The sequence below is a fragment of the Sphingopyxis indica genome, from assembly GCF_900188185.1.
Lineage (GTDB): Bacteria > Pseudomonadota > Alphaproteobacteria > Sphingomonadales > Sphingomonadaceae > Sphingopyxis > Sphingopyxis indica.
In genome coordinates this window covers 1-54950 of the sequence record NZ_FZPA01000018.1, presented here as the reverse complement: position 1 = coordinate 54950, position 54950 = coordinate 1, and the positions used below count along the sequence as shown (strand labels likewise).

General features: G+C 64.8%; 60 protein-coding genes and 1 tRNA gene (1 of these 61 running past the window's edge). 16 read left to right on the top strand and 45 right to left on the bottom strand.

Annotated features, from left to right (window positions below; genetic code table 11):
- From trbL to CHB69_RS17705, 23 genes are all read right to left on the bottom strand, one after another.
- A protein-coding gene (gene trbL / locus CHB69_RS17810; protein WP_089217264.1) for a P-type conjugative transfer protein TrbL crosses the window boundary here: on the bottom strand, positions 1-637 show its beginning. The gene continues 737 nt to the left of window position 1, outside the view; only the first 637 of its 1374 coding nucleotides appear in the window; it begins with the start codon at positions 635-637; the stop codon falls past the left edge of the window.
- Position 638: 1 nt separating this feature from the next.
- Positions 639-1022 carry a putative entry exclusion protein TrbK-alt gene (gene trbK-alt / locus CHB69_RS17805; protein WP_089217263.1) on the bottom strand — a complete coding sequence of 128 codons (384 nt, stop codon included), beginning with the start codon at positions 1020-1022 and terminating at the stop codon, positions 639-641.
- Complete coding sequence (trbJ, locus tag CHB69_RS17800) at positions 958-1680, bottom strand: P-type conjugative transfer protein TrbJ (RefSeq protein ID WP_089217262.1); 723 nt, start codon at positions 1678-1680, stop codon at positions 958-960. The genes trbK-alt and trbJ overlap by 65 nt, the downstream gene beginning before the upstream one ends.
- The gene (gene trbE, locus CHB69_RS17795) at positions 1677-4127 is read right to left on the bottom strand and encodes a conjugal transfer protein TrbE (protein ID WP_089217261.1); all 2451 of its coding nucleotides are present in this window, start codon (positions 4125-4127) and stop codon (positions 1677-1679) included. The genes trbJ and trbE overlap by 4 nt, the downstream gene beginning before the upstream one ends.
- 7 nt (positions 4128-4134) lie before the next feature.
- Positions 4135-4404, bottom strand: coding sequence for a VirB3 family type IV secretion system protein (locus CHB69_RS17790; RefSeq protein WP_089217260.1), 270 nt, complete (start codon positions 4402-4404; stop codon positions 4135-4137).
- A complete protein-coding gene (locus CHB69_RS17785; RefSeq protein ID WP_089217259.1) occupies positions 4404-4754 on the bottom strand; it encodes a TrbC/VirB2 family type IV secretion system protein in 351 nt (116 codons plus the stop codon). The genes CHB69_RS17790 and CHB69_RS17785 overlap by 1 nt, the downstream gene beginning before the upstream one ends.
- Positions 4751-5689 carry a P-type conjugative transfer ATPase TrbB gene (gene trbB, locus CHB69_RS17780; RefSeq protein WP_089217258.1) on the bottom strand — a complete coding sequence of 313 codons (939 nt, stop codon included), beginning with the start codon at positions 5687-5689 and terminating at the stop codon, positions 4751-4753. The genes CHB69_RS17785 and trbB overlap by 4 nt, the downstream gene beginning before the upstream one ends.
- A 204-nt stretch (positions 5690-5893) precedes the next feature.
- A complete protein-coding gene (locus tag CHB69_RS17775) occupies positions 5894-6316 on the bottom strand; it encodes a CopG family transcriptional regulator (protein WP_089217257.1) in 423 nt (140 codons plus the stop codon).
- Positions 6317-6327: 11 nt separating this feature from the next.
- Positions 6328-8304, bottom strand: a complete 1977-nt coding sequence (locus CHB69_RS17770; protein ID WP_089217256.1) for a conjugal transfer protein TraG — start codon at positions 8302-8304, stop codon at positions 6328-6330.
- 148 nt (positions 8305-8452) lie between these two features.
- Positions 8453-8920: a PIN domain-containing protein gene (locus CHB69_RS17765; protein ID WP_089217255.1), complete on the bottom strand. Its 468-nt coding sequence runs from the start codon at positions 8918-8920 to the stop codon at positions 8453-8455.
- The gene (locus tag CHB69_RS17760) at positions 8917-9147 is read right to left on the bottom strand and encodes a type II toxin-antitoxin system Phd/YefM family antitoxin (RefSeq protein WP_089217277.1); all 231 of its coding nucleotides are present in this window, start codon (positions 9145-9147) and stop codon (positions 8917-8919) included. The genes CHB69_RS17765 and CHB69_RS17760 overlap by 4 nt, the downstream gene beginning before the upstream one ends.
- A 44-nt stretch (positions 9148-9191) precedes the next feature.
- Complete coding sequence (locus CHB69_RS17755; protein WP_089217254.1) at positions 9192-10949, bottom strand: relaxase/mobilization nuclease domain-containing protein; 1758 nt, start codon at positions 10947-10949, stop codon at positions 9192-9194.
- A 240-nt stretch (positions 10950-11189) separates the two neighbouring features.
- Complete coding sequence (locus CHB69_RS17750; protein WP_089217253.1) at positions 11190-11867, bottom strand: lytic transglycosylase domain-containing protein; 678 nt, start codon at positions 11865-11867, stop codon at positions 11190-11192.
- A 68-nt stretch (positions 11868-11935) separates the two neighbouring features.
- Positions 11936-12268: a DUF736 domain-containing protein gene (locus CHB69_RS17745; RefSeq protein WP_089217252.1), complete on the bottom strand. Its 333-nt coding sequence runs from the start codon at positions 12266-12268 to the stop codon at positions 11936-11938.
- 1 nt (position 12269) lies between these two features.
- Positions 12270-12815: a S26 family signal peptidase gene (locus tag CHB69_RS17740; RefSeq protein WP_089217251.1), complete on the bottom strand. Its 546-nt coding sequence runs from the start codon at positions 12813-12815 to the stop codon at positions 12270-12272.
- Entirely contained in the window at positions 12812-13291 is a 480-nt protein-coding gene (locus CHB69_RS17735; protein WP_089217250.1) for a DUF2840 domain-containing protein, read from the bottom strand. The genes CHB69_RS17740 and CHB69_RS17735 overlap by 4 nt, the downstream gene beginning before the upstream one ends.
- Positions 13288-13479, bottom strand: coding sequence for a ribbon-helix-helix protein (locus CHB69_RS17730; RefSeq protein ID WP_425442449.1), 192 nt, complete (start codon positions 13477-13479; stop codon positions 13288-13290). The genes CHB69_RS17735 and CHB69_RS17730 overlap by 4 nt, the downstream gene beginning before the upstream one ends.
- Positions 13480-13538: 59 nt before the next feature.
- Positions 13539-14177, bottom strand: coding sequence for a ParA family partition ATPase (gene parA, locus CHB69_RS17725; RefSeq protein WP_089217276.1), 639 nt, complete (start codon positions 14175-14177; stop codon positions 13539-13541).
- Entirely contained in the window at positions 14174-15175 is a 1002-nt protein-coding gene (locus tag CHB69_RS17720; protein WP_089217248.1) for a replication initiator protein A, read from the bottom strand. The genes parA and CHB69_RS17720 overlap by 4 nt, the downstream gene beginning before the upstream one ends.
- A complete protein-coding gene (locus CHB69_RS17715) occupies positions 15165-15467 on the bottom strand; it encodes a helix-turn-helix transcriptional regulator (protein WP_089217247.1) in 303 nt (100 codons plus the stop codon). Before CHB69_RS17715 ends, CHB69_RS17720 begins: the two co-directional genes overlap by 11 nt.
- 104 nt (positions 15468-15571) lie before the next feature.
- Positions 15572-16081: a DUF2285 domain-containing protein gene (locus tag CHB69_RS17710; RefSeq protein WP_089217246.1), complete on the bottom strand. Its 510-nt coding sequence runs from the start codon at positions 16079-16081 to the stop codon at positions 15572-15574.
- A gap of 88 nt (positions 16082-16169) precedes the next feature.
- Complete coding sequence (locus CHB69_RS20830; RefSeq protein ID WP_425442448.1) at positions 16170-16367, bottom strand: transcriptional regulator domain-containing protein; 198 nt, start codon at positions 16365-16367, stop codon at positions 16170-16172.
- A gap of 147 nt (positions 16368-16514) precedes the next feature.
- Positions 16515-16793, bottom strand: coding sequence for a DNA -binding domain-containing protein (locus CHB69_RS17705; protein WP_089217245.1), 279 nt, complete (start codon positions 16791-16793; stop codon positions 16515-16517).
- Between the two features lie 162 nt (positions 16794-16955).
- Here CHB69_RS17705 and CHB69_RS17700 point away from each other — a divergent pair, with 162 nt between their 5' ends.
- Positions 16956-17165 (top strand): helix-turn-helix domain-containing protein, encoded by a 210-nt coding sequence (locus CHB69_RS17700; RefSeq protein ID WP_342746789.1) that lies wholly within the window; start codon positions 16956-16958, stop codon positions 17163-17165.
- A gap of 36 nt (positions 17166-17201) precedes the next feature.
- Here CHB69_RS17700 and CHB69_RS17695 read toward each other — a convergent pair whose 3' ends face one another.
- The 4 genes from CHB69_RS17695 to CHB69_RS17680 form a co-directional block, all read right to left on the bottom strand.
- On the bottom strand, positions 17202-17663 hold the full coding sequence (locus tag CHB69_RS17695) for a lysozyme inhibitor LprI family protein (protein WP_089217243.1): 462 nt from the start codon (positions 17661-17663) through the stop codon (positions 17202-17204).
- Positions 17664-17790: 127 nt separating this feature from the next.
- Positions 17791-18090, bottom strand: a complete 300-nt coding sequence (locus tag CHB69_RS17690; protein WP_089217275.1) for a DUF736 domain-containing protein — start codon at positions 18088-18090, stop codon at positions 17791-17793.
- A gap of 280 nt (positions 18091-18370) precedes the next feature.
- On the bottom strand, positions 18371-19246 hold the full coding sequence (locus tag CHB69_RS17685) for an NAD-dependent epimerase/dehydratase family protein (protein ID WP_170935630.1): 876 nt from the start codon (positions 19244-19246) through the stop codon (positions 18371-18373).
- 96 nt (positions 19247-19342) lie between these two features.
- The gene (locus tag CHB69_RS17680; RefSeq protein ID WP_141134049.1) at positions 19343-19834 is read right to left on the bottom strand and encodes a hypothetical protein; all 492 of its coding nucleotides are present in this window, start codon (positions 19832-19834) and stop codon (positions 19343-19345) included.
- Between the two features lie 252 nt (positions 19835-20086).
- Between CHB69_RS17680 and CHB69_RS17675 the strand changes: the two genes are divergently transcribed.
- Complete coding sequence (locus CHB69_RS17675; RefSeq protein WP_089217240.1) at positions 20087-21259, top strand: GGDEF domain-containing protein; 1173 nt, start codon at positions 20087-20089, stop codon at positions 21257-21259.
- A gap of 137 nt (positions 21260-21396) precedes the next feature.
- Here CHB69_RS17675 and CHB69_RS17670 read toward each other — a convergent pair whose 3' ends face one another.
- Positions 21397-23862 (bottom strand): ParB/RepB/Spo0J family partition protein, encoded by a 2466-nt coding sequence (locus tag CHB69_RS17670; protein ID WP_245836928.1) that lies wholly within the window; start codon positions 23860-23862, stop codon positions 21397-21399.
- 130 nt (positions 23863-23992) lie between these two features.
- Between CHB69_RS17670 and CHB69_RS17665 the strand changes: the two genes are divergently transcribed.
- Positions 23993-24319: a type II toxin-antitoxin system PrlF family antitoxin gene (locus tag CHB69_RS17665; protein WP_089217238.1), complete on the top strand. Its 327-nt coding sequence runs from the start codon at positions 23993-23995 to the stop codon at positions 24317-24319.
- Entirely contained in the window at positions 24319-24816 is a 498-nt protein-coding gene (locus CHB69_RS17660; protein WP_089217237.1) for a type II toxin-antitoxin system YhaV family toxin, read from the top strand. The genes CHB69_RS17665 and CHB69_RS17660 overlap by 1 nt, the downstream gene beginning before the upstream one ends.
- A 38-nt stretch (positions 24817-24854) precedes the next feature.
- On the opposite strand, the gene CHB69_RS17655 is transcribed toward CHB69_RS17660, so the two are convergent.
- Complete coding sequence (locus CHB69_RS17655) at positions 24855-25199, bottom strand: DUF2958 domain-containing protein (RefSeq protein WP_089217274.1); 345 nt, start codon at positions 25197-25199, stop codon at positions 24855-24857.
- Positions 25200-25591: 392 nt separating this feature from the next.
- Between CHB69_RS17655 and CHB69_RS17650 the strand changes: the two genes are divergently transcribed.
- Positions 25592-25912, top strand: coding sequence for a hypothetical protein (locus CHB69_RS17650; protein WP_141134048.1), 321 nt, complete (start codon positions 25592-25594; stop codon positions 25910-25912).
- Positions 25913-25930: 18 nt separating this feature from the next.
- Positions 25931-27604, top strand: a complete 1674-nt coding sequence (locus CHB69_RS17645; RefSeq protein ID WP_089217273.1) for a recombinase family protein — start codon at positions 25931-25933, stop codon at positions 27602-27604.
- Here CHB69_RS17645 and CHB69_RS17640 read toward each other — a convergent pair.
- From CHB69_RS17640 to moaA, 3 genes are all read right to left on the bottom strand, one after another.
- A tRNA-Asn gene (locus tag CHB69_RS17640) sits at positions 27563-27637 on the bottom strand. The genes CHB69_RS17645 and CHB69_RS17640 overlap by 42 nt on opposite strands.
- A 176-nt stretch (positions 27638-27813) precedes the next feature.
- On the bottom strand, positions 27814-28584 hold the full coding sequence (locus CHB69_RS17635; RefSeq protein ID WP_089217235.1) for an NAD kinase: 771 nt from the start codon (positions 28582-28584) through the stop codon (positions 27814-27816).
- A 29-nt stretch (positions 28585-28613) separates the two neighbouring features.
- The gene (gene moaA, locus CHB69_RS17630) at positions 28614-29618 is read right to left on the bottom strand and encodes a GTP 3',8-cyclase MoaA (protein WP_089217234.1); all 1005 of its coding nucleotides are present in this window, start codon (positions 29616-29618) and stop codon (positions 28614-28616) included.
- Between the two features lie 61 nt (positions 29619-29679).
- Here moaA and CHB69_RS17625 point away from each other — a divergent pair, with 61 nt between their 5' ends.
- Positions 29680-30876, top strand: a complete 1197-nt coding sequence (locus CHB69_RS17625) for a GGDEF domain-containing phosphodiesterase (RefSeq protein ID WP_089217272.1) — start codon at positions 29680-29682, stop codon at positions 30874-30876.
- 134 nt (positions 30877-31010) lie between these two features.
- Here the strand turns inward: CHB69_RS17625 and mfd are convergent, their stop codons facing one another.
- Together mfd and CHB69_RS17615 are read right to left on the bottom strand one after the other, a co-directional pair.
- Entirely contained in the window at positions 31011-34592 is a 3582-nt protein-coding gene (gene mfd, locus CHB69_RS17620) for a transcription-repair coupling factor (RefSeq protein ID WP_089217233.1), read from the bottom strand.
- Positions 34589-34849: an FAD assembly factor SdhE gene (locus CHB69_RS17615; protein WP_089217232.1), complete on the bottom strand. Its 261-nt coding sequence runs from the start codon at positions 34847-34849 to the stop codon at positions 34589-34591. The genes mfd and CHB69_RS17615 overlap by 4 nt, the downstream gene beginning before the upstream one ends.
- 159 nt (positions 34850-35008) lie before the next feature.
- Between CHB69_RS17615 and recG the strand changes: the two genes are divergently transcribed.
- Positions 35009-37075 carry an ATP-dependent DNA helicase RecG gene (recG, locus tag CHB69_RS17610; protein WP_089217231.1) on the top strand — a complete coding sequence of 689 codons (2067 nt, stop codon included), beginning with the start codon at positions 35009-35011 and terminating at the stop codon, positions 37073-37075.
- A 43-nt stretch (positions 37076-37118) separates the two neighbouring features.
- Here the strand turns inward: recG and CHB69_RS17605 are convergent, their stop codons facing one another.
- The gene (locus tag CHB69_RS17605) at positions 37119-37460 is read right to left on the bottom strand and encodes a PilZ domain-containing protein (protein ID WP_089217230.1); all 342 of its coding nucleotides are present in this window, start codon (positions 37458-37460) and stop codon (positions 37119-37121) included.
- Positions 37461-37533: 73 nt separating this feature from the next.
- Complete coding sequence (gene tyrS / locus CHB69_RS17600) at positions 37534-38760, bottom strand: tyrosine--tRNA ligase (RefSeq protein ID WP_089217229.1); 1227 nt, start codon at positions 38758-38760, stop codon at positions 37534-37536.
- A 57-nt stretch (positions 38761-38817) separates the two neighbouring features.
- On the opposite strand from tyrS, the gene CHB69_RS17595 reads away from it, so the two are divergent.
- From CHB69_RS17595 to CHB69_RS17585, 3 genes are read left to right on the top strand one after another with little or no spacing between them, the layout of a single operon-like run.
- Entirely contained in the window at positions 38818-39366 is a 549-nt protein-coding gene (locus tag CHB69_RS17595) for a DOMON-like domain-containing protein (protein ID WP_245836927.1), read from the top strand.
- Positions 39363-40580: an exo-beta-N-acetylmuramidase NamZ family protein gene (locus CHB69_RS17590; RefSeq protein ID WP_089217227.1), complete on the top strand. Its 1218-nt coding sequence runs from the start codon at positions 39363-39365 to the stop codon at positions 40578-40580. The genes CHB69_RS17595 and CHB69_RS17590 overlap by 4 nt, the downstream gene beginning before the upstream one ends.
- 12 nt (positions 40581-40592) lie before the next feature.
- Positions 40593-41840, top strand: coding sequence for a M24 family metallopeptidase (locus CHB69_RS17585; protein ID WP_089217271.1), 1248 nt, complete (start codon positions 40593-40595; stop codon positions 41838-41840).
- Positions 41841-41843: 3 nt separating this feature from the next.
- On the opposite strand, the gene CHB69_RS17580 is transcribed toward CHB69_RS17585, so the two are convergent.
- The 3 genes from CHB69_RS17580 to CHB69_RS17570 are packed head-to-tail and all read right to left on the bottom strand — an operon-like array spanning position 41844 to position 44574.
- Positions 41844-42695, bottom strand: coding sequence for a DUF817 domain-containing protein (locus tag CHB69_RS17580; RefSeq protein WP_089217226.1), 852 nt, complete (start codon positions 42693-42695; stop codon positions 41844-41846).
- The gene (locus tag CHB69_RS17575; protein ID WP_089217225.1) at positions 42688-43389 is read right to left on the bottom strand and encodes an immunity protein Imm33 domain-containing protein; all 702 of its coding nucleotides are present in this window, start codon (positions 43387-43389) and stop codon (positions 42688-42690) included. The genes CHB69_RS17580 and CHB69_RS17575 overlap by 8 nt, the downstream gene beginning before the upstream one ends.
- Positions 43390-43395: 6 nt before the next feature.
- On the bottom strand, positions 43396-44574 hold the full coding sequence (locus CHB69_RS17570; protein ID WP_089217224.1) for a vWA domain-containing protein: 1179 nt from the start codon (positions 44572-44574) through the stop codon (positions 43396-43398).
- 149 nt (positions 44575-44723) lie between these two features.
- Between CHB69_RS17570 and CHB69_RS17565 the strand changes: the two genes are divergently transcribed.
- The 3 genes from CHB69_RS17565 to trhO all read left to right on the top strand — a co-directional run bounded on the left by CHB69_RS17565 (position 44724) and on the right by trhO (position 48258).
- On the top strand, positions 44724-45338 hold the full coding sequence (locus tag CHB69_RS17565; RefSeq protein ID WP_089217223.1) for a DJ-1/PfpI family protein: 615 nt from the start codon (positions 44724-44726) through the stop codon (positions 45336-45338).
- Positions 45339-45474: 136 nt separating this feature from the next.
- Complete coding sequence (locus CHB69_RS17560; RefSeq protein WP_089217222.1) at positions 45475-47478, top strand: GMC family oxidoreductase N-terminal domain-containing protein; 2004 nt, start codon at positions 45475-45477, stop codon at positions 47476-47478.
- 51 nt (positions 47479-47529) lie between these two features.
- Positions 47530-48258, top strand: a complete 729-nt coding sequence (trhO, locus tag CHB69_RS17555; RefSeq protein WP_089217221.1) for an oxygen-dependent tRNA uridine(34) hydroxylase TrhO — start codon at positions 47530-47532, stop codon at positions 48256-48258.
- Positions 48259-48689: 431 nt separating this feature from the next.
- On the opposite strand, the gene CHB69_RS17550 is transcribed toward trhO, so the two are convergent.
- Complete coding sequence (locus CHB69_RS17550) at positions 48690-49316, bottom strand: class I SAM-dependent methyltransferase (protein WP_089217220.1); 627 nt, start codon at positions 49314-49316, stop codon at positions 48690-48692.
- 2 nt (positions 49317-49318) lie between these two features.
- On the bottom strand, positions 49319-50317 hold the full coding sequence (locus CHB69_RS17545) for a hypothetical protein (RefSeq protein ID WP_089217219.1): 999 nt from the start codon (positions 50315-50317) through the stop codon (positions 49319-49321).
- Between the two features lie 98 nt (positions 50318-50415).
- Here CHB69_RS17545 and trxB point away from each other — a divergent pair, with 98 nt between their 5' ends.
- Positions 50416-51381, top strand: coding sequence for a thioredoxin-disulfide reductase (trxB, locus tag CHB69_RS17540; RefSeq protein ID WP_089217218.1), 966 nt, complete (start codon positions 50416-50418; stop codon positions 51379-51381).
- Between the two features lie 189 nt (positions 51382-51570).
- Here trxB and rplI read toward each other — a convergent pair whose 3' ends face one another.
- From rplI to rpsF, 3 genes are read right to left on the bottom strand one after another with little or no spacing between them, the layout of a single operon-like run.
- Positions 51571-52212, bottom strand: a complete 642-nt coding sequence (gene rplI, locus CHB69_RS17535) for a 50S ribosomal protein L9 (RefSeq protein ID WP_089217217.1) — start codon at positions 52210-52212, stop codon at positions 51571-51573.
- Between the two features lie 13 nt (positions 52213-52225).
- The gene (gene rpsR, locus CHB69_RS17530) at positions 52226-52450 is read right to left on the bottom strand and encodes a 30S ribosomal protein S18 (RefSeq protein WP_089217216.1); all 225 of its coding nucleotides are present in this window, start codon (positions 52448-52450) and stop codon (positions 52226-52228) included.
- Positions 52451-52462: 12 nt separating this feature from the next.
- On the bottom strand, positions 52463-52828 hold the full coding sequence (gene rpsF, locus CHB69_RS17525) for a 30S ribosomal protein S6 (protein WP_089217215.1): 366 nt from the start codon (positions 52826-52828) through the stop codon (positions 52463-52465).
- A gap of 236 nt (positions 52829-53064) precedes the next feature.
- Here rpsF and CHB69_RS17520 point away from each other — a divergent pair, with 236 nt between their 5' ends.
- On the top strand, positions 53065-53346 hold the full coding sequence (locus CHB69_RS17520; protein WP_141134047.1) for a hypothetical protein: 282 nt from the start codon (positions 53065-53067) through the stop codon (positions 53344-53346).
- On the opposite strand, the gene CHB69_RS17515 is transcribed toward CHB69_RS17520, so the two are convergent.
- Positions 53343-54725: a Mur ligase family protein gene (locus CHB69_RS17515; protein WP_089217213.1), complete on the bottom strand. Its 1383-nt coding sequence runs from the start codon at positions 54723-54725 to the stop codon at positions 53343-53345. The genes CHB69_RS17520 and CHB69_RS17515 overlap by 4 nt on opposite strands.
- Positions 54726-54950 lie beyond the last annotated feature (225 nt).

Genomic DNA, 54950 nt, shown 5'->3' with positions numbered 1-54950 from the left:
TGACGGCGAGCACCAGCACCTTGACGCCCGAGGCGACGACATTGCCCAGCACCTTCTCCGCGAGGAAGGCTGTCTTGTTGAAGAGCGCGAATGGCAAGAGGACGAAACCCGCCAGCGTGGTCAGCTTGAACTCGATCAGGGTGATGAAGAGCTGGATCGCCAGGATGAAGAAGGCGATCAGGATGATGACCCACGAGATCATCAGCACTGCGATCTGGACGAAATTGGAGAAGAAGCTGGTGAAGCCCATCAGATCTTCCGCCGCATCCAGCAGCGGTTCGCCGGCGTCGAATCCTGTTTGGGCGACCGTGCCGGGGCGCATGAACTCGGCGACGCTGATCGAGGAGCCCGACGCCTGGAGACCGAGACCCGCGAAGCTCTCGAACACGATTGCCGCGAGCGCGGAGAAATTGCCGATCACGAAGGCAAAAAAACCGATATAGAGCGTCTTCTTCACCAGGCGGTGCATGACGTCCTCGTCGGCGCCCCAGGCCCAGAACAGGCCCGCGAGTGTGACGTCGATGACGATCAGCGCCGTTGTCAGGAATGCGACTTCGCCGCCCAGCAACCCGAACCCGCTATCGATGTAGCTGTTGAAGGTATCGAGGAAGGTGTTGATGACGCCGACGTTGTTCATGTCAGCGCGTTTCCTCGTGCGCTGGATTACCGCCTTCGCCAATCAATGCGTTCCGGCGCGGCGCGGATGTGTCGACATCATCGCGTCCGAAGAAGCGGTCGCGCTGCGCTTGCCAGATGCGTTCGCATTCCGCGTCCGGCCCTGTGATCGTGCGGCAGCGCGCGAGTTCGGCGTGCAGCGGGTCGGCCGCCTCTTCGATCACGGGGGGCGGCTCGCGACGAGGCGGCTCTTCGCGGGTCGCGATGGTGATCGCGGTCGCCATCAGGATGCCGCCTGCCAGCGCCACGCCGGCGATACGCGTTGTCCGGCTCACCGGCGCGTCACTCGCCGCTGCGCCGCATGAAGCGGCGGTAGTTCTCGCGCGCCTGCGCTTCCGTCGCGGCATCGCGGGCGGATTGGAGCGCCTGCGCGCGGCTCTGCGCCGCAACCAGCGCGGTGAGATCGGCGATCTGCTGCGATTGCAGCGCGAGGAGCTGGTTGCCCGCCTGTGCTGCCTGGAGCGCGCCGGTCGCCGACTGACTGGCGCCGACCAGACGGCCCATGCTGGCGCGCGCACCCTCGATATTGCCAACGACGCCGGCCTGCACGCGCAGCGAATCCTGGAACGCGCCGACACTGGTCTCCCAGCGCTCGCGCGCATCGGCGATAAGCTGCTGGTCCGAGGCGGTGATGTCGATCGAACGGTAACGCTGCTCGAATATCTGGTCGATCTGCTGCACGTCGTAGGCGACGCGCTGGGCCTGATCGAGCAATTGCCGGGTGCGCTGGACCTGATCCTGCAGCGCGCTGAGTTCATTGAGCGGCAGCGAAGTGAGGTTGCGTGCCTGGTTGAGCAGCGAAGCCGCCTCGTTCTGCAGGGACTGGATCTGATTGTTGATCATCTCCAGCGTGCGCGCCGCGGTCAGCACGTTCTGCGCATAGTTGGTCGGATCGTAGACGATCCCGCCGAACAGTTGCGCATGGGCCGGTGGCGAGGCGGCGAGCCCGGTCATGGCGAAAGCAGCGCCGGCGAGGAGCGCACGGCGCAAGGCGAAGCATGTCATGGTTCCATCTCCTGATGCGTCAGCGGATCGGGTGGCGGCGGCAACAGCTCGGCCGCCCAGGCGAGGTCGCGATGCTTCAGCCAAGCGTCAGCGAAGCCGGCGCGCCCATGTTCGGCAACAAGATCTGCGATGCGCTGCTGGTCAGTTTTCGAGGAGGCGGCCGTGAAGGCGAGCGCGACATCGCCCAGGCCCAGCTCGAACAGACGGTTGCCGCGCCGCGACTGGCAGTAATAATCGCGCTTGGGCGTCGCCCGGCTGAGAATTTCCACCTGCCGGGCGTTGAGGCCGAAACGCGCATAGATGGCGGCGATCTGCGGCTCCATCGCCCGTTCGTTGGGCAGGAAGATGCGCGTCGGGCAGCTCTCGATGATCGCCAGCGCGATGTTCGAGGTTTCGACATCGGCGAGCGATTGGGTGGCGAAGACGACGGATGCGTTCTTCTTGCGCAGCGTCTTCAGCCACTCCTTGAGCTGCTGGGCGAAGGCCGGGCTGTCGAGCACGAGCCAGCCTTCATCGATGATGATCAGCGTGGGCGAGCCGTCGAGCCGCCCTTCGATGCGGTGGAAGAGATAGGAGAACACGGCGGCGGCAGCGCCTGCGCCGACCAGCCCTTCGGTCTCGAATGCCTGAATCGCCGCGTCGCCGAGATGCTCGGCCTCGGCGTCGAGCAGCCGGCCCCAGGGGCCGCCAACACAATAGGGTGCGAGCGCCTGCTTGAGCGCCTGCGCCTGGAGCAGCACGGCAAGGCCGGTCAGTGTGCGCTCCTCAGGTGGCGCGCTGGCGAGCGAAGTCAGCGCCGACCACAGATGGTCCTTGGCCTGCGGATCGATGGTAACGCCTTCGGCGGCGAGAATCGCGGCCAGCCATTCGGCGGCCCAGGCCCGTTCGGCGGCATCGTCGATCCGGGCGAGTGGCTGAAGCTGGACGCCGTCGCCGGCATCGTCCTGTGTGTTGCCGCCCAGATTCTGCCAATCGCCTCCACACGCGATCGCTGCCGCACGGATCGACCCGCCGAAATCGAAAGCGAAGATCTGCGCGTTATCGTAGCGGCGGAATTGCATCGCCATCAGCGCCAGCAGCACCGATTTGCCGGCACCGGTGGGGCCGACGATCAACGTATGACCGACATCGCCGACATGGAGAGAAAGCCGGAACGGGGTAGAGCCTTCGGTCTTGCCGTAGAGCAGCGGGGGACTGCCCAGATGCTCGTCCCGTTCCGGCCCCGCCCACACCGCTGACAGGGGGATCATGTGGGCAAGGTTGAGCGTCGAGATCGGCGGTTGTCGCACATTGGCATAGACATGGCCGGGCACGCCGCCCAGCCACGCCTCGATGGCGTTGACGCCTTCCACCGTGCAGGTGAAGTCCTGACTCTGGATGACTTTCTCGACCAGGCGAAGCCGCTCGGCGGCGATGGCCGGATCGGGGTGCCAGACCGTAACGGTCGCGGTGACATAGGCCTGGCCGATATCGTCGCTGCCCAGTTCCTGTAGTGCGGCGTCCGCATCGGCGGCCTTGTTGGACGCATCGGAATCCATCAGCACCGACGCCTCGTTGGTCATCACCTCCTTGATGATCGCGCCGAGCGACTTGCGCTTGGCGAACCATTGCCGCCGAATCTTGGTCAACAGCTTGGTCGCGTCGACCTTGTCGAGCATGATCGCGCGCGTGGACCAGCGATACGGAAAGGCGGGCCGGTTCAGCTCGTCCAGCAGGCCTGGCCAGGTGGAGGACGGAAAGCCGGTCACGGTGAGCGTGCGCAGGTGATCGTCGCCTAGCCGGGGTTCGAGGCCGCCAGCCAACGGCTGATCGACCAGCAGCGCGTCGAGATGCATAGGCGTTTCCGGCACACGCACGCGCTGGCGTTTGGTCGAGATGGTCGAGTGCAAATAGGTCAGCGTCTCGTCGTCATCGAGCCATCGCGCCTCGGGCATGAAGCCTTCGATCAGATTGAGGACGCGCGCGGTGCGATCGGTGAACCCCGCGACCAGTTCCAGGGGATCGACGCCTTTGCGCGCCTTGCCCTCGTAAAGCCAACCTTCCGCACGCGTAGCGTCCTCTGGGGGAGGCAGCCACAACAGGGTCAGATAATAGGCGCTCTCGAAATGGGCGCCGTCCTCGCGGAATTGCTCGCGCCGCTCCATGTCCACCAGCGCGGAGACGGGATCGGGAAAGTCGCTTTCCGGATAGCCGCTGGCCGGCAGACGCTGCGCCTCGACGAAGATCGCCCATCCCGAACCCAGGCGGCGCAGCGCATTGTTGAGCCGGGCCGTCACCGCCACCAGCTCGGCGGGCGTCGCGCTGTCGAGATCGGGGCCGCGAAAGCGGGCCGTGCGCTGGAACGAGCCGTCCTTGTTGAGCACGATTCCGGGAGCGACCAGCGCCGCCCAGGGCAGGAAGTCGGCGAGATTCTGCGCCTTGCTGCGATATTCGGCGAGATTCAGCATGGTCGCCTCATCCCCGCATCCAGGCGGGATAGCGGATATGCCGCCGCCCGACCTCGACGAACTGGGGATCGCGCTTGGCCGCCCAGACCGCCGCGACATGGCCGATGAACCCGATCACCGCGCCGGTGACCCAGAGCTGCAAGCCGAGTCCGACCGCTGCCGCCAGCGTGCCGTTGGCGATCGCGATGGTGCGCGGCGCGCCGCCGAGCAGGATCGGCTCGGTCAATGCCCGATGCACTGGGACTTGGAATCCCGCAGCCTCGTCCTGGCCGAACATCAGATGACGGCCCCGCCGCCGAACGAGAAGAAGGAAAGAAAGAAGGAGCTGGCTGCGAACGCGATCGACAAGCCGAACACGATCTGGATCAGCCGGCGAAAGCCGCCCGAGCTATCGCCGAAGGCGAGCGTGAGGCCAGTGACGATGATGATGATTACCGCGACGATCCGCGCCACTGGACCCTCGACCGATTCCACGATCGATTGCAGCGGCGCCTCCCACGGCATGGATGATCCGCCGGCCTTGGCGGCATGGGCCTGCAGCAGAGTGAAAGTAGCGAGCGCGGCCAGTACCGCGCGCTGGTGCAAGGACAGGCGCGGCGCATTGCGCGCCGTGGCGGCGTTGGTCATGGCGTTTCTCCGGATGATTGATGTGAGGGAAGGAAGGTCAGGCGATAGCCGCCGGCATCATCGAGCCCGTCGACGCGCGCCAGCTCGGACAGGCGGCGTCCACCCGCATCGCGCACCAGCACGGCAACGAGGTTGATGGTCTCGGCGATCAGCGGTCGCGGGACCGTCACCACGGCTTCCTGGATGAGCTGCTCCATCCGCCGCAATGCGCCCAGGGCGGTTCCTGCGTGGATCGTGCCGACGCCGCCGGGATGGCCCGTGCCCCACGCCTTTAGGAGGTCCAGCGCCTCGGCACCGCGCACCTCGCCGATTGGGATGCGGTCTGGACGGAGGCGAAGGGATGACCGCACTAGGTCCGACAGCGTAACGACGCCGTCCTTGGTCCGCATCGCCACCAGATTGGGTGAGGTGCATTGCAGCTCGCGCGTATCCTCAATGAGGACGATGCGGTCGGCCGTGCCGGCGATCTCGGCCAGCAGCGCGTTGACCAGGGTAGTCTTGCCGGCGCCCGTGCCGCCGGCAACCAGGATATTCACCCGGTCAGCGACGGATTTCTTAAGGACGGCGGCCTGGAGCCGCGACATGATCCCGGCGGAGGCGTAATCGTCGAGCGTGAATACCGCGACCGCGGGCTTGCGGATCGCGAAGGCCGGTGCGGTGACAATGGGTGGGACCAGCCCCTCGAACCGCTCGCCGGTCTCCGGGAGCTCTGCCGATACGCGGGGGCTGTGTGCGTGCACCTCCGCTCCGACGTGGTGAGCGACCAGGCGGACGATGCGCTCGCCGTCGGCGGTTGCCATGATCTGATCGGTAGGCGCGAGGCCTTCGCCAAGGCGGTCCACCCATAGGCGACCGTCCGGGTTGAGCATGATCTCGATGATGGCAGGGTCGGCAAGCCAGGCGGCGATGCATGGGCCGAGCGCGCTGCGGAGCATCCGCGCTCCGCGCGAGACGGCTTCACCATCGCCTGTTTGTGCTGGCACAGCCCTGTCCCCTGATCTGCGCCGAAACAGTCATCGACGCTCTGGGGACAGCTAAGAAAGCCCTAGAATGGGCCTCCGCAACAACAATCGACCATCGTAGTGCTCTGGCGTGCAAATAGAAACAATCGGCGAGGCGCCGGAATCATGGCGGATGATTTACGCATCTGTGACGTCCCGCGGGATGATGTCCTGCGACAATTCAGTGGCGAGACTCATGCCCGTTTCCAGTCGGCGCGCCAGCGCCTCGATGAACCCCTGATAGCGTTCGCGTCCACTCGCCTGGGCGGCCGCCAGCGCGGTGTCCGGCAATGGCGGGGTCGAGACCAGCCAGGAGCGGACGAACAAGGCCAGGGTTTCATTGGATATCTGGATGTGTCGCTCAAGACGGTCCATTTGTCGTGACAATCGATCGAGCCGGCGAACCATGGCCGCCTCCATGCGATCGGCCGCGTCGGGCGACAGATACGAGCGGATTGCGGCCTCGGCGATCCGCGTCTGCGAGACCCGCTTGCGCACCGCGATCTCCCCGAGTTGGTCGGACAGATCCACCGGCAAACGGAAGGTGTGTTTGATGCGCATCGGCTTCGCTTTCAAAGTTGAATACCGTCTCCGGGATCCATGCTGGTCTGGCGGGCGACTTGCTGCATCCGTCGCGTGACGGCCGCGTCCGTATCGGCGGGTTGCTCATCGTCGAATTCGAACTCGCGCCGAGCCGGACGCGGTTCGTGCGCCGCTTCATCCTGCGCCGGCACACCCGGCTCGCGCCGGAGAGCGGTCGCGGCGTCCGGTGGCTTCGGCCGTTTTCGAGCCTCCTCCGGCTGATCCACCGGCGCCGGTGGCTTGATCGGCTCAAGGCCGGTCCAGTCGTTGGGTTTGGGCGCGCTGCTTTTCGGCTGTGGCGGTGGCAGCACCCGTTCGCTGAAGCGTCGGTCCTCGAAATATCGCGCCTTCCTCGCCCGGATCGGCGGGGAGCCTGCGATCATGACGATCTCATCCTCGGGCGGGAACTGCATGATCTCACCGGGCGTAAGCAATTGCCGAGCGGTTTCCGAGCGCGAGACCATCAAATGACCAAGCCAGGGTGAAAGACGATGGCCGGCATAGTTCTTCATGGCGCGCAGTTCGGTTGCCGTGCCGAGAGCATCGGAAAGGCGTTTGGCCGTGCGCTCGTCGTTGGTGGCGAAGCTGACCCGGACGTGACAATTGTCGAGGATGGCGTTGTTCGGGCCATAGGCTTTCTCGATTTGATTGAGGCTCTGTGCGATCAGGAAGGCCTTGAGGCCGTATCCCGCGACGAAGGCCAGCGCCTGCTCGAAGAAATCCAGTCGCCCCAGCGCGGGGAATTCGTCGAGCATGAGCAGGACACGGTGCCGATTGCCGTTGCTGTTGAGGTCTTCGGTGAGCCTGCGGCCGATCTGGTTGAGGATCAGGCGGATGAGCGGCTTGGTGCGCGAAATGTCCGATGGCGGCACCACGAGGAACAGCGAGGCCGGGTGCTTACCATCAACCAGATCGGCGATGCGCCAGTCGCACTGCCGCGTCACGCGGGCGACCACGGGATCTCGATACAGGCCCAGGAACGACATGGCGGTGCTGAGCACGCCGCTGCGTTCATTCTCCGACTTGTTCAGCAACTCGCGCGCGGCGCTGGCAATCACGGGATGAACGCCGGCCTCGCCCAAATGGGGGGTAAGCATCATCCTTCGCAGCGTGGATTCGATCGGGCGCGCGGGATCGGAGAGGAAGTTGGCGACGCCGGCAAGCGTTTTGTCCGCTTCAGCATAGAGGACGTGGAGAATGGCGCCGACGAGCAGGCTATGGCTCGTTTTTTCCCAGTGGTTGCGCTTCTCGAGGCTTCCTTCCGGGTCGACCAGCACATCAGCGACATTCTGCACGTCGCGCACTTCCCATTCGCCTTTGCGCACCTCCAGCAGCGGATTGTAGGCGGCGCTGGCGGGATTGGTGGGGTCGAACAGCAGTGCCGGACCGAAGCGGGAGCGGAAGCCGGCCGTGAGCTGCCAATTTTCGCCCTTGATATCATGGATGATGCAGCTTCCCGGCCAGGTGAGGAGCGTCGGCACGACCAGTCCGACGCCTTTGCCGCTCCGCGTTGGGGCGAAGCACAGGACATGCTCGGGGCCGTCGTGGCGCAGATAGGCGCGCTCGAATTGTCCGAGCATCACCCCGTCTTCGCCTAACAGCCCGGATCGGCGAACCTCCTTGGTCGTGGCCCAGCGTGCCGAGCCGTAGGTCTGAGCGTTGCGGGCTTCGCGGGCGCGCCAGACCGACATGGCGATTGCAGCGACGATTGAAAGGATTCCACCCGATGCGGCGATGATGCCGCCCCGCGCGAATATGTCGGGCGCATAGGCGTCGAAGGAGAACCACCACCAGAAAAAGGCAGGCGGCGGATAGACTGGCCAATCGCCGAGAAAGAACCAGGGCGCACCAAGCTGGGGCTGGTAAGCGAGCGCCGCGGCCGTCCATTGCGTCGCGGTCCAGACGGCGACCAGAATGATCGCGAGCACGACCAGAATTTGGCCCCAGAGAATCTTGGTCGCCGACACACAAGCTCCTTTCCGGAGGCGTCATTCGCCTTGGACGGAAAGGTCGGGACGGGTCGGCCGCAGTTTCAAGAGGTTGGCCGGACCGATCGTAGAAACGGCGGCTCTAGCGCGCAAATACTGTCTCTAGCGTAGGTTGCGCAGGGCGCGTCTAGGCCTGCTTGCTCAAGAGGTGAGCGAGTTTGGGGTGCGCAGGCTCGGCGAGCGGGTTGATGATCGTCAGTCCCCGCGTGACGAAGCCGTTCTGCATATCCTCCGAGAGCAACAGCGTGCAATTGGCCTCTGCTGCTGCGGTCACGATCAGTGCATCCCAGAATTGCAGTTTGTGATCGACGACAAGATCCGCAGCGGACAAGGCGGTGCGCGCCTCCGATGCCGAGGTGCCGAACGCATCCGAAAACTCCAGCAATATCGCGCGCGCCTCTTCGCTGGAGGCGCCGCTGCGCCGCAAGACAATGAACAACTCTCCGAGGGTCTGCGCGGGTGCGATCAGGCTGACCTCAACCGCCAGACGCCGAATCAGATCGCGAACCTTGGCGATCTTGTCTTCATCCTCGGCGGTGCGGCTGACGCCAGCCAGATAAGCCAGGATGTTGCTGTCGAGAGCTACGCGCGTCATTCGTAGAGATCGTCGCGCGACCACTGGCCTGCGTGGCGAACGGGTAGCCCTGAGACGAACTCGAGAAGCCGCTCTACCGAGCGCTTTTCCCGATGGCGGTCGACGGGAAGGACGCGTGCGACGGGGCGCCCCCGCGACATGACGGTAAAGCTCTGGCCTTCCGCGACATCGCGCAGAAGTTCGGAGAAATGCTGATTAGCATCGCTGGCGCTGATCGCTCTGTCCATCGGATCATATTTAGTGGACAACACTAACTCTGGCAAGTTCATGGCTAAATTCCCAATTCGCGCGTATTGTCAAAACTCCACGCAACACCGCCGGTCGGCGTAATGGTGCCTGCGACATGCTGGCCCATGTGCTGCTCCAGCGCCGGTCTCCAGGGAACGAGCTGGAATCCGAATTCGCTGTCGATCCTCGCGAAGCGTCCCGAAGCCAGCACCACACGCTCGCGATAGACGCCTTCGACCTGTTCGCCCGGCGAGACTGGCAACGGAGACATTCCCGTTTCACCGGCGATTCGTGCTTGGGCGGCGATGACCTCTCGATCTCGCAGCGTCCGAATAAGGGCGCGTGCGAAGATGACGCGGCGCCCACGTCGTTCGGCAAGGCCCTGCTCGACGAGGTGATCGGTGCGGGCTTCCAGTGCGTCGACGACTTCCGCGGCAAACCCTTTCCCGAAAACAGGGGGCGCTGCGGCGGTAAGCTGGCGGTCGAGCCAGGTCGCGCCATCGGCGCTGATCTGCTTGTCGAGCGGAAGGTCCGATCGCGTGGCGAGCGAGAGTCGCTTACGCCCGCGATTGTCCTCCCAGGTCCTGGTCTCGACGATGGATCCGGGCGAGGCGTCGCCGGTCATATCCAGATCATCGAACCGGATATGATGGGTGCGGCCATCGATGCCTTCGACAACGGCATAGGCGGTGCCCTGCAATTCGTCGTGAAGCCCCCGTTCGACCAAACGGCCGAGGACGGATTCGTGCGGGGTATCGGGATGGATCGCGAATGACGCCGGGTCCGGGCTGCGAGTTCCGCGCGCCATCGCTTGGTGCATGGTCTTGATGATGTCGCCGCGGATCGACAGGTCGCGCAAGGTCTCTTCTATACCGGGCTTCAAGGTCCAGGCGGACGACCCGATAGCATCGGCGAGGCCGAGTTGCTCGAGCTTTTGCGCTCGCCCGATCAGCAGCAGACGATCCTCGGGGCCGCGCCACTGGTCGCCAGGTCGCAGGTCAACAATGCCGGCATGGCGATCCGCGATATCGCGCAGGCTCGCATCGAGGCTTGTCCAGCGTTCGGCATCGATCTCCTTGAGACGCGCGGCCTGGATATCGACCTCCCGCCGCGGCCCCAATTCCATTGTGACGAGATCTTCGGCATCGTGCCGAAAGCCTTCGCGGACATAGCGACGGCTGATGACCAGATCCTCCTCGGGACCGGCTCGGCCGCGAATGAGGATATGGACATGCGGGTTGTCCGTGTTCCAGTGGTCGACGGCCACCCAATCCAGGTGCGTTCCGAGATCCTGTTCGGCCTGCGTCATCAGCTCGCGTGTGAAGGCCCGCAGATCCTGCATCTCCGCAGCGTCCTCCGGCGAGACAATGAGCCGGAAATGGTGCCGGTCGTCCTGGCAGCGATCGGCAAACGCATCGCCGCTGGCTGCATCTCCTGCGGCATCGAACATCTGTGCGGGATCGCCGTCGCGCGTGACGCCTTCGCGTTCCAGATAGGAGATGTGGCGAGCGAGGGGCGCGGCTCGGAAAGCGAGGCCCTGGTGACGCACCACGCGCATCTTGGCAATGACGCGGCGCAGGTCTGGCCGGCGCTTCGCTGCGATCCGTGTTGCATGGCCGCGACCGAAGCGTGAGCCGCTGCCGGAGCGCCGAATGGAACCGAAGCGACGGCCGGTATGACCCGCCTTCTTCGCGGCACGCATCACCTGGCCGACATAGGTCTTGGCACGTCGGCCGCTCCCTGCGCCGCGGTCACGCACCCGGCCGGGCCGCGGGCGGAAATCGTCATCGAACCTATCCATCGGGTTGCTTCGGAGCGTGCCGGACAGCCGATTGCTGATTTGTTGCGCCTTCCTCGGGGCCGTGTCGGCGCATAGAATATGGGTGCCGACAAAAAGCACCCTTACAACCAACCATCTGGACGCCGAGTGACGGCGCTCCTTTTATCTGGCTGTGCGCCCCTATGGCCATCCCAGGTCGCCCCGGCACCGCCGATCGCCGCCAATCCTGCGCCAGAGCGCGACAAAGCCGGATCGGCGCCATCAGTCGGATTCCAGAGCGGAAGGCAGAGCAAAAATCGTATCGCGAGGCCGTGCTGTCGCTTCGCCAGGCGTAAGCTTGCCGTCGTTTGCCGTGCTATCGGTACGCATGGTTTCGATCGGTCGATCGCTGCTCGCTGCCTCAGTGTTCAGCTGGATGAACAGCGGCGCCCTTGTCCAATCATGGCTATCTGGAGGCACGCTTATGGATGGATCTGATGCCGCTCCTGCGACGACGAGGGCGAGTCTGGCGAGATAGGTGCGCGTCTCGCGAGGCAGAGATGTGCCGTTTGCGAGATGGCGATCGTAGCGCCCTGGACCGGCGTTATAGGCCGCCAGCATGGATGCGGTGTCGCCATAGCGATCAAACATCTCGCGCAGATAGGCTGCCCCCGCGAAGACGTTGTCACGAGGGTCGAAAGGGTCTGCGCCGAGGCCATAGCGCCCGCGCAATTCTGCCCATGTAGCAGGCATGATCTGCATCAACCCCATGGCGCCGGCCGGCGATATTGCCTGCGGGTCGCCGCGGCTTTCAACGTGCATCACCGCCCATATCCATGCTTCGGGGATGCCGAAATGCTGTGCGGCCTCGGCCACGTGATCGGCGAGAATCGCGCTCCCAAGCGCGCCCGCCTGCTGTGCCTGCCCATGTCGTGATTGAGCCTGGCCGGACGCTGTCATGAGAAAAGCGACCGGCGCGAGGATGGCGATGCACGCGGATCGGAAGAGCCGTGGGCGGAGCACCGGCGTCAGCTCCGATCGTCCCGACGCGGGGTGTTCAACGACAAGGTCAGGGTCTCGCCTTCGCCATCATCACGGAAGAGATTGGCGCGAAAGGATTGGCCGGGCACAAGCGGGCTTACGATCTTCAGGGAGACGTATTCGCCGGCCTTGTCGCCGACTTCGTTCCAGGCAAAGCCGACTTCGGCCCCGCTGCCGTCATTAAGATGGATGCGGAAATCCGGCGCGCTTTCGCCGTCGTTTCGCGCAAGGGCGACCAAAGTGATGGCCTCGCGAATACCGAAGGCGCGAACCTCGCCGGCATATCCTTCTGCGGTGCGGGTGAAGGTTCCAATGTTCATGTCAGCTCTCCTCTGGCTGCTGGGGTGAGTTCGGAATGCGTGCTGAGGTGCGCAGCGGTGTCGCCCGGCCGATGACGGATGATGCGGGAAGCGGGCCGAAATAGCGGCCGTCGAGACTGTCGCCGCGTGCGGGATTCATGAAGAACAGAGCGCCCGTCGCAATGGTCTGACAGCCCCGCCAAACGGGCAATGGACGGCCGAGCCGGTCGCGGAGTTGCGCCTCTCCCACGATCGCTCCGTCGACTGTGATCCGAGCCCCGGTGCGGCAAACGGTTTGTCCGGGCAGCGCGGCGACCGGCTTAATCAGCGGCACGCCGTCCGGAAGATAGCCGCGGCGTTTCAGAAACCGCGCAATATCGGTCGGCGGCGCGATGACGGCCAGATCTCCGACGTGGAGATCGTGCTCCTGGTGTAGCCGATAGAAGCCGATCGGCACGCTCGGACTGGCGTTCCAGATGATGCGAGGCGGCGGATCGATCCATGTGGCGATTGCGATCAGATTGACGGCCACAGCCATGGTCAGAAGGGTTCTCCAGCGAAATCTCATGACTGGAGCTTTCTACGGATTAGCCATGCGTGATGACGCTCCGCCGTGTAGGAACTTGGCCGGTCATGGACGGCGAGCCTGTTGTGAACATGGCGCCAATAATCGGGCGAAGCGTCGACGGGATCGATGTTCAGAGCGTCGATCGAGTCTATGGATTCGAACACGCGCTGCACCTTGGGCCAGCCATGCACGCGCAGAAGGATATCGCCGCCTGGATCAACGCCAGGCACCGTTTGATACGGTTCGCCCGGAGTGACTGCCCGCAATATGTCGATCCGGGAGATCGCCGTGCCGAAGTCGTTCGACGCCCATCGCACGAACGCGAATATGCTGTTGGGAGCGAAAAACACGCGGCGACGACGGCGATCGAGAATCTGGTCTTCAGCGATCCGCCCGAAGCGTATCCAGTGTTCGATCCGTTGTTTGATCCAAAGCAGTTCCACTCGTGTGAAATCAGGGCGCGAAACGGTGCTCATGATGCACCTGCCTTCGTCTCGGGAAATTCCCGTTCGAGCAGTTCGCGCACCATCTGTGCGACCGTTACGCCGCGATGATAGGCGGTGACCTTCATGCGTCCGCGCAGCGCCGGCGTCACATCGATCGTCAGTCGGGCCGAGTTGCGGTCGCCGGCGGCGGACGCCTGCTGCGTTTCGCGATCGGCCACCCACGCATCCTCCGACGCAGGCCGTGCAGTGAAGCGGCGAGCTGATGCTGTCGGCCGGGTCACGACCGAAGCCCCTCGATCTCGGCGGCCAACGCGATCATTTCGCGTGCGGCCGGACTGTCGGGCGCCAATTCTTCGGCCACTCGCCCAGTGCGCATAGCTTCGGCGAAGACGACGCGCTGTCCGATATGGTTTGAAAGCAGTGGTGGATCGTGATCGGCGAGACCGTCGGCGGTTGCCTTCGCGATCAGGGTGCGCGCTGGATAGCGGTTAAGAACGAACCTTGCCGTGATGGCGGGTTTGAAGGTGTGCGCTTGGTCCAGCAGCGCGAGCATTTCCGCCGATGCCCAGCCATCGAGCGGTGACGGTTGGACCGGAACGAGGACGACATCGCAGGCGAGAAGCGCCGAGCGCATGATGCCGGCGACACGAGGGGGGCCGTCGATGATGACATGGTCTGCGTGCCGCGCCAGTTCGCCCACTTCCCGGTGCAGCGTGTCGCGTGGCAATCCGACAACGCCGAATAGCCGCGCTAATCCCTCACTGGCGCGTTGTTGCGACCAGTCGAGAGCCGAACCTTGTGGGTCGGCGTCGATCAGCAGGACGCGGCGCCCGTCTCGCGCCCATCGACCGGCAAGATGGAGGGCGAGCGTTGTCTTTCCGACGCCGCCCTTTTGGTTGAGCAGGGCGACGATCATGAGCGCCACCCGTTTGGATCGCCGCGCCGACGAAATCCCCGGCGTCCACCAACAATGTTAGATTCTTCGTTAGACTCTATATTGGGTGCGCCCGAAGTACCGAACCGGATTGCGCCCGAAGTGCCGAATGGCAACTGCGGTTGATCCACAGAGTTATCCACAGGCAGACGGGCTGGCGACTTCGTGTCAATCGGCCGGATATGGAGCAACGTTGAGCGGCGGGCTCTCGTGATAGTGAGCCGGTATCCAGGCAGACTCTGGCGCTGTACGATCCGCCGGACATCGAGAGCGAAATCCGAGAAACGAGCCTGGCTCCCGGATTTCAAATGAAGGTGTTTCAGCTCAAAACGCCAGCCATCGGGCTGCTTGCCGGCATGTTTGCGCGCGACGCGATAGAGCCAGCGCTCGATGCCGCCGGTCAGTTTGAAATAGGCGGGGTCGATCGTGAGGACCAGCGAGCGGTCGACCACCCCGCGGAAGAACCATTCGGGAAGGACGAATTCCATTCCTTCGGATCGTCCGCGGCCGTTCAGCCGATCCTCCCATTCGTTGAGCCATGAAAACTGCTGACGCCGCCAATTCGTCCCGTTGCGAATAGTCGTCAGGATGACGGTCGATTGCAGGCGTTGCAGCGCACGTCTGAGGAGCTGGTATTGCCTTTGGCCGGCAGCACGCCCGATCGCGATGAGCAATTGGTGGGGCGTGAACCGAATGAAGCGTGATGTGGGACGGCCGCGATCGGCGGCTTCCACGAGCTGGCTCGCCGCCCAGATCAGAATGTCGGCATCCCAGATCGTGGCCATGCCGTAATCGGGCAAGGCATGGACCTGCACCTCGACGTCGCCAGCAGTGTAAAGGATCGGTGCTACGCGCTTGGCCTTGGCGAGCGAGAAGAACGGATGCTGCATCAAATCTCGCTGATCGCGCAGCGCTATCGTTGCCGAGATCGCGTCGAGTGGCGTTTCCTTCGGACCGGTTCGGCGAGCGCTATCGGACATTGTCGCCGTCCTGGTCGGCTTCGAAGTCGGTGAACGGCTTCGCCGGAGACACGAATTCTGTGACAGGATCGCAAGTCCCGGACCGTGTCCCGCGATCGGCCCAGCGTTGCAGGTCGTTCAGGGCATAGACGACCCGGCCGCCGAGTTTTCGATAGACGGGTCCGGTACCGAAACAGCGATGTTTCTCCAGGGTCCGGCCAGACAGGCCGAGAAAGCGCGCAGCCTCCGGCGTGCGCAGATAGCGTGGGGGCGCCGGGGGGTGCTTTCCGGATTTGGGTGGAGGTCGAGTCATTTTGATCTCCCGCGTGTTGCGGCGCGCTCTGGCGTGCTGCGCCGTGTCGTGGGGGATCGTGGCGAAGGGCTGGCGGCGGGAGGGAGGGTCGAAGTTAGGCCGGGCTAATTCTGTCGGCGGCGAGGACGGCGTGGTCGCGGGCAGAGAATGTCGTAATAGCCTCCATCCAGTAGGCTGCGGCCCTTTGCGAGCAGGCGCCGCAGCTTTGTCCGGTCGTTGCTCGAGGCCCAATCGCGCCGCCTGGCCGGTGTCACGCCGAGGATAATCTGGGCCATCTCTCGTTCGCTCGCGCCGGCATGTCGAGCATCGATGAGGCGAAGCACCCTGATGAGATTGCCCTTTGCGTATGGCGTCAGGGGGTGAGGATCATCGCCAGGAGGCAATCCCTTCATCGCCCGCCATAGTCGCCGGACCGCAGCGATGCGATATTCAAACAATTGATCGAGTGGGAGGGCGACCGCGAGCGCGTCCTGCTGGTGCTGGGTGCTTTCCAGCCAGATCCGATGTGTCGTCGCTGCGCGCAGGATCGCGATGTCCGTGCCGCGTCGGTGCGATTGGTGAGCCGAGGCCAGAGCGAGAACGATGTCGGCGGTGACCAGGGGGTAGGCCGACATCCCAGGCCGCACCGGGTGCAGTTGAAGCACCGTAGGAAGTTTCTCGGGCAGCCAGAATACCGGCTGCTGATGGTAGTCCAGCTTTGGATCAGAGCCGAAATCGCAACCCCCAACGATCGGAGAAGCGATCGAGCGTTTTCGGGTCTGGCGCGACCGTGTTGCTTAGTTGCCGGAATTCCGTGCAATAATCCTGATTACGGCGAATAATTTCCCAAGCGAAGCCGGCACGATCATACTGCGAGAATGATAGGTATGCGGCCGGAGTACGCCAATCTGCCTTATGCATGGCGTGAACCTCCCCAAAATCGGGCGCCGGCAACTTTCGGCGCTAGGAGAAGATTCGCGCTAGGCGGGTGGATGGTCCAGCCTAGTCGGGCGGCATAGAGCTATCACCAATCGAGATAGCTACGCTGTAGTTTCAACGTCTTGGTGATCAATGCGGCGGGCCGCCACGGAGCAAATGGCGATAGCCCGAGTGTGTCATCCATTGGGCGCGTGCCAAATGGCTTTCCCATGCGCGCCGAGCGCGGTCAGGTTCCTTGTCGGGATCGATGTGAAGCACCAGGCGGGCGACCTCTTGCCAATCCGCGTCATCGGCCGCGGCGTCGAGCAGTCGAAGATATGTTATCAGATGCTCTTCATCATAGGCCGTAAGAACCGCGGAATCCGGTGCCGTATCCGCGACATCGGGATCCAGCGGCGGTGTCTTCATCAGCGTTCCCCAGCTCCCAATGGCGCGGCTTCGCATCTGGGCGAGACCTTCTAGTTACGACCCGTGAAAGAGTTGTGACACTGGTTGGACCAATCTCGCGCGAATACACCTTATAAGGGATAACGCGGATAGTATGTAGTAGTCCAGCGTCGGCCAATGGATATGCGGCGTCTGGTAGGCTTGAATTTCTCGCGCATTCGCAAGGCGCGCGGGTTGACCCAGGAAGGTTTGTCCGAAATTTCAGGCTTTACGCAGCAATATATCAGCGATCTTGAACGGGGGCGTCGCAACCCCACGGTGGTCACCTTGTTCCATTTGGCGAGCGCGCTTGATGTCGAACCCTACGAACTGCTTGTGGAGAGTGAGTCCTGATTGTTGGTCGAGCGAAGGTCACTTGAGGTCAAGCGTTCACTCTTCGGCAGCGCAACGGGGGCTGCCATATTCGTTGGTGTATTTCAGGCTCGAAAGGCGTTGGCGGCCGAGTTCCAGGCGGCAAGCGGCGGAATTGACCCAGGACGGCGTATTGTCTGGCGAACGCTCGACCAGGTCGCACAGACGTTGCCGGTACGCCAGCCAGTCTGCATGACTTTGCCGATAGTCGGCACGATCTTCGGCAACGCAATAGCGTTCTTCTCCGGTGGCGACGGCCGCCGATATCTCCCGATCGACCGCCTCGCTGAGTTCCATCAGACAGTCCCCGATCATCGCTCCACCAATCTCAAAACGGGGATCTTGACGGCACCGCTCGATATCCTGCTCGATCGATTGCTGGGCCACGCGGGCGGATGGCACGGCTGATTGGGCTTCGATCTCCGGGGTAGCCCCCAAAAGAAGAAGGGCAAGAAGAGAGAGAAGCAGCGACCGGACCACGTCGTGAGGCTATCGGCCCGGCGCGCGTTGCACAAGTTCGCGAAAACCCGCGCACTCTTGCGATTGTCCAACATTGCATCGCGACTCCAATGATCGCCCCGCCCATCTGGGCGGGGCGCGGTGGTTATCAGTTGGAGACCAACTCGTATTCGCCGGCGACCTCGGTCTCGAAGAGCCGGAGGTAAACCGGAGGAGCGACCACGAGGTTCAGCTTGAGCGAGATATAGTCGCGACCCTCCTTGCTGGTCTTCTGCCAGGCGGCGCCATATTCGATACGTTCATTGTCTGCTGCCACGATGCGGAAGTCCGGGGCCTTCTCGTTGTCCTTGCCGTCGATACGGCGGAGTTCGACTTTCTCGCGGGTGCCGAAGAAGCGGATTTCGCCGGTGTAGCCGCAATCGGTGGGATTGAAGTTGCCGCAGATCATGTCGTCAGTCCTTTCTTGGTTCGGGACCGCGCCCATCGCGGCCTCGATGGCGGTCGGCAGGACGGGAGACGATCGGCCCGCACCCGAAGGGCGGGAACGTTAGTGAACGGCGGCGACTGGCGGGTTTTTTGCATCGCGATGCAAAGCCGGGTTTCCCCGGCGGCGGAAAAAACCTGCCAGGCGCTGTTGCGGGAAGAGGGTCGAATACCGGCCAGACCAAGCCTTTCTAGAGGCCGTGCGGGTGCGGTGATGGGCCAGAAAGAACGGATCTGACGTGCCGCTACGACACGTCCGTTCGATCGGGTGAACTGGCCGCTTCCGCCAAATCGCGCATCGCCTGAACTTCAGCCACTATCTCGGTATAGCCCAGACGGCTCCGGATCGCGCTCGTGTCGAGCACAAGCGGTTGGCGGAAATCGAAGGGCGGCAGTTCCGGGCCTACGGGCCGCACAGGTAGGCGCGCCAGTCTTTCGCCCATGCTGGGCGTGTGGTGCTCGCCCACATTGAAGACGGCGTTTCGAGCCTCGTCATGAGTCGCTGCCAGTGCGATCGCAGCGGCCACATTGCGCACATGGCCGTGCGTCCAGCGCCATTCCGGGGCGGCGGCAAAGCCATAGATGGTGGCGAGATCGCCATTGTCCTCGGGGCCATAGACTTTGGGTAGGCGCAGGATCGTCCAGTCGGCGGCATTTCGAACCGCGGCTTCCGCCAGGATCTTTTCATAGTCTTGCGCCCAGGCGCCGAGTTCGCCTTCCATCCCGCGATAGGGATAATGCGCCGTCCGCAACGGCGCGTCTTCGGCCAGCGGCACGGGATCGGGTTCGCCTGGCTCCATCTTCGTCAGGCGTCCGTATGCGCGATAGACGTCGCAGCTCGAGACCAGCACCAGGCGTGCTGTACGGCCTGCGAAGGCGCTCACAGCGGCTTCGGCGTCCGCCTGGCCCATGGCGACCATATGGATCACGACGTCCCAATCGCGCATCAGCGCGTCGGGAAAAGAGGTGACCGGCCAGGCGGCGCCAGGATCGAGGACATGCTCGATCTGAGGCAGGATCGAGTTGGCGCTCGAACCGCGATGGAAGGCGGTGATCTGCGCTCCGGCGTCGTGAAGGCATCGCGCCACATGCGCGCCAATGAAGCGCGTGCCGCCGATCATCAGTATCTTCATGTCGCCTTGCCTAGCGCGGCTCGCCCTTGGAACAAAAGGCTGTTCCGTAAATCCGTTTGTCATGCTCTACGGAATTGCACAGCGCTACTCGGGCGCTGGCACGGGCTTCCGGTTCCGTTCGCGTTCGAGCAGCGCCTGGCGGTCCTCCTCGCTCATCAGATGGGCGGTCACCCAATATTCCTCGGATCGGCACGCCTCGGGGATCGGTTCGACGAGATTGGTCGGCATGGCGGAACCGACGCCGCCGCCCATCGCCACCTCGGCGCCGATATAGGCCGAATGGCCGGTATAACCGTCCGTGATCCTGAAGCGGCCATCGCCGGTCCGCTCGATACGACTATCGGGATGCCAGACGATGAGCGGGCCGCTATCGTCTCCCGCGCGAATGCATCCGTTGTTGTCCAGGTACAGTGTGCCCCTGAACAGCGCCTGCAAGACGACATCCCATTGCATGTTGCTGCGCGTGAGGGTGGGTAGCGGTTCGGCCTCCGTGTTGTTCGACGCCGAGACGCTATTGGCTGCTGGCGAACAGGCCGCCAGCGCTGCCACCGTTATCAGGATGGTCGATCTCTGCACGATGTCACTCCCTTCGGCCCGTTCGTTCCGCCAGGCGATGTCAGACCGTAGCGCGCGACTCCCGCCCGGAAAATCGCAAAAGCGCAAATCCGTAAAGCCGCCTCGGCGGCTTTACGGATTTGCGGGCTACCACTTAAGGCAGCGCGGCGCGGCGACCGCAGTCGCGCCAATGAGGGGGCGTGTTTACTGGATATTCAGAGTTCGTCACCAACGCGCACAAACGATCCCCGCCCCCACTGCAGCAGTAATCCTTTGAAGCTGGACTTCTTCACGCTCTACGTCGTCATCGTCGCCCTATCGGTGTCCTTGGCGGTCATTTGGGGTGCACTGGCGTGGCAGTATCGCGGCTTCGAGCCTGCAAGAACCTGGTTCTTCGCTGCCCTGACAAGCGCGATTGGCGGGCTTTTGCTTCCATTCCAACACGGAATCCATGGTCCGTTTGTCGCAGCGGCAGGTAACGGCCTGATCATCTTCGCATTCTGGTTGTTTGCGAGAGGGCTTCACCAGCTCCATGGCGAAAAACCTCGCATTACCGTCCCTGCCGTTGTGAGCGCGACCTGTGCGGGGCTGACGGTCGCAATGTTCTCGCATGGCGAGGCCATCGCGCTTCTGTATGCGTTCGGCCAGAGCACCCCGATGGTCCTCATGCTGCTGTTTCTTGCCGTGCCTCAGCACCGATCCGCTGGCGGCGCGATTTCATTCGGTGGCCTCTCAATTGGCTTGCTCGGTCACGGCACTGTCGTCGCGATGAATATAGCGAACCTGACGAGCCCAGGCGCCGACCCGGACTGGTCGGGGCTGGCAGCGCTGACGATGCTCGGCGTGATTTTCAGCGGCCTTCTGCTCAATTTCGGCTTCGCAGTGCTGACGATCGACCGGTTGCGCGAAGAACTGGCGAAGCTCGCCAACACCGATGCCCTGACGGGCGCGCTGAACCGGCACGGACTAGACGCATGGCTTGCAACCGGTGCTCCGCGCAGCGCACCCTTTCACGGCGTCCTGCTCATCGATCTCAATAACTTCAAGCAGATCAATGACCGTCACGGCCACAAGGCCGGCGACGAGTGCCTTGCGCACTTCGCAAGGATCGCGAAATCACAACTATGCGAGACGGATCTGCTCGTCCGGCTCGGCGGCGATGAATTCTGTGTGCTGCTTCCCGCCGCAGGTGGGAAGGAAAGCAAGGAAATTGCCGGCAAGATCAGGATGACCCTCGCTGATAGCCCGCTTCTCTGGAACCGCCAGAGGCTTCGCCTGTCCTGCAGCATCGGGACGGCAGTCTGGCAGAGCAACATCGGCACTTCTCTCGATGATGTGCTGATAATGGCCGACGCGGATATGTACGCCCGAAAATCGCTTCTACCGGTGCGCGAGTCCGTGTTCTTACCGCAAACTGAGCGCGAGGTTGCGCAACCGATACTTTAGCAGAAGATCGATCTCCACGAACCGATCGTGACAATAGAGTCAGGAAAGAGAGCGGCCGCGCCCGGTGACGGGCGCGGCCGCGAAATTATTCGGACAGGAGAAGGCCGGGACCGCCGAAGCGATCCCGGCCCGGTCACCTATTCGGCGGCGACCGCATAGGCGGCTTCGTCATCCACCGGCTCCGGCTCGACAGGGTCGGCCTCGTCCGTGCTGATCTCGCCGTCCTGCGCTTCGGTATTGGAGGCCTCCGCTTCGGACGGATGTTCGCCTTCCGCGTTCGCCAGTTCGGCTTCTGTCTCCGGTCGCTCGTCGGCGCCCGGTTCCTCCGGCTCCGGTTCGCTCGTTCGCAGCACGGTCGGAAGCCACCCGGTGCCCGCCACCAATTCCTCGGCGGCGTCGGCCATATCCGCCTTTTTCATCGGCGCGATCCGTTCCGCCGCTTCGGGAGAAACGGCCTCGCTCACCGCTTGCGCGATGTGTGCTTTGGTGACGCGCCCGAAATAGCTGGCCTTGGTGGCGGTCCATGTCGCGGTCATGTCGAGGTCCACGGCGCGGGCCAGCACATCCGCCGCCGCGACGCGAGTGGTCGAACGCTCCCACGGCAGCTTCACCGCATTGACGGTGAGCGAGACGCAATGGGCCAGAAGCTCCATGCGGCTGTCGCCCGGCATTTCGACAAGGCAGGTCCACAGGTCCGCATCATCCTCGGGAAGCTGTGCGCCCCACGCATCATGCCGTGCGGTCAGCACTTCACTTGCGGCGGTGTCCGCAATTCCTTCGGCATGACTGCCGAGCGGATCGCTCTTGCCGCTGATCTCGAGGCAGGCCTTCCCATAGCCATGATAGAAGAGGTCCAGCACGAGCGCATGGGTCAGCGCCACCATCGCCATCTCGGGTTGCGCGCCCAAGGCGAGGCGAAGGCCAAGCGTCCGGTGTGCGGTGAGGTCGCGCACAAGGCTGTCGGAGATGGGCTTGCCCGCATCGGGTTCCCCCATGTCCTGATCCTCGTCGTCGAATACATCGCCGTCCTCTGGCTCGGTCCCGTCCCCGGCCTCGTCCTCGGGGGCCGCTTCGGGCTGCGGCTCATCCTCGGCCTTTACGAAACCGCGCTCGATGCGAACCTCGCCGTTCGATCCGAGTGAGGCGAACACGCCGCCGCGCTCGATCACCGCCGGGTCATAGGCCGATCGCTTGGCGCTGATGGCGTCGATCTCGTCGCTCAATGCCTGCGCTTTCGCCGCGACATCCTCGGGCATGTCGTCATAGGCCGAATAGCCTTCGGTGAGCGTGTCGTACTCGGATGCCGCTTCCGCAAACCGCGCCTCGTCCTCGTCGGACAGGGCGACGGGCTGCGGATAATAGCGCCGCAAGCCGTGGTCGTGCGGGAAGTCGATGGATGCCTCGACCCATTTCCAGCCCTCGGCCAGAACCTCCGTGGCGATCTCGCGCAGCTTCTCGGACACCAGCATGTCGAGCAACGCCGCATCCTCGAAATAGCCGCCGCCATCTTCGGTGAACAGGTCGCGGATGATGACGCCGCCCGCTTCCCGATAGGCATCCGCCCCGATGAACACCGCGCGCCGGTCGTCAGCGGGGACGTTGCTGGCCGTGAGGTCGCGCCGGATGATCCACGGCTCCTTGTTATAGGACAAGTTCTCGAACACCTGTTCCTGCCGGGCATGGTCGTCGGTGAGCGCGAACGCCGCCAACTGATCGAGGGTCAAGCCGTCCTGGCGGTAGATGTCGATCAGCTTGGGGCTGACCGCGCCGAGCCGCAGCCGCCGCTTGACGACTTCGGGGGTGACGCCGAACCGTGCGCCGATCTCTTCCGCGCCCCATCCCTTGTCGCGGGAGAGTTCATGGAAGCGCTCGAACTGATCGGCGGGGTGCATGTTCTCGCGTGTGACGTTTTCGTCCAGCGAGACTTCGCTAGGGTCGTTTTCCACGTCCAGCCAGCAACGGACAAGGTGGTTCTTCCTGATCTCCTTGCGCTTGGCGCGCAGCAGATAGGCGAGCCTGCGGCCTTCACCAGCGGTGACGAGATAGGAGCCGGTCGGCTTGTCGCCCTTCATCTCGGGTTCCACCACAAGGTTCTGTATCAGCCCCTTGTGCGCGATGGAGGCGGCGAGCGCCGCGATGGTGGCTTCGCTGTGTGGCACCTTGCGGGCGTTTTTCGGTGATTTCTTGAGCTTGTTCAGCGGCACGAAAACGATGCGGCTGTCCTGCTCGGTGGTCGGGGTATTGGTGGTGTTGGTCACTTTCCTTACTCCTTCTCTCCGCAATCGCACCCCGGAATGGGGTGGGCGGCGAAAGAGCTTGCCGTTGGCCTGCCGAAGGGAGCCGGGGCGCACCCGCAGGGCTGGAACGAAGAGGAAGTAAGCGCGCCCTGCGCGCGTTGCGCCCCGGCGCGGCGGGCCTATAGGGAAGCGACGCCCACCCCATCTGGGATGCGACCATCGCATCCCAAAGCGATCGGGCCGGCGCAGCCCTGGCCCGATCTCCGCAGATACGGAAATGAGCAAATCCGCAAAAGCGGATTTACGGATCGGCGTGAATACGCCGCACCCGCAAGGCGATCGTCGCGCGCATGCGCCGAAACCCATCAGGGGTTCGGTCGGAGCGGCACGCGGAGATAGAGCGTCGGTCCCGCAGGGATGCGCCTGATGTCTCTACTATCCGCGCCTTGATTTTGTAAGGATTATTCCTTACTAATCGTGTCGATAGGAGATTTCCATGCCTGCACAGATCGAAGAAATCAGCACCATCACCGCCAAGGGCCAGACGACGATTCCCAAAGCTGTGCGTCAGGCGCTTGGTGTCGCCTATGGCGGAAAGATCACCTTTCGCGTCGATGACCGGGGCGTATCCGTGCATCGGGCGGAGACTGAGCATGAAGACCCGGTGATCGACCGCTTCCTCGCGTTTCTGGCTGACGACATCCAGCGGCGTCCCGAAGCGGTCGTTCCACTGACTCCGGCGCTGGCGGAACGGCTGGCGAAGCGCGTTGAGGGGGTGGATGTGGATCTCGATGCGCCCATTGATGGTGACGTTGCGCTCTGATGCTGGTCGTCAATGGCTGGCAGATCGTTGCCCATTCTCTGTTTCTCGATCAGCTCGACAAGCTCGACACCGCCGTCGCGCGTGCACGAAAGAAGAACCCGAAGACTTGGCGAACGAACGCCAATGCGAAACTGTTGGCCGCGCTGCGCAAGCTGGTGTTCGAGATCATTCCCGAAGATCCGGCGCGGCAAGAATATCGCCAAGGCAACACACTCGACGAGGATCGCAAGCATTGGTTCCGGGCGAAGTTCGGTGCCGGTCGCTTTCGGTTGTTCTTCCGATACAGCACGAAAACGAGGATCATCGTTTTCGCGTGGGTGAACGACGAAACGACCTTGTGCACTTATGGCTCGAAATCCGACGCCTATGCGGTGTTCCGCAAGATGCTCGACAAGGGCAATCCACCTGATGACTGGGCAGCGCTGCTGGCGGCGGCGCCCAGCCCGGAGGCACTATCCCGGCTAGCCTCGGTCTCCGCCTCGTCGGAGGCACCATGAAGCGCTCCGCCGAAAATGGCGGAGCGCTTCGGCCGCCGTCAGGCGGTGATGGCGCCGGCCTTGTTGGCGAGATGCGCATAATGGCTCAGCGGATATCCGGCCTCGAAATACAGATCGCGTTCAACCGGCAAACCGAGCGGCCCGCGCAAGGCTTCCAACTCGGTGAGACTGACCGATCCCAGCTCAGGTTCCCCCAGGCCCAGATCACAAAGGCCGTAGAGGTAATCCGGCTGTTGCGGGTCGCATTCGGAGATGAGCCAAGTGGCGCCGGCGTCCGGCGTGAACAGCTTGACGACCGGATGTGGATCGAAGGCGGGATTGTCGCGGCTCTCGCGTCCGTTGGCGATGAGCCGGTCGCGGATCGTGTCGGTAATGAGTTGCATGATGGCCTCCATTCGAGATACCCTCCGATCGAGGGCGTGGAGGTGTTCGGCCGGCGCAAGCGAGCGGCCGGGGTCAGGCCCAACACGGTCCGGTGCGGGCCGGGCTTGACCCCGCCGCGGCGCCGGTCAGGCGACCGGAACCGCCATGTCGGAGGACAGAGAGGAAGGAGAGATCGCTTTCGATTTCCTGCATCCGTGCCGGAATGTCACGTTGGGCGCGCAGCACCCGCCAGTGTCCCAGACGGTGCGGTTGGCACTACTGCGGGGGGCGCGCTCTCGAGTCGGAAAGAGAACAGAAGGCGGCGAGCGTATGCTCTTGCGAGCATGGGCTTGGCGGACGGTACCACCGCGAACGCTTATTTGCGCTACGCCATGCTGCGCTCCGGCATTCGATGGAACGCTATTCTACGCTGGGCTTTGCAACGTCCTGCTGCCGCAATCGCCTGTTTCCTTGCGTATCGGGTTCATTTCCCCAGAATTGCCCTATGGGCGCGCATAAGCAGTCAGATCGCGAAAGCGCGGAGATCATCGATCTCTACGATTACATACCGCAACCCCGGATTCGGCGTAGCGGGGCCGTGCGCAAAGCGCGCAGGCGGCCAAAGATCACCGATGACCTGCCGAAGAGCCTTCCCGTCACGAGCCGCGAGATTGAGCTTTACGAGCTTTATTTCGCCGATTTCTTCGATGCGCTCTTCGCCAAGAAGAATTGATTTTTCAGGAGGTGGACGATGAAGGACGACGATGAACTCGTCGCCTCGCCGATGGCGCGCGCTGCATTATATCTGCGTGTCTCGACCGGCAGGCAGGCCGAGCATGATCTATCCATTCCCGACCAACGACGCCAGGCGCACAGCTTCTGCGAGGGCAAGGGCTGGACGGTTGTCGGCGAATATGTCGAGCCGGGAGCGTCGGCGACGGATGACCGGCGCCCTGAATTCCAGCGGATGATGGATGCGGCTTCGTGTCGGCCCGCTGAGTTCGACGTCATCGTCGTCCATAGCTTCTCCCGCTTCTTCCGGGACCAGTTCCAACTCGAATTCTATGTGCGGCGGTTAGCCAAGAATGGCGTCCGTCTGGTGTCGATCACTCAGGATCTCGGCGACGATCCGATGAGCGTGATGATGCGGCAGATCATGGCGCTGTTCGACGAGTATCAGTCGAAAGAGAACGCGAAGCATACGCTGCGCGCTATGCGGGAGAATGCGCGTCAGGGTTTCTGGAACGGCGCGCGGCCGCCGTTCGGCTATCGCATCGTGGATGCGGAGCAGCGCGGCGCCCGAATGAAGAAGAAGCTCGATATCGATCCCGATCGCGCGGAGGTGGTTCGGTTGATCTACCGGCTGGCGCGCGTGGGCGACGGTGAAACCGGTCCGCTCGGCACGCGGCGGATCGCCGACTATCTCAATGAACGGGGTATTCGCACGCCGACCGGCGGACGATTTGGATGCGGGGCGGTCCACGATATTCTGACGCGCACCACCTACATCGGGACGCATCGGTTCAACGTCTATAGCTGGCGTCGGAAGGAGCCCAATCCTCCCGAAGAGGTCGTCGAGGTCGAGGTTCCGGCGATCATCTCACAGGAAGAGTTCGATGAGGTAGGAGAACTGCTCAAGAGCCGCGCCTCGCAGCTAAAGGCTCCGCGATATGTGAGCGCAGGGACGCTTCTGGGTGGCATCTGTCATTGCAAGGACTGCGGCGGCGCTATGACGCTTCGCACGTCGGGACGCAGTTCCAAGTACCGCTATTACACCTGCTGCACAAAGGCGCGGAAAGGCACCACGGGCTGCTCCGGCCGCACGATCCCCATGTCCGAGTTAGATGAACTGGTCGTCGAACATCTGGAAGAGCGCATCCTGGCGCCTGAGCGGTTGCGAACAATTCTTGCGGGCGTGCTGGAGAAACGGCGTGGACAGGAGGCTGAAGAGAGCGAACGAATCGCGGCACTGCGGCGACAAGCCGCAGCCGCGGATGCCAAATTGACTCGGCTTTATGAGGCCATCGAAGAGGGCGTTGCTGATGCCAAGGACGGAAACCTCAAATCACGCATCGCGGAACTGCGCACCATTCGCGATTCTGCGAACGCTGATGCGGAACGTGCAGAAGGACGACGGTCAACGGATGAAATCGAGCTGACCCCGGAGTTGATCGGGCACTTCGGCAAGCGGGTGAAAAGTCGCCTTCGTAGGGCAAACGGCGGTTTTAGAAGGCATGAGATTCAGGGGCTTTTGCACCGGGTCGAAGTGGGAGAAGACTCGATCCACATCACCGGAACGACCGCCGATTTACTCCAGAGTCTTGTTGCGGCGAACTCTGGAGTAAAATCGGCGGCACCTGCATTGCGCAGTTCCGTTCCGAAGTGGCTCCCCGGGCAGGATTCGAACCTGCGACCAATCGATTAACAGTCGATTGCTCTACCGCTGAGCTACCGAGGAGCAGCCCGCCGTGGCGGGCGAGGCGCCCCTTTGCCGCCGCTCGCGCGATTTTGCAAGGGGGTTTTGGAATAATTCGGCCGATAAAGCGGCACCGGCCCGCTCCCCTCCCGGCCTCCCTCACGATAGTAACCTATGGGAGGCCGGGACGGGGAGCGGGCCGGCGCCGATTCCCGGAATCAAACGATGAACTGCTCCATCGCGATGCGCTCGTCGAGCCCCTGGTCGGGGTCGAAGAGCAGGGTCAGCGGCCGGCTGCGGTCGGTGGTCACCGCCACCGTCTTGACCTCGCGGATTTCGCGCTGGTCGGCGACCGCACTGACCGGGCGCTTCGCCGCTTCGCGGACGTTGAAGCGGATGCTCGTCGATTCGGGGACGAGCGCGCCGCGCCAGCGCCGCGGGCGGAAGGGGCTGATCGGCGTGAGCGCGAGCAGGTCGGAACCGAGCGGCAGGATCGGGCCGTTGGCCGAGAGATTATAGGCGGTCGATCCCGCCGGGGTCGCGACGAGCACGCCGTCGCAGGCGAGTTCCTCGAGCATCGTGCGCTCGTTGATCAGCACCTCGAGCTTGGCCGCCTGACGAGTTTCGCGGAGCAGCGAAATCTCGTTGATCGCGGGCAGGATGTGACGCTCGCCGCTGATCGTGGTGATGTCGCCCTGCAAGGGATGGATCAGGAAGGTGCGCGCCGCCGCGAGCCGGTCGAGCAGCCCCTCGACGCGGAACTCGTTCATCAGAAAGCCGACGGTGCCGCGATTCATCCCGAAAACGGGCAGCGTGCGCCGCTGATCGAGCAGCTGGTGCAGCATCGCGAGCAGGAAGCCGTCGCCGCCGAGCGCGATCAGCAGATCGGCCTCGGCTAGATCGACGAAATCGTAGAGCGGCCGCAATTCGGCCTCGGCCTCTTGCGCGGCGGGCGCGTTCGACGCGACGAGCGCGATCTTGCGTTGCATTTTGGTCCGGTCCCCCTTGGGGCGGCCGGTCAGCCGCCCGTGGCACTCATATGGCGCGCGACCGCCGGTTGCGATTCTCTTGTGATGACAAAGTCATGCGCGAGCGGTTTGCCAGCGAGCGCGGCGTCGATCAAGCCATCGACGTCGTCGCCCTCGCGCAGCGCCGCGCGCAGGTCGACATGATCGTCCTGGCCGAGGCACATATAGATGCGCCCCTCGACCGTGAGGCGGATGCGATTGCAGCTCGCGCAGAAGTTGTCCGATAGCGGCGTGATGAGGCCGAGCGTCACCGGGCTGTCCTCGACCTCGAAATAGCGCGCCGGGCCGCCGGTGCGCTTGACGATCGGGGAGATTGCGCGCTCGGCGCGCAGCGGCGCGACGAACTGGTGAAGCGGGATATAATGGTCACTGCGATCGTCCGCGACCTCGCCGAGCGGCATCGTTTCGATCAATGTCAGGTCGCAGCCGTTCGCCGCACACCAGCCCAGCATCGGCAGCAGCTGGTCCTCGTTGAGCCCCGCGAGCGCGACCATGTTGATCTTGACCGCGAGCCCCGCCCCGCGCGCCGCCTCGATCCCGCGCAGCGCAACCGACAGGTCGCCGACGCGCGTGATGTGGCGAAAGGCCTGCGGGTCGAGCGTGTCGAGGCTGACGTTGATGCGGCGCACACCCGCCGCGGCGAGCATCGACGCATGGTCGGAGAGCCGCATCGCGTTGGTGGTGAGGGTGAGCTCGTCGAGCCCGTCCCCGATCAGCGCCCCGAGCCGCATCGCGAGGGTGTCGATCCCGCGCCGGACGAGCGGCTCGCCGCCGGTCAGGCGGATTCGGCGGACGCCGCGCGCGACGAATCGGGTCGCGAGATCGCCCATTTCCTCGATGCTGAGCACCGCGGATTTGGGCAGGAAGCTCATATCCTCGGCCATGCAATAGCGGCAGCGCAGATCGCAGCGGTCGGTGACCGACAGGCGCAAATAGCTGATCCGGCGGCCATAGCCGTCGGTGAGCGCGTCGGAACGGGGCGAATTCGCGGCCATCGCGCCGATACTGGTGCAAAAGGGAAGGGATTGGCAAGCAAAGCCTGTTATGGGCGCGGCAATGAATCATAGTGCCGACCCCAATGCGGCGGGAATCCGCCACCTCGACGCGCTGCACGCGCGCCACGACGCCGACATCGGGGTGATCCTGGTGCAGATCGACCAGCTCGCGCGGATCAACCACAGCGCGGGCACCGAAACCGGCGACGCGCTGCTCGAAGAGGTCGGGCGCCGGCTCGCCACCTTTGCGCGCAACGAATTCGGCCCCGGGTCGAGCGTCGACCGGCTCGAAGGGCCGCGATTCCTGATCGCGCCGGCGGCGCCGCAGTCGCTCGCCGCGCTCCAGGCGCAGGAACGCGCGCTGCACGTCGCGCTCGCCGAGCCGATGGTCGGCGATCCCAACGGGCGGCTCGCCATCCGGATCGCGACCGCGCTGATCACGCGCGACGAGCCGGTGGGCGACCAGCTGCGCACCGCGACCGACCAGCTCGCGCGCCCCGCCTCGGCGCGCGACGGCGCGATGGTCAAGGCGGCGCTGTCGCGCGGCGAGGTCGCGATCTTCTATCAGCCGCAATATGACGTCGCGACCGGCGCGATGGTCGGGGTCGAGGCGCTGCTGCGCTGGCGCCATCCCGAGCTGGGGCTGCTCGGGGCGGGGCCGCTCGTGACTGCGGCGCGCGCGGCGCGGATGGAGCGCGAGCTGACCGAACATGCCCACCGCGTCGCGCTCGCCGAAGTTGCGGCGTGGCCCAGGGCGCTCGCGAAGCTGCGCGTCTCGCTCAACATCACCGCCGCCGATCTCGGCGATCCCGACTTCGCCGACCGGCTCGCGGCGATGGTCAAGGCGGCGAAGGTCGACCCCGACCGGCTGACCCTCGAACTCACCGAACAGGCGATGCTCAGCGATCCGGCGAGCGCAGCGCAGCAACTCGCGCAGATCCGCGCGCTCGGCTGCGCGATCGCGATCGACGATTTCGGCACCGGCTATTCGAGCCTGTCGCTGCTCGCGCGGCTGCCGATCGACTATCTGAAGATCGACAGCGGCTTCACCCGCACGATCGACGGCAGCGACCGCGACCGCATCGTCGTGCGCGCGATCGTCGATCTGGCGCGCGCGCTGGGCTTGCTCGTCGTCGCGGAGGGCATCGAACAGGAAAGCCAGCTTGCGCGATTGAAGGACCTCGGCGTCGCGACGTGGCAGGGGTTTTTGAAATCGGGGCCGGTGCCGGGCGAGGAATTGCCGGGATTGATGGAATAGATAAGCCCGTCCCCTGAAGGGCCGGGCATCCCCGTTGCATCCATAGCCTCGTCATTGCGAGCGAAGCGAAGCAATCCAGGGCAGCCTTGCACCACTCTGGATTGCTTCGCTTCGCTCGCAATGACGATCTTCGGCTACGCCGCCTGCTTCGCGAGCTTGCCCAAACCCTTCGACAATTGCAGCGCGCCGTTGAGCCGCGCGGCCGCGCTCGCCCACTCGCCGCTCACCGACAGCCGGTTGTCGGGGCGGATACGCGCGCGGCCCTTCAGCCGTTCGACATAGGCGATCAGGCCGGGGACGTTGGCGAACGCATCGCCATGGAACGACACCAGCGCGCCCTTGGCGCCGACATCGAGCTTGGCGATTCCGGCAGCCTTCGCATTCGCCTTGATCTCCATCAGCTGGATCAGGTTCGCGGTCTCGGGTGGCAGCGGGCCGAAGCGGTCGATCATCTCGGCGGCGAAGGCGTCGAGCGCCGCGCGATCCTCGGCCTCGTTGAGACGGCGATAGAGCGCCATGCGCAGCGGCAGGTCGGGGACATAGTCCTCGGGGATCAGGATCGGCGCATCGACGGTGATGATGGGCGACAGCGCCTCGCGCGGCGGCGCGACGCCGGCACCCTCGGCCTTGGCGACGAGGATCGCCTCCTCGAGCATCGACTGATAGAGTTCGAACCCGACCTCGCGAATATGCCCCGATTGCTCGTCGCCGACCAGATTGCCCGCGCCGCGGATGTCGAGGTCGTGGCTCGCGAGCTGGAACCCCGCGCCCAATGTGTCGAGATCGCCGAGCAGCTTCAGCCGCTTTTCGGCCGTATCGGTGATGCCGCCGCCCTCGGGGGTGGTCAGATAGGCATAGGCGCGCGTCTTCGACCGCCCGACGCGGCCGCGCAGCTGATAGAGCTGGGCGAGCCCGAAGCGGTCGGCGCGGTGGACGACCAGCGTATTGGCGCTTGGAATATCGAGCCCCGATTCGACGATCGTCGTCGAAACGAGCACGTCATATTTGCGGTCGTAAAAGGCGCTCATCCGCTCCTCGACCTCGCCCGCGCCCATCTGGCCGTGCGCGACGACATATTTGACCTCGGGCACGCGGGTGCGCAGAAATTCCTCGATGTCGGGCAGATCCTTGATGCGCGGAGTGACAAAGAAGCTCTGTCCGCCGCGGTCGTGCTCGCGCAGCAGCGCCTCGCGGATCACCACCGGGTCCCACGGCGCGACATAGGTGCGCACCGCGAGCCGATCGACGGGGGGCGTCTGGATCACCGAAAGCTCGCGCAGCCCCGACATCGCCATCTGAAGCGTGCGCGGGATCGGCGTCGCGGTCAGCGTCAGCACATGAACGTCGGCCTTCAGCTGCTTGAGCCGTTCCTTGTGGACGACACCGAAGCGCTGCTCCTCGTCGACGATGACCAGGCCGAGGCGCTGGAACTCGACCGCCTTTGCGAACACCGCATGGGTGCCGACGACGATGTCGATCTGCCCGCTCGCAAGGCCGTCGCGCGTCTTTGCCGCTTCGGCGGCGGGGACGAGGCGCGACAGGCGGCCGATGTTGATCGGAAAGCCTTTGAAGCGCTCGGCGAAATTGGTGAAATGCTGGCGCGCGAGCAGGGTGGTCGGGCAGACGACCGCGACCTGCATCCCCGCCATCGCCGCGACGAAGGCGGCGCGCAGCGCCACCTCGGTCTTGCCGAAGCCGACATCGCCGCAGACGAGGCGGTCCATCGGGCGCCCCGAGGCCATGTCGGCAAGCACGTCGCCGATCGCGCGGTCCTGGTCGTCGGTTTCCTGATAGGGGAAGCGGTCGGCGAAGGCGGGATAGGCGGCGTCGGCGGCCATCACCTCGCCGGGACGGAGCGCGCGCTGCGCCGCGGTGGCGAGCAGTTCGCCCGCAATTTCGCGGATGCGCTCCTTCATCCGCGCCTTGCGCCGCTGCCACGCCTCGCCGCCCAGCTTGTCGAGCGCGACGCCCTCGCTCTCGCCGCCGTAGCGCGAGAGGACGTCTAGATTTTCGACGGGGACATAGAGCTTGTCGCCGCCCGCATAGGTCAGCGCGACGCAATCGTGCGGGCTGCTGCCCACCGGGATCGAGGTCAGTCCTTCGTAGCGGCCGATGCCATGGTCGAGGTGGACGACGAGATCGCCGACGCTGAGCGTCGCGAGTTCGGCGAGAAAGGCGTCGGCGCTCTTGCGGCGTTTCTGGCGGCGGACGAGGCGTTCGCCGAGGATGTCCTGCTCGGTGAGCAGGCTGATCGCGTCGGACGCGAAGCCATGATCGAGCGGGAGGACGATGAGCGCGACGTTGCCTGTCCCCCTCCCGCTTGCGGGAGGGGTCAGGGGAGGGCTTGTCTCGCTGGCGCGCTCCGCAACAGGCCCTCCCCCGACCCCTCCCGCAAGCGGGAGGGGGGAAGCCAGGCCGAGAGCTTCCTGCCACGTCTCGGCCTGCACCAGCCCCGTGACCCCATGCTCCTTCAGCAGCCCGGCCAACCGGTCGCGCGCACCGCCCGAATAGCTGGCGATGATCGTGCGGCGCCCCTTGCGGCGCTCGTCGGCCAGATGGTCGGCGACCTTGTCGTAGACATTGAGGTCGGCGGTGCGTTCCGGAGTGAAATCGCGCGCCGCGAAACTTTCGAGGTCGAGCACGCTCGCCGCTTCGGGCACGTCGAACGGCGTGACGACATGGACGGGGCGCGCCGCCTCGGCGTCGCTCCATTCGGCTGCGGTCAGATAGAGTGCCTCCGGTGCCAGCGGGCGATAGCTGCCTGCCTGCTCCTGCTCGGCGGCGACGCGGTTGGCGTGATAGTCGCGGATCGCCTCGAAGCGCGTCTCGGCAGTCGCGTCGGTGCGGTGACCGCGCAGCACCGGGGTCGCGGCGTCGATATGGTCGAGCAGCGTCGCGAGCCGTTCCTCGAACAGCGGCAGCCAATGGTCCATGCCCGCCTGCCGCCGCCCTTCGCTCACCGCCTGATAGAGCGGATCGCCCGTCGCCTGCGCGCCGAACAATTCGCGATAGCGCGTGCGGAAGCGCTTGATCGTCGCCTCGTCGAGGAGGGTTTCGGCAGCGGGGAGCAATTGCAGCGCCTTGGCGGGGCCAAGGCTGCGCTGGTCGGCGGGGTCGAAGCGACGGATGCTTTCGATCTCGTCGCCGAAGAAATCGACCCGCAGCCCCGCCTCCTCGCCGGCGGGGAAGAGGTCGACGAGGCTGCCGCGCACGGCGAATTCGCCCTGGTCGGCGACGGTATCGACGCGGTTGAAGCCATTTGCGACGAGCAGTTCGGCGAGCGCGTCGCGGTCGATGCGCTGGCCGGCGGCCAGCGTCGTCGCGAGCTGGCGGACGCGAAAGGGGGTGAGCGTGCGCTGGGTGATCGCGGCAACGGTGGTCAGGATCAATTCGCCGCGCTTGGGCGTCGCCTGCAACGCCGACAGCGTCGCCAGCCGGTCGGCGCTGACGCGCATCGAGGGGCCCGCGCGGTCGTAGGGCAGGCAATCCCAAGCCGGGAAGCGGTGGACGATCAGGTCGGGGGCAAAGAAGGGCGCGGCGTCGGCCACCGCCTGCATCGCGGCGTCGTCGGTCGCGACGTAGAGCATTCTCTTGTCGCTTGCGCGCGCGAGGTCGGCGAGCAGCAGCGGCAGAAAGCCGTCCGCCGCGCGCGCGAGCGTCAGCGGCGCCGATGCCTGCCCGATGGCGGCGAAAATGTCGGCGGCAGGGCGAGTCACGGGAGTGGTATATAATCGAGCCGGCGCATCGCGGCGATCAGGTCGGGACGGTCGAGATGCGACGGCGGCGCGCCGGTGCCGAGCGCCCAGCCCATGATGTCGACGTCATCCTCGTCGCACACCGCCTCGAACCACGCGATTTCCTCGTCGCTCCAGCCGGGCGAATAGCGGTCGAAAAAGCCGCCGATCATATAATCGGCCTCGCGCGTGCCGCGGTGCCAGGCGCGGAATTTCAGGCGTTTCAGGCGGTCTTGCATGGCGGGCCTTTTAGAGCGGTTCTGAGATTTGCCCACGGTCATTTCCCAACCCGTTTGCATCGAGCGAAGTCGAGATGCCCATCGGCCCGGCGCGTGCCTTCGAGGTGTCTCGACTTCGCTCGACACGAACGGAAAGGCGAGGCTAGACATGCCCTAGCCATGCGACCCGAAATCCTCAACCCGCTCTTTGCCGCGCTCACCGACCTCAAGGGCGTCGGGCCGCAGCTCGCCAAGCCGCTCGCGCGGCTCGGGCTCGAGCGGGTGATCGACATACTGTTCCACCTGCCGACTGGGCTGATCTCGCGCGTGCCGGTCGACCGCCTCGACGATGCGCAGCCGGGGCAGACGATCATCGTCGACGTGACCGCGCAGGATTATCGCCCCGGCCGATCGCCGCGTGCGCCCTTTGGCGTCGAGGCGTTCGACCGCGCGGGCGATCATGTGCGGCTCGTCTATTTCGGGCGGACGTCGGGCCTCGCGCGCAAGCTGTTCCCGCTTGGCGAGATGCGCCGCGTGTCGGGGCGGCTCGACCTTTATGGCGACATGCGCCAGATCGTCCATCCCGACCATGTCGCCGAACCGGACGATGCCGATGCGATCGCGGTTCACGAGCCCGTCTATCCGCTGACCGAAGGGCTGACCAATGCGCGCCTGTCGCAGCTTGCCGCGGTGGCGCTCGAGCGGCGGCCCGAACTCGCCGAATGGATCGACGCGCCCCTGCTCGCGAGCCGCGGCTGGCCCGCCTGGCGCGAGGCGGTCGCGCGCGCCCACGCGAGCCCGCGCGACGAGGCGGCGCGCGACCGCCTCGCCTATGACGAGATTTTCGCCAGCCAGGTCGCGCTGATGCTGATCCGGCAGGGACTGCGCACGCGCAAGGGGCGCGCGGTGCGCGGCGATGGGCGGTTGACCGGCGCGCTCAAGCTGCCGTTCGGGCTGACGGGGGCGCAGGAGCGCGTCGGGCGCGAGATCGCCGGCGACATGGCGCAGGACACGCCGATGCTGCGGATGCTGCAGGGCGATGTCGGGTCGGGCAAGACGCTGGTGGCGCTGCGCGCGATGCTGAGCGCGGTCGAGGCGGGGACGCAGGCGGCGCTGCTGGCTCCCACCGAAATCCTCGCGCGCCAGCATCATGCGACGCTGCAGTCGATGCTCGCGGGGCTGCCGGTCAATCTCGCGATCCTCACCGGCCGCGATAAGGGGCGCGTGCGCGAATCGACGCTGATGGGGCTGGCGGACGGCAGCATCGACATCCTTGTCGGCACCCATGCGATCTTTCAGGAGGCCGTGAATTACCGCGATCTCGCGCTCGTCGTCGTCGACGAACAGCATCGCTTCGGTGTCGCGCAGCGGCTGATGCTGACGAGCAAGGCGGCGCGCCCGCCGCACCTGCTGGTGATGACTGCCACGCCGATCCCGCGCACTTTGCAACTCGCCAACCATGGCGAGATGGACGTGTCGCAAATCGACGAAATGCCGCCGGGGCGCACCCCGGTCGACACGCGTGTGGTGTCGGTCGAGCGGCTGGGCGAGGTCGTCGAGGCGCTCGAACGCCATCTCGCGAGCGGCGCGCAGGCCTATTGGGTGTGCCCGCTCGTCGCCGAAAGCGAGGCGAGCGAACTCGCCGCGGCGGAGGAGCGCGCGGCGCTGCTGCGCGCGCGGCTCGGCGATGCGCGCGTCGGGCTCGTCCACGGCCGGATGAAAGGCCCCGACAAGGATGCGGTGATGGCGCGCTTCGAGGCGGGCGAGATCGGGGTGCTCGTTGCGACGACGGTGATCGAGGTCGGAGTCGATGTCCCGGCGGCGAGCCTGATGATCGTCGAACATGCCGACCGTTTCGGCCTCGCGCAGCTCCACCAGCTGCGCGGGCGCGTCGGGCGCGGCACCGCGAAATCGGTATGCCTGCTGCTGCGCTCGCAAAATCTTTCGGAAACCGCGCGCGAGCGGCTGGCGCTGATGCGCGAGACGAACGACGGGTTCGTGATCGCCGAAAAGGATCTGGAGCTGCGCGGCGGCGGCGAGCTTCTCGGGCTCAAACAGTCGGGCGACGCCGATTACCGGCTCGCGAGCCCCGAACAGCTCGTGCGGCTGCTCCCGGTCGCGCACGACGATGCGCGGCTGTTCGTCGAACGCGACGGCGGTATGGAGGGCGCGCGCGGCGAGGCGGTGCGCCTTTGCCTCTATCTCTTCGAACGCGACGCGGCGGTGCCGCTGCTGCGGAGTGGTTAGGCATTCAAGCCCCTCCCCTTCAAGGAGGGGGGATTCTTCAGGCTTAATTCACGTCCCCACGCGCGCCCATCGCGCGGATCGTCGGCAGATAATCCTCAACCGAGATCATCTTTTCGAACTGCACGCCGGTCTTGCCGCCGAGCGACCAGATCACCTTGGCGGCGACACGGCCGACGATCGGCATCCGGAAGACGACAAGGTCGCCGGGTTCGAGCCCGCGCTCGAAGCGCATCAGCAGGCCGTCGGCGCTGATATTGACGCAGGTACACATTTCCTGGCGCCCGTCGGGCATCACGAAGGGCAGGCGGCAATAAACGTCGCTACGCGGCGAAAGCCGCTGATCCAGGCCGACATAATGGGCCTTGTTGGTGTCGATCTTGCGCATAATCCTAACCTTGCTGGTCTGGCGGGAAGGATCAACCCGATTCCTCAAAAATCGGTAAATATCACTTCATCTTTCAGCGGGTGACCAGGCCGTGCTTCTTCGCGCCGAGGCTGACCGGAACGGGATCGGCGGCGGGCGCAATCAGGTGGTGCGGGTCGCGGACGACCTCGCCCGCCACCTTCACCGCGCCCTCTTCGAGCTTGCGCCGCGCCTCCTTGTTCGACGCGGCAAAGCCGAGCTCGCGCAGCGCATCGAGGATGCGCAGCCCGTCGGCGGGTGCCGCGACCTGCGGCAAGTCGCCGCCGATATGGCCCTTTTCAAAGGTTTGCGTCGCGGTCTCGGCCGCGGCGCGCGCCGCCTCGGCACCGCGGCACATCGCGGTCGCCTCGTTCGCGAGGATCTTTTTCGCCTCGTTGATCTCGGCGCCCTCGAGCGCTTCGAGGCGCGCAATCTCGGCGAGCGGCAGGTCGGTGAAGAGCTTCAGGAATCTGCCGACATCGCGGTCGTCGCTGTTCCGCCAATATTGCCAATAGTCGAAATGGGACAGCTGGTCGGCGTTGAGCCAGACCGCTCCGGCCGCCGTTTTTCCCATTTTGGCACCCGCTGCGGTCGTGAGCAGCGGCGTCGTGAGGCCATAAAGCTCGGTTCCGTCCATGCGGCGGCCGAGTTCGATGCCATTGACGATATTGCCCCACTGGTCGGAGCCGCCCATCTGCAACCGCACCCCCATGTCCTTCGACAGATGGCGGAAATCATAGCCCTGGAGGATCATGTAATTGAACTCGAGGAAGGTCATCGGCTGCTCGCGCTCGAGCCGCAGGCGGACCGAATCGAAGGTCAGCATCCGGTTGATCGTGAAGTGGGTGCCCACCTCTTGCAGCAGCTCGATATAGCCGAGCTGGCCGAGCCAGTCGTGGTTGTTGACCATCACCGCGTCGGTCGGGCCGTCGCCGAAGATCAGGAAGGGCTCGAAGATGGTGCGGATCGACGCGATATTCGCTTCGATCGTCGCATCGTCGAGCATCTTGCGGCTCTCGTCGCGCCCGGTCGGGTCACCGATCCGCGTCGTCCCGCCGCCCATCAGCACGATCGGCTTGTGCCCCGTCTGTTGCAGGCGGCGCAGCATCATGATCTGCACCAGGCTGCCGACATGCAGGCTCGGCGCGGTGGCGTCGAAACCGATATATGCGGGCACGACCTGCGACGCGGCGAGTGCATCGAGCCCTTCCGCGTCGGTCATCTGGTGGATATAGCCTCGCTCGTCGAGCAGGCGCAGCAGGTCGGATTTATAGCTGGTCATGGCGGCCTCTTTGAAAGCGGGGGGGGCGCTTAGCATGGGGTTTGCGATTTGGATAGCGTGCGGAAAGAGTTGATCTGCCACCCCGACACCCCCGCCGACGCGGTGCAGGCCGTGTGGGTCGAGGTGTCCTTTTCGCTCGGCGACGGGTTCGCGCTGCGCTTCGGGGTCGAGGGCGATGTCGCGCGCGTCGTGCTGCCGCCGGGCGACGGCGCGCTCGTCATCGCCGACGCGCCGACCGACGGGCTGTGGCAGACCACCTGTTTCGAGGCCTTTCTGACCGAAGAGGGCGAAGCCGACTATACCGAGTTCAACTATGCTCCCGACGGGCGCTGGGCCTGTTATCAGTTCGACGATTATCGCTCGCTCGCCCGGACCGACGAGCTGGCGCCGTGGGAGATGACGAGCGAACGCGGCGAGGGCCTCTATATCCTGCGCATCGAGCCCGGCATCCTGCCCGACCGGGGCAGCAAGCTGGCGCTCGCCGCGGTGATCGAGGAAATCGGCGGAACCAGAAGCTATTGGGCGCTCCGCCATCCGCCGGGGAAGCCCGACTTTCATCATCGCGATTGCTTTGCGCTCACGCTTGGGGCACCCCCCGCGGCATGACAGTCCAATTCGGCATCGACCGCCTGCTTTCCGAACCCGGCCTGCGCAAACCGCTCGAAGGCAAGCGCGTCGCGCTGCTCGCGCACCCCGCATCGGTGACCGCCGGTCTGACGCACAGCCTCGACGCGCTCGTTGCCGCGGGGGTGAACGTCACCGCGGTGTTCGGGCCGCAGCACGGCGTGCGCGGCGACCTTCAGGACAATATGATGGAGTCGCCCGATTTCACCGATCCGGTGTATGGCGTCCCCTGTTTTAGCCTCTATGGCGAAGTGCGCCGCCCGACGGGCCAGTCGATGCACATATTCGACGTGCTGCTCGTCGATCTTCAGGATCTCGGCTGCCGCATCTACACCTATGTGACGACGCTGCTCTATGTCCTCGAAGCGGCCGCGGAGCATGGCAAGGCGGTGTGGGTGCTCGACCGGCCGAACCCCGCCGGCCGCCCCGTCGAGGGCACACGGCTGCGCGAAGGCTGGGAAAGCTTCGTCGGCGCGGGACCGATGGTGATGCGTCACGGGCTGACGCTCGGCGAAATGGGGCATTGGTTTATCCGCCACTTCGGGCTCGATGTCGATTATCGCGTGATCGAGATGGAGGGGTGGCGACCCGATGCGGCGCCGGGCTTCGGCTGGCCCGCGGATCGCGTCTGGATCAACCCCAGCCCCAATGCCGCGAACGTCAACATGGCGCGCGCCTACGCCGGGACGGTGATGGTCGAGGGCGCGACCCTGAGCGAGGGCAGGGGGACGACGCGCCCGCTCGAACTGTTCGGCGCGCCCGACATCGACGCGCGGGCGCTGATCGCCGAAATGCGGCGGCTCGCTCCCCAATGGCTCGCGGGCTGCAAGCTGCGCGACATCTGGTTCGAGCCGACCTTTCACAAGCATATGAAGCAGCTCAACAGCGGCATCCACATCCACGCCGAAGGGCCGTGGTACGACCATGAAGCCTTCCGCCCGTGGCGCGTGCAGGCGCTCGGCTTCAAGGCGATCCGCGCGCTCTATGGCGACTATCCGATCTGGCGCGGCAAGGATTTCAAATATGAATATACCGACGATGTGCTGGCGATCGACGTGATCAACGGCGGCACGGCTCTGCGCGAGTGGGTCGACGACGCCGGCGCCGAACCCGGCGACCTCGACGCGCTCGCGCTGGCGGACGAGGCCGAGTGGCGCGACGAAATCGCGGATTTGCTGCTCTATCGCGGGGACTGACGGGAGAAAATGATGCACCGACGGCAGTTTCTGGGCGCGGCGGCGATCGGTGGGATGGCGGCGAGCCTGCCTGCGGCGGCGTGGGCCGATACGGATTATTCGGGGCTGCCCAACCTCGCGAAGGACGCGCAGCCGATCGGCGCCGACGAGCATAAGGTGCGGCTCGCAAAGGCCACGCAGCTTTTGCGCGCGAACGACATGGATGCGCTGCTGATCGAGCCGGGCGCGAGCCTCATCTATTTCACCGGCGTCCACTGGTGGCGCAGCGAGCGGCTGACCGCCGCGGTGCTGACGCGCGAGGGCGAGGTGGCGATCGTCACGCCCTTTTTCGAGGAGCCGTCGGTGCGCGAGAGCCTCGGCGTCGAAGCCGAGGTGCTGACGTGGAACGAGGACGAGAATCCGCTCGCCGTTGTCGCCGCCTGGCTCGGCAAGCGCGAGCTCAGCAAGGGCAGGATCGGCGTCGAGGAAACGGTGCGCTATTTCGCGGTCGACGGGCTTAAAAAGGCGATGCCCGATGTCACCGTCGTCAACGGCGCGCCGGTCGTGCGCGGGTGCCGGATGATCAAATCGGCGGCGGAGATCGCGCTGATGAGCCTCGCGACCGACATCACCATGGCCGCCTATCGCTACACCGCGCCGCGGGTGGAGGCGGGGATGACCCCCGCCGACATCGGCGCGATCATGAACGGCGCGACCCGGGCGCTCGGCGGCGAACCCGAATTCGCGCTGGTGCTGCTCGGCGAGGCGAGCGCCTATCCGCACGGCAGCGGCAAGCCGCAGATGGTGCGGCCGGGCGAGGTGGTGCTGATGGACTGCGGCTGCAACGTCCACGGCTATCAGTCCGACATTTCGCGCAGCTGGGTCCATGGCACGGCGAGCGCGCGCCAGCGTCAGGTGTGGGATCAGATGCGCGAAGGGCAGCGGGTCGCCTTCGCCGCGGCGCAGCTCGGCACCCCCGCGGGCGCGGTCGACGATGCGGTGCGCGCCTATTATGAAGGCCTCGGCTATGGCCCCGGCTACAAGCTGCCCGGCACCTCGCACCGCACTGGCCATGGCATCGGCCTCGATGGGCACGAGCCGGTCAATCTGGTGCGCGGCGAAACCACGGCGCTGGCGCCGGGCATGTGCTTCTCGAACGAACCCGGCATCTATATCCCCGGCGAGTTCGGCATAAGGCTGGAGGATTGCTTCCATATGACCGGGGCAGGGCCGAAATGGTTCAGCGAGCCGCCGACGTCGATCGACGAGCCGATCGGCTGATCGTCAGGCGTCGAGTCCCTTCGGCCGCTGCACCAGGCTAACCAGCACGAAGGAGATGATCATCAGCAGATACCAGCTGCCGAGCTTTTCGACGCCGACCATGTGCCAGCCGTGGTTCTGGCTCGGATAGGTCCATGCGCGCGCGAAGGTGCCGATATTTTCGGCGAACCAGATGAAGAGCGCGACGAGACCCCAGCCGACGAGCAGCGGCATCCGGCGGTGGAGGTGCAGCGGGCGGAACCATATCTGACAGCGCCAGAAGAGCAGCGCCGTCGCGGCGAAGAGCAGCCAGCGGATGTCGGGTAGCCAATGGTGCGCAAAGAAATTGATATAGATGGCGGCGGCCAGCACATAGCTCGTCCACATCGGCGGATAATGGGTGTAGCGGAAATCGAAGATGCGCCAGACGCGCGCGATATAGCTGCCCACCGCGGCATACATAAAGCCCGAGAAGAGCGGCACCGCGCCGATATGGAGCAGGCTCGCCTCGGGATATTGCCACGACCCGGCGGCGGTCTTGAACAACTCCATCACCGTGCCGACGATGTGAAAGATCAGGATGACGAGCGCTTCCTTCGGCGTTTCGAGCCGGAACATGAGCATACCGAGCTGAATCAGCACCGCGCCGATGGTGATCGCGTCATAGCGGTGAAGCGGCGCGCCTTCGGGCCAGAAGAAATGCGTGCCGAGAAGAAGTGCGAGCATCAGGCCGCCGAACAGGCACGCCCAGCCCTGCTTGAAGCCGAAGACGAGGAATTCGAGGAACCAGCCGCGCGGTCCTGGCGCGACCGCCATCGCTTCCAATTGGACACGCACGGCGTAGAAACGCGAATGGCGCCCAATTTTCTCAGTCATCCCGATCGTCTCGGTGCATGGACATTGGCTGAAAAGCGCCGGTTTCCCAATCGCGCAGATATGCGCTGCCCACGGGCGCGTCGATCAGGGGCAACCAGCTATCATCCGCGTTCAGCACCTTGCCGATGGCGATATAGCTGAAACTGGGATTTTCATATTCCTCTTTGGTCAGGCCGCGTGTGTCGCATCGAAAGCGCCAGCCGCTGTCGGGGTATTTGTCTCCGTCGCGTGGCGGGTCGGGTTCCTCGCGATACAGATATTCCACCTTGAGCCGACCATCGAGAATCTGGTCATCGACAAAGCAGCGATCCCAATATTCGCGGCGGGCAGGGGCGGTCGGCGGAGGGATGGCGCGATCCTCGCTCCAGTCGATGTCGATGATATGTCCGCGGGCAAATGTCACGCGATCACCGGCTTTGAGCTGGGGCATGTCAAGTGGATGATTGTCGAGCGTACCGGTCAACCACGCTCCCTCTGCCGCCGTCACGATGACCCACATGCGTTCTGCGCCCCATTCGCTGCTATCGGGAATCGACCGGAAAATCAGTTTGACGAGGTCGCCGGGCGATACTGCCAACAGCTCATTCTCTGAGGGAAGATAGAAAGTATAGGGCGCCTCGGCGGCGATCGGCCGCGGGTCTTCTATCTCATACCGTCCGAACCAGCCGCGCAGCCTGTCCCTGAATAGGCCCACGCTACGTCAATGCTTTCGTGTCAGTTCGCGCATCGCGTCGTCGAGGCCGGCGAGGGTCAGCGGATACATCCGCTCGTTCATCAGCTGCTTGATCAGCTTCACCGACTGGGTGTAGCCCCAATGCGCTTGCGGAACCGGGTTGAGCCACACCGCGGCGGGATAGACATTGGTCATCCGCTGCAACCACACCGCCCCGGCTTCCTCGTTGAAATGTTCGACGCTGCCGCCCGGATGGGTGATTTCATAGGCGCTCATCGACGCGTCGCCGACGAACACCAGTTTGTAATCATGGCCATATTTGTGGAGGATGTCCCACATCGGCGTGCGTTCCGACCAGCGGCGCTTATTATCCTTCCACACGCCCTCATAGGGGCAGTTGTGGAAATAGAAGAACTCCAGGTTCTTGAACTCGCTCGTCGCGGCGCTGAACAGTTCCTCGCACAGCTTGATGAAGGGGTCCATCGACCCGCCGACGTCGAGGAAGAGGAGCAGCTTCACCGCGTTGCGCCGTTCGGGACGCATCCTGATGTCGAGCCAGCCCTGCCGCGCGGTGCCGTCGATCGTCCCCGCGATGTCCAGCTCGTCGGCGGCGCCCTCGCGCGCGAATTTGCGCAGGCGGCGGAGCGCGATCTTGATGTTGCGCGTGCCGAGTTCCTTGGTGTTGTCGAGATTCTGGAACTCGCGCTTTTCCCACACCTTCAGCGCGCGCTTGTGCTTGCTCTCGCCTCCGATCCGCACGCCTTCGGGGTTGTAGCCCGAATTGCCGAAGGGCGAAGTGCCGCCGGTGCCGATCCATTTGTTGCCGCCCTGGTGGCGCTTCTGCTGTTCCTCGAGCCGCTTCTTCAGCGTCTCCATGATCTCGTCCCAGTCGCCGAGCGACTTGATCGCCTCCATCTCCTCGGGCGTCAGATATTTTTCGGCGACGGCCTTCAGCCATTCCTCCGGGATGTCGACGGGGTTCTGGCCATAGTCGGTGAGCAACCCCTTGAAGACCTTGTTGAACACTTGGTCGAAGCGGTCGAGCAGGCCCTCGTCCTTCACATAGATGGCACGCGAGAGATAATAGAATTGCTCGGGGCTGCGGTCGATCACCTCGCGGTCGAGCGCCTCGAGCAGCATCAGATGCTCTTTCAGGCTGGCGGGAATGCCCGCGGCGCGAAGCTCGTCGAGAAAGCCGAAAAACATGGGCAAAGGCGTAACCTGTCGGCGCGGCGTGCGCAATCACTTTACGTAAACGGAAAGCGATTGACGGCGGGCAGCGGTGTCCGAAGCCCCCTTCCAAATTCAGGATGCACCCGTAAAGTTTTATCTCTTCACCATTCGGAGATTCTTCCATGCAGATTGCGGTTTTGACGTTCGACGGTTTCAACGAACTCGACAGCTTCGTTGCCGCGGCCATCCTGAACCGGCTGCGCGGGCGGGGATGGGCGGCGCATATCGCGGCTCCTGCGCCACAGATCACTTCGATGAACGGGGTGACGATCGACCGGCAACAGCCGCTCGAATTCGCATCCGAAGCCGACGCGGTGATCGTCGGCAGCGGCGTAAAGACGCGCGAGATCGCGGCCGACGCGGCGATGCTCGGCCGCATCGGGCTCGATCCGGCGCGTCAGCTGGTGGGGGCGCAATGTTCCGGGACGCTCCTGCTCGCCAGGCTCGGGCTGATCGGCGACCTGCCCGCCTGCACCGACCTCACGACCAGGCCGTGGGTGATCGAAGCGGGGGTCGAGGTGCTCGACGCGCCGTTCGTCGCGCATGGCAATGTGGCGACCGCGGGCGGCTGCCTCGCCTCGCAATATCTTGCGGCCTGGATCATCGCCCGGCTCGCCGGGCCGCAGGCGGCCGAAGAGGCGCTGCACTATGTCGCGCCGGTCGGCGAGAAGGCGGCCTATATCGAGCGCGCCATGCGTGTCGTGGAGCCGTTTCTTGCCGTCGAGGGCGCGGCCTAGGACTGTCGGGGATCGAGCGCCGCGGTGGCCGCCGCCGCCGCCGGGCGCCGCTGCCGTCAGATTGCGCTTGCCATCGGCGCCGCAAATCCGGAAGAGTCGAAAGAAAACCGGGTCGCTTGGCATAGGGGGCAGAGCGATGGCACCGTTCAATTTCGGGCAACTCAAATTTCTGAAGGCGCTGACCGAGGCGCTGTTTCATGGCGCGGAGATGGCGATTTCGGCCGATCAGGTCGTCGCCAACGTCACCGATCTGTTCGCGAAGGTCGGCGGGACGAAGCTCGACGAGATCCGCCTGTCGCTGACCTTGACCGAGGTCGCGCTCGGCCCGCTGTTCGCCCTCGTCAGCGTCGAAACGCGCGTCGAGCGCATCCGTGACCGGATGCAGAATACGAGCTTCGATCTGTTTCAGGACATGGGGCGGCTGCGCGGGATCATCTATGCCTGCTATTATGGCCATTGGCAGCCGGGCGGCGAGGACGAGAATGCCGCCAACCCGGTCCATGCGCAGATCGGCTTCACCCTGCCCAAATTCCGCCACCGCGGCGCAAGCGACATCGCGACCCCGATCCCGCCGGTGACGGGCCGCGAGATCGACCCCGCTCATGTCATCGACGCCGCCGGGCTCGAGCAGGAATATGACGTGATCGTCGTCGGTTCGGGCGCGGGCGGGGCGATCGCGGCGCATAATGTCGCGGCACAGGGTTACAAGGTGCTGATCGTCGAGGCGGGGCCTTTCTATCCCTCGCCGCGCATCACCCACCACGAACTCGACATGATCGCGCAGCTTTACAAGCATGGTGCGCTGCAGACGTCGACCAACCGCGATTTCGTGGTGTTTCAGGGGCGCTGCGTCGGGGGCTCGTCGACGATCAACAACGGCATCTGCCTGCGCGTCAACGAGGCGGGGCGCACCCATCCCGACGCGCCCGACGTGCTGGCCAAATGGTCCGCAATGGGCGCGCCGGTCGACGCTGCCGCCTTTCACGCCGCCTATGATGCGGTGCAGGCGCGGCTCGGCATTGCGAAGATCGAGCCGCGGAGCGGGCGGCACAATGGACCGCATCTGCTGAACGGCTGGGCGGCCTATGCCGCGACCTCGTCCGATCCGAAGGACCGGCGCGCGGTCGCCGACTGGTTCGCGAAGAATTTCGGGCCGCCGAACACGTCCACCGCCTGCGGCTATTGCGGCTATTGCAACTCGGGCTGCGCCTATGGCCGGCGGCTGGGGATGGCGCAGACCTATCTGCCCGATGCGTGCCGCGACCATGGCGCGCGGATCATCGCGGGGACAAAGGCCGACAAGATATTGTGGCAGCATGCGATCGACGGGCGGCGCGAGGCCGAGGCGGTGAAGCTGGTGCTGCCCGACGGGTCGAAGACGCTGGTGCGCGCGCGCGTCGGGGTGGTCGTCGCGGCGGGGACGATCGCCTCGTCGAAGCTGCTCGACCGCAGCGATATCGACGGCACGGGCAAGCGCGTCTCCTTGAACGTCGCCTCGCCGGTCGTCGCGCTGATGCCCGACAACGTCGGCGGCGACGCGTGGGACGAGGACCAGATGTCGAGCTATGTCGATTGCGGCGATTTCCTGCTCGAAAGCCACTTCCAGCCGCCGATGTCGATGGCGTCGCTGATGCCCGGCTGGTTCGACGAGCACCAGGCGCGGATGAAGCGATACGGCCGCGTGCATTCGGCGGGCATTCTCTTCCCCGCCGACCGGCGCGGGCATGTCGACGGCGGCAAGCTCAAGTTCCGGCTCGACGAGAATGAGGATCTGCCGGTGTTGCGCCGCGCGATGGCGACGCTGACCAAGGTGCATTTCGCCGCCGGCGCGCTCGAATGCTATCCGGCGCTGGCCAAGGGGCAGGTGGTGACCCCCGGCATGGACGTCGACGCCTTTTTCGACGACGCGATCCGCGAGGCCGACGACGTCACCCTGTCGAGCAGCCACCCGCACGGCGGCAACGCGATCAACGAAAATCCCGCCTATGGCATCGTCGATCCCGACTGCCGCGTCCACGGGACGACCAACGTCCTCGTCACCGACGCCAGCGTCTTTCCGAGCTGCATCCGCGTCAACGCGCAATGGACGACGATGGCGATGGCGCAATATGCGACGGGGCGGGGCGATCCGTTCCGCTAGGGCGCGCGGCCTCTCGACTTCGTGCGGCAGCCCCGGCTAAAGGCGGCCGCCATGAACTTCACCGTCGCCGCCCTCTATCGTTTCGCGCCGTTCGACGACCCGGCCGCGCTGCGCGAACCGCTGCTCGCGCTCTGCAATGCGCATGGGGTGAAGGGCACGCTGCTGCTCGCGCGCGAGGGGGTCAACGGCACGATCGCGGGGAGCGAGGCCGGCATCGCTGCGGTAGTCGGCCATGTGCGTTCGCTACCGGACTGCGCCGACCTCGACATCAAATATTCGACCGCCGCGGCGATGCCGTTCCAGCGGATGAAGGTGCGGCTCAAGAAGGAAATCGTGACGATGAAGGTGCCGGGGATCGACCCGGCGCGCGAGGCCGGCGCCTATGTCGCGCCCGCCGACTGGAACGCCGTGGTCGACGACCCCGGCACCGTCGTCATCGACACGCGCAACGATTTCGAGGTCGGCTATGGCAGCTTCGATGGCGCGGTGAACCCGCATACGAAGAGTTTCGGCGATTTTCCGCGCTGGTGGCGCGACCATGCGGCGGAATTTGCGGGCAAGCGCATTGCGATGTTCTGCACCGGCGGCATCCGCTGCGAAAAATCGACCGCTTTCCTGAAAAGCGAGGGCGTCGCCGACGTCGTCCACCTGAAGGGCGGCATTCTCGCCTATCTCGAACAGGTGCCCGAGACGGAGAGCCGCTGGCACGGCAGCTGCTTCGTCTTCGACGAGCGGGTGAGCGTCGGGCACGGGCTCGTCGAGGTGGGCGAGAAGGAATAGCGGCGGCGCGTCGGCTTTGGGGTGGCCAGTTGCCATCGCCGTCTTTGGTTATCGCGGGCTGGGTCCGCGCCGTCGTTTCAAAGTTCAGTGAAGTTCAGCCTTGTGCGGCCGCCGATGGGCCGCGTTCGGCGACCATGCCGCGCCGGTTCCCCGCATCCGCAAGCCGGGCCGTGACCGCTTTTATCCACATCTCGAAAGAGCCGAGACGAAGGCTGGCACAGCCGGACAATGTAGGACAGCGTTTTTTTCGAAGTCGGCTTTGGGGTGGGGAGCGGCCGTCCCTCTCTCTTTGTCATTCCCGCGAAAGCGGGAATCCAGAGCGTGCGCCGGCTGACCCCGCTCTGGATTCCCGCTTTCGCGGGAATGACAAGGTTATGAAATGCCGATCGTCGCCTATCGCCCGAAAACGGACCCTCGTGCTCGGCGGCGCTTCAGCCCGCTACCCGCGCCGTGCCATATTCGACCCAGCCGAACGGCCGCGGGGTCTTTGGCATATAATGTGCGCCCTGCCGGTCGACCGCGAACCCGGCTTTTGCATAGGCGTCGGCGATCGGCCGCGTCAGGTGGCAATTGCCGCCGATGCGCTTCCACAGCGGCTCGATGCGCCGCTGCCATCTGGCGACGCCGGGATCGGGCGCACGGCCATGTTCGAGGAAGATCGCGGTGCCCCCCGGCCGCAGCACGCGGCGGATTTCGGCGAGCACCGCCGCCTGGTCGGCGACCGAGCAGAGGGTGAAGGTCGTCACCACCGTGTCGAAGCAGGCGTCATCGAAGGGCATCGCCTCGCCGACTCCGCCTTCGATCCGCGCCTCGATCCCATGCGCCTGCGCCGCCGCGCGGCTCATCGCGAGCAATTCGGGCGAGGGGTCGAGCCCGGTGAAGCCCGTGACGCGGCTCCGGTCATAAAATTCCATATTGATCCCGCCGCCGCAGCCGAGTTCGAGCACCTCGCCCGTGGCATGGGGCACGACCTTGCTGCGCGCCTTCATGATCTGTCCCTGCGAGCAGGCGCCCTTGATGAGGCGCGGTACGATATGGCGGTCCCACCAGTTGGCCATCCTTATTCTCCCCTCAGGCGGAAGGCTATGATTGCCAGCACATTGTTCTGAATGTCCCCAAGAATCAATTCGCCCCACATTGCGGCATAGGCGTTCACGGGCGTCGCGATCCGATAGCGTGTCCAAAGATGTATTTTCGTGCGTCCTCCAGCAAGCGGCAGAAGGCGATAACCGCCGTCTTCGATGCGAAGTTGGCGGCTGTGCGGGTTGATGTGCCGGTCGGTTCTCCGATAGATTGAGGGGTCGGGGAAGGAGAAGCGCCACGCAAGCTCTCGTCCAGTTTGCCAGCGCGTGACGATCTCTTCAAAGCGGATACCCCCTTGCCAGCGCGCATCGCGCACCGCGCCGACCCCGCGTCCCGACAGCAGGGCGCTGGTCGGGCGCGGCAGGCGGATCAGGTTCTGGCTGACTGTCCAGCGTCCTTCGGTCCGTCCGATCGCCGGAATAGCGAGAAGTTGCTCCCAGACCCTGCCGGGGGGCGCATCGACGACGATTTCGCGCGCCACGATATAGGTTGTGCGCGGGGGATCGACATGCTGCTCGACGATCAGCGTCAGAAGAGGAAGCAGCAACAGTGCATTGGCCCGAAAGATATTGCTGTCCACATGTCGTTGAGCGCGTCGGTGCAGATATACCGGCCAAACGCCGATCAGGCCGAAGATCAGCCACAGTGGTAGCAGCATCAGGATGCAGATCACGCCTTCCCGCAGGAACAGCGCTCCGATCGCCGCGATCCCCACCGCCAGCCATACTGGAACGAGAAAGAAGGTGGTTGCCCGCCAGCCTCCGGTTGCGCTTCCTACCCAGGCTATGGTCGCGGAGAGGATGGCCGGCAATATGATGAGCAGCGTGTAGCTGACGGCGGCGCCGGTGCCCGCCTCGGCAATCAGATAGATTCCGAGCGCGACCGCTGCGGCCGCAACTAGCGTGGTGACCAGGCGCCAGCGCTGGCGCGACGTGGTCGATGCGTGGGCCTCCGGTGCCTCTTCATCCTCGATCATGCCGCTCCCCCTTGGCGCGCAGCCTGTCCCTTGCTAGCGCGATTGGCAACACCCATCTCACGCTCCCAGCGCCGGAGCGGCGCCAGCGAAGGACGATCATGCCCACTACCCATCACACCAGGATGCTCATTCTCGGCTCGGGCCCCGCCGGCCTGTCGGCGGCCATCTATGCCGCGCGCGCCGGGATGAAGCCGATCGTCGTGCAGGGGCTCCAGCCCGGCGGCCAGCTCACCATCACCACCGATGTCGAAAATTACCCCGGATTCGCCGAGGTGATCCAGGGGCCGTGGCTGATGGAACAGATGACCGCGCAGGCGGTGCATGTCGGCACGACGATGATCTGGGACACGATCGTCGATGTCGACGTGTCGCAGCGCCCGTTCAAGCTGACCGGCGACGGCGGCGATGTCTATCTGGCCGAGACGCTGGTCATCGCGACGGGCGCGCAGGCGAAATGGCTCGGCGTCGAGGGCGAGCAGGAACTCGGCGGCAAGGGCGTGTCGGCGTGCGCGACGTGCGACGGCTTTTTCTATCGCGGCAAGAAGGTGGTGGTGATCGGCGGCGGCAACACCGCGGTCGAAGAAGCGCTCTACCTGACCAACCACAGCGACGATGTGACGCTGATCCACCGCCGCGACAGCCTGCGCGCCGAAAAGATCCTGCAGGACCGCCTCTTCGCCAATCCCAAGATCAAGGTCCTGTGGAACAAAAAGGTCGCGCGCTTCGTCGCGGGCGAGGGCAATGCGGGACTCGTCGGGGTCGACCTGATCGACACCGAAACCGGCGAGGCGAGTCATGAGGCGACCGACGGCGGCTTCGTCGCGATCGGCCACAGCCCGGCGACCGAATTGTTCAGGGGCAAGCTGCCGCTCGATGCCGACGGCTATCTCGAGGTCACCCCCGGCACCTCGCTGACCGCGATCCCCGGCATCTTCGCCGCGGGCGACGTTACCGACAAAATCTATCGCCAGGCGGTCACCGCCGCGGGCATGGGTTGCATGGCGGCGCTCGACGCCGAACGCTTTCTGGCGGAAGCGGAATATCATGCGATGGTGGACGCGTAGGGGCGGGCGGCAAGAATCGGGCGGGAGCGGACGTTCTTAAGCCCCTCCTCTTCAGAGGAGGGGTTGGTCTATGTCCGCTCCCCCCGAAGCCGCCCTTCTGCCCCGCCACCACCCGTGTCCGCGCATGAGAAAAGGCCCCGGAGCATCGCGCCGGGGCCTCTCTTGTCTCAGCAAGCAAAGCGAAGCGGCTCAGGCCTCTTCGTCTTCCTCGCTCGCTTCGTCCTCGGCGGGAGCTTCGTCGGCGGCGGCGTCCGACGGAGGCGTGCCCTCTTCGAACTCGTCTTCGCTGTCGGGCTCGAGCGCCGCGGCGGCCATCGCAGCCTGTTCTTCCTCGAACATCGCGGCGATGACGTCGATGCCTTCCTTCTGCATCTCGGCCTCGTCGGGCGAGCGCGCGACGTTGACGCTGACGGTCACCGCAACCTCGGGGTGCAGCTTGACCTTGACGTCGAACAGGCCGAGCGACTTGATCGGGCGTTCGAGCTCGATCATCGCCTTGGTGACGCCGTTGGCGCCATCCTCGGCCAGCGCGTCGACGATGTCGCGCACCGAAACCGAGCCATAGAGCTGGCCGGTGTTCGATGCCTGGCGGATCAGGACGATCTGCTTGCCGTCGAAGTCCTTGGCCCGGCCTTCGGCGGCGGTGCGGCGTTCGGCATTGTCCGATTCGATCTTCGCGCGATTGGCTTCAAAGACCTTGCGGTTGGCTTCGTTCGCGCGCAGCGCCTTGTTGTTGGGCAACAGGAAATTGCGGGCAAAGCCGTTCTTGACGGTGACGACGTCGCCGATACCGCCCAATTTCTCGATACGTTCGAGCAGGATGACTTCCATCGGTCCGCCCTCCTTACTTCACGATATAGGGGAGCAGGCCGATGTGGCGGGCGCGCTTGATCGCACGGGCCAGCTCGCGCTGCTTCTTGGTGGACACCGCGGTGATCCGCGACGGGACGATCTTGCCGCGCTCCGACAGGTAACCCTGGAGCAGGCGGACGTCCTTGTAGTCGATGACGGGTGCGTCCTTCGCGCTGAAGGGGCAGGTCTTGCGACGGCGGAAAAAGGGTCGTGCCATGGTGCTTTCTCCTTAGTCTTCGCTGTCGCGGTCGCGGCCACGGCCGCCACGGCGTTCCTGCTTGCGCATCATCACCGACGGACCCTTTTCGAGTTCGTCGACGCGGATGGTCAGCCAGCGGATGATGTCTTCGTTGATCGCCGCCTGGCGTTCGATTTCGGTGACGGCTTCGCCCGGCGCCTCGACCGAGACCATTGCATAATGGCCCTTGCGGTTCTTCTGGATCTTGTAGGCGAGCTGCTTGAGGCCCCAGGTTTCGGTCTTGTGAACGGTACCCTGGTGATCGCTGACGATCGTGGCGACATTTTCCGCCAGCGCATCGACCTGAGCCTGGCTCAGGTCCTGACGCGCGATAAAGACATGCTCGTAAAACGGCATGGTTGCGCTTCCTTCGATTTGGCCGATCGCTGATTCCGCGCCGATCGCGAAACCCCTCCGGCTGTCGTCCGGCTTTGCCTATTGGTGCAAAGCAAACGGGGCGACAGGCACAAGGCCTCGCCCCGAATGGATCGCGCCTATACAGATTCGCGGGTAGAAATCAAGGTCGCGTCCGAAAAGGCTTGCTCCTCCTGGGGTGACGCGCAACACTCCCGCCGGGATTCAGGGGGAACGGGATGTTGGAAATTGTTGCGCTGTTCGGTCTTTTTAGCTGGGGGATGAACAGCGATCGGCTTGCGTGGAAGCACGCTGGGGTCATCCTGCTGCTGTCGTGCCTCTTCGGCGGACTCGGCGGCATGATTGCGGGCGGGGAAGAGGTTCCGGTGGGTGTCGCCATGATCTTCACGATTGCGTTCGAGTTGGTCCTCGAAACGGTCGTCTTCTTCGTCGGCTTCGGTATCGGACGTTATCGGGCCCGCAAGGCCGGCATCAGCAACATCGAAGATACGTTCGGCTAACCGCCAAGGCGGACGAGCAGATCCCTCCCGAATTCGGTCAGCGTATCGTCGCGCGCGCCAAGGATCAGGATGCGGTCGCCGGGCTGCGCCTCCTCCAGCATCGCCGCACCGCACGCGGCGCGCGTCGTCAGGTGAACCGCATCGCCGCCGCTCCCGACAATATCGGCGACCAACGCCTCGCTGCCGATGCTGCGATCGACGGTGCCGCCGAAATAGACGGGATCGCAGACATAGAGCCTGTCGTCCGCGCGCATCCCCCGTGCGAAGCTCGCGGCGAGTTCCTTGCCCATCTGGCGGAGCGGGCCATAGCCGTGCGGCTGAAAGAAGAGCAGCGCGCGGCCGGGCAGTTCGGCAACGGCCGCAAGGGTCGCGGCGACCTTGTCGGGGTTGTGCGCGAAATCGTCGATCACCGTCACCCCGCCCGCCTGGCCGAGCACTTCGTAGCGCCGCGCGAGGCCCGTAAAACCGGCGAGCGCGGCGACCGACTGCGCGACCGGCACATTGACCGCGCGCGCCGCGGCGATCGAGGCGAGGGCATTCATGGCGTTGTGCCGCCCCGGCATCCGCAGCCGGACCGCGTGACGATCGCCCGCGAAATGAACCACGAAGCGGCAGCCGTCGGGCATCGGCTCGAAATCGCTGCCGCGCACCGCCGCCGCATTCGAGAAGCCGAAGCGTATCACATTGCCGCCCGCGAGCAGCGGCGCCGATTCGGGGTCGTCGGCGTTGATCACTGCGATCCGCGCCTTGGCCGCGAAGTCGCCGAACAGGGCGTGCAGTTCGTCGAGGCTCTTGTGGTCGAGGCTGATGTTGGTGACGACCGCGACATCGGGCCGATAGAGTGCGATCGACCCGTCGCTTTCGTCGACCTCGCTGACATAGGTCGATCGGTCGCCGATCAGCGCGCTCGCAAAGGGCCTGTCGGCATTCGCAAAATTGCGCATCACCGCGCCGTTCATCACCGTCGGCCTGCGCCCGGCGCTTTCGAGGATCCAGCCGATCATGCCGGTGACGGTCGACTTGCCGCTGGTGCCCCCGACGCCGATCGCCTGCGCCGCCTCGTTGAACAGCGCGGCGTTGAGGTCGGCGCGGGTCATGCGCGGCAGGCCGAGCGCGTTCGCGGCCGCGACATCGGGGACGCTGTCCTCGACCGCCGCCGAGGCAACGAGCGTCTGGCCGGCGGCGAGGCCGCTGCCGTCCTGCGGAAAGAGCGCGATGCCGCGGCCTGCGATCCAGTCGAACTTGTCGGCCGAGCGGCCCTGGTCGCGGCTGCGGTCCGAACCCGCGACGTGCGCGCCGCGCGCTGCGACGATCATCGCGAGCGGCAGCATCCCCGACCCGCCGATGCCGCAGAAGAAATAGGATTTGTTTTCGGCCATGGCGGCGCGTTATGGCCTTGGCGAAGGGTTTGCAATAAGGGCGGCAAACCCGGAAGGGTGAAACGCCGGTTTTCACACATCGTCACCCCGGACTTGATCCGGGGTCCATGACTTCGGCGCTGCTGTGGATCCCCCTGAGTTCACAAACGAAGTGCAACACCTCAAGCAGGTGGTGCCATGTCGAGATACCGTCATTTATCGCTTGAGGAGCGCTGTTCGATTGCC

Excerpts from the sequence above, each read along its gene's own strand:
- trbK-alt (WP_089217263.1), bottom strand. The coding sequence starts at position 1,022 with ATGCCGCGACGGAAGCGCAGGCGCGCGAGAACTACCGCCGCTTCATGC.
- trbJ (WP_089217262.1), bottom strand. The coding sequence starts at position 1,680 with ATGACATGCTTCGCCTTGCGCCGTGCGCTCCTCGCCGGCGCTGCTTTC.
- trbE (WP_089217261.1), bottom strand. The coding sequence starts at position 4,127 with ATGCTGAATCTCGCCGAATATCGCAGCAAGGCGCAGAATCTCGCCGAC.
- CHB69_RS17790 (WP_089217260.1), bottom strand. The coding sequence starts at position 4,404 with ATGTTCGGCCAGGACGAGGCTGCGGGATTCCAAGTCCCAGTGCATCGG.
- CHB69_RS17785 (WP_089217259.1), bottom strand. The coding sequence starts at position 4,754 with ATGACCAACGCCGCCACGGCGCGCAATGCGCCGCGCCTGTCCTTGCAC.
- trbB (WP_089217258.1), bottom strand. The coding sequence starts at position 5,689 with ATGCTCCGCAGCGCGCTCGGCCCATGCATCGCCGCCTGGCTTGCCGAC.
- CHB69_RS17775 (WP_089217257.1), bottom strand. The coding sequence starts at position 6,316 with ATGCGCATCAAACACACCTTCCGTTTGCCGGTGGATCTGTCCGACCAA.
- CHB69_RS17765 (WP_089217255.1), bottom strand. The coding sequence starts at position 8,920 with ATGACGCGCGTAGCTCTCGACAGCAACATCCTGGCTTATCTGGCTGGC.
- CHB69_RS17760 (WP_089217277.1), bottom strand. The coding sequence starts at position 9,147 with ATGGACAGAGCGATCAGCGCCAGCGATGCTAATCAGCATTTCTCCGAA.
- CHB69_RS17755 (WP_089217254.1), bottom strand. The coding sequence starts at position 10,949 with ATGGATAGGTTCGATGACGATTTCCGCCCGCGGCCCGGCCGGGTGCGT.
- CHB69_RS17750 (WP_089217253.1), bottom strand. The coding sequence starts at position 11,867 with ATGACAGCGTCCGGCCAGGCTCAATCACGACATGGGCAGGCACAGCAG.
- CHB69_RS17745 (WP_089217252.1), bottom strand. The coding sequence starts at position 12,268 with ATGAACATTGGAACCTTCACCCGCACCGCAGAAGGATATGCCGGCGAG.
- CHB69_RS17740 (WP_089217251.1), bottom strand. The coding sequence starts at position 12,815 with ATGAGATTTCGCTGGAGAACCCTTCTGACCATGGCTGTGGCCGTCAAT.
- CHB69_RS17735 (WP_089217250.1), bottom strand. The coding sequence starts at position 13,291 with ATGAGCACCGTTTCGCGCCCTGATTTCACACGAGTGGAACTGCTTTGG.
- parA (WP_089217276.1), bottom strand. The coding sequence starts at position 14,177 with ATGATCGTCGCCCTGCTCAACCAAAAGGGCGGCGTCGGAAAGACAACG.
- CHB69_RS17720 (WP_089217248.1), bottom strand. The coding sequence starts at position 15,175 with ATGTCCGATAGCGCTCGCCGAACCGGTCCGAAGGAAACGCCACTCGAC.
- CHB69_RS17715 (WP_089217247.1), bottom strand. The coding sequence starts at position 15,467 with ATGACTCGACCTCCACCCAAATCCGGAAAGCACCCCCCGGCGCCCCCA.
- CHB69_RS17710 (WP_089217246.1), bottom strand. The coding sequence starts at position 16,081 with ATGTCGGCCTACCCCCTGGTCACCGCCGACATCGTTCTCGCTCTGGCC.
- CHB69_RS20830 (WP_425442448.1), bottom strand. The coding sequence starts at position 16,367 with ATGCATAAGGCAGATTGGCGTACTCCGGCCGCATACCTATCATTCTCG.
- CHB69_RS17705 (WP_089217245.1), bottom strand. The coding sequence starts at position 16,793 with ATGAAGACACCGCCGCTGGATCCCGATGTCGCGGATACGGCACCGGAT.
- CHB69_RS17700 (WP_342746789.1), top strand. The coding sequence starts at position 16,956 with ATGCGGCGTCTGGTAGGCTTGAATTTCTCGCGCATTCGCAAGGCGCGC.
- CHB69_RS17690 (WP_089217275.1), bottom strand. The coding sequence starts at position 18,090 with ATGATCTGCGGCAACTTCAATCCCACCGATTGCGGCTACACCGGCGAA.
- CHB69_RS17685 (WP_170935630.1), bottom strand. The coding sequence starts at position 19,246 with ATGATCGGCGGCACGCGCTTCATTGGCGCGCATGTGGCGCGATGCCTT.
- CHB69_RS17670 (WP_245836928.1), bottom strand. The coding sequence starts at position 23,862 with ATGGGTTTCGGCGCATGCGCGCGACGATCGCCTTGCGGGTGCGGCGTA.
- CHB69_RS17665 (WP_089217238.1), top strand. The coding sequence starts at position 23,993 with ATGCCTGCACAGATCGAAGAAATCAGCACCATCACCGCCAAGGGCCAG.
- CHB69_RS17660 (WP_089217237.1), top strand. The coding sequence starts at position 24,319 with ATGCTGGTCGTCAATGGCTGGCAGATCGTTGCCCATTCTCTGTTTCTC.
- CHB69_RS17655 (WP_089217274.1), bottom strand. The coding sequence starts at position 25,199 with ATGCAACTCATTACCGACACGATCCGCGACCGGCTCATCGCCAACGGA.
- CHB69_RS17650 (WP_141134048.1), top strand. The coding sequence starts at position 25,592 with ATGGAACGCTATTCTACGCTGGGCTTTGCAACGTCCTGCTGCCGCAAT.
- CHB69_RS17645 (WP_089217273.1), top strand. The coding sequence starts at position 25,931 with ATGAAGGACGACGATGAACTCGTCGCCTCGCCGATGGCGCGCGCTGCA.
- CHB69_RS17635 (WP_089217235.1), bottom strand. The coding sequence starts at position 28,584 with ATGCAACGCAAGATCGCGCTCGTCGCGTCGAACGCGCCCGCCGCGCAA.
- moaA (WP_089217234.1), bottom strand. The coding sequence starts at position 29,618 with ATGGCCGCGAATTCGCCCCGTTCCGACGCGCTCACCGACGGCTATGGC.
- CHB69_RS17625 (WP_089217272.1), top strand. The coding sequence starts at position 29,680 with ATGAATCATAGTGCCGACCCCAATGCGGCGGGAATCCGCCACCTCGAC.
- CHB69_RS17615 (WP_089217232.1), bottom strand. The coding sequence starts at position 34,849 with ATGCAAGACCGCCTGAAACGCCTGAAATTCCGCGCCTGGCACCGCGGC.
- recG (WP_089217231.1), top strand. The coding sequence starts at position 35,009 with ATGCGACCCGAAATCCTCAACCCGCTCTTTGCCGCGCTCACCGACCTC.
- CHB69_RS17605 (WP_089217230.1), bottom strand. The coding sequence starts at position 37,460 with ATGCGCAAGATCGACACCAACAAGGCCCATTATGTCGGCCTGGATCAG.
- tyrS (WP_089217229.1), bottom strand. The coding sequence starts at position 38,760 with ATGACCAGCTATAAATCCGACCTGCTGCGCCTGCTCGACGAGCGAGGC.
- CHB69_RS17590 (WP_089217227.1), top strand. The coding sequence starts at position 39,363 with ATGACAGTCCAATTCGGCATCGACCGCCTGCTTTCCGAACCCGGCCTG.
- CHB69_RS17585 (WP_089217271.1), top strand. The coding sequence starts at position 40,593 with ATGCACCGACGGCAGTTTCTGGGCGCGGCGGCGATCGGTGGGATGGCG.
- CHB69_RS17580 (WP_089217226.1), bottom strand. The coding sequence starts at position 42,695 with ATGACTGAGAAAATTGGGCGCCATTCGCGTTTCTACGCCGTGCGTGTC.
- CHB69_RS17570 (WP_089217224.1), bottom strand. The coding sequence starts at position 44,574 with ATGTTTTTCGGCTTTCTCGACGAGCTTCGCGCCGCGGGCATTCCCGCC.
- CHB69_RS17565 (WP_089217223.1), top strand. The coding sequence starts at position 44,724 with ATGCAGATTGCGGTTTTGACGTTCGACGGTTTCAACGAACTCGACAGC.
- CHB69_RS17560 (WP_089217222.1), top strand. The coding sequence starts at position 45,475 with ATGGCACCGTTCAATTTCGGGCAACTCAAATTTCTGAAGGCGCTGACC.
- trhO (WP_089217221.1), top strand. The coding sequence starts at position 47,530 with ATGAACTTCACCGTCGCCGCCCTCTATCGTTTCGCGCCGTTCGACGAC.
- CHB69_RS17550 (WP_089217220.1), bottom strand. The coding sequence starts at position 49,316 with ATGGCCAACTGGTGGGACCGCCATATCGTACCGCGCCTCATCAAGGGC.
- CHB69_RS17545 (WP_089217219.1), bottom strand. The coding sequence starts at position 50,317 with ATGATCGAGGATGAAGAGGCACCGGAGGCCCACGCATCGACCACGTCG.
- trxB (WP_089217218.1), top strand. The coding sequence starts at position 50,416 with ATGCCCACTACCCATCACACCAGGATGCTCATTCTCGGCTCGGGCCCC.
- rplI (WP_089217217.1), bottom strand. The coding sequence starts at position 52,212 with ATGGAAGTCATCCTGCTCGAACGTATCGAGAAATTGGGCGGTATCGGC.
- rpsR (WP_089217216.1), bottom strand. The coding sequence starts at position 52,450 with ATGGCACGACCCTTTTTCCGCCGTCGCAAGACCTGCCCCTTCAGCGCG.
- rpsF (WP_089217215.1), bottom strand. The coding sequence starts at position 52,828 with ATGCCGTTTTACGAGCATGTCTTTATCGCGCGTCAGGACCTGAGCCAG.
- CHB69_RS17520 (WP_141134047.1), top strand. The coding sequence starts at position 53,065 with ATGTTGGAAATTGTTGCGCTGTTCGGTCTTTTTAGCTGGGGGATGAAC.
- CHB69_RS17515 (WP_089217213.1), bottom strand. The coding sequence starts at position 54,725 with ATGGCCGAAAACAAATCCTATTTCTTCTGCGGCATCGGCGGGTCGGGG.